Origin of the sequence: Stappia sp. BW2 (genome assembly GCF_008107695.1) — a bacterium.
Classification (GTDB): Bacteria; Pseudomonadota; Alphaproteobacteria; order Rhizobiales; family Stappiaceae; genus Roseibium.
On record NZ_VIRG01000056.1, the window covers coordinates 56425 to 114095 of the forward strand.

General features: G+C 60.7%; 45 protein-coding genes (2 of these 45 only partly in view). 17 read left to right on the forward strand and 28 right to left on the reverse strand.

From position 1 onward, the window contains the following. Window positions 1–355 carry the start of a 16S rRNA (cytidine(1402)-2'-O)-methyltransferase gene (rsmI, locus tag FMN63_RS06995; protein WP_148583239.1) on the reverse strand. 560 nt of this gene lie to the left of the window's left edge, so only the first 355 of its 915 coding nucleotides appear in the window; the start codon lies at window positions 353–355; its stop codon lies beyond the left edge, outside the window. Between the two features lie 240 nt (window positions 356–595). On the opposite strand from rsmI, the gene FMN63_RS07000 reads away from it, so the two are divergent. Beyond that, window positions 596–1768 (forward strand): penicillin-binding protein activator, encoded by a 1173-nt coding sequence (locus tag FMN63_RS07000; RefSeq protein WP_209000990.1) that lies wholly within the window; start codon window positions 596–598, stop codon window positions 1766–1768. A gap of 44 nt (window positions 1769–1812) precedes the next feature. Further along, entirely contained in the window at window positions 1813–3039 is a 1227-nt protein-coding gene (gene coaBC / locus FMN63_RS07005) for a bifunctional phosphopantothenoylcysteine decarboxylase/phosphopantothenate--cysteine ligase CoaBC (protein ID WP_148583241.1), read from the forward strand. Between the two features lie 61 nt (window positions 3040–3100). Here the strand turns inward: coaBC and FMN63_RS07010 are convergent, their stop codons facing one another. From FMN63_RS07010 to FMN63_RS07020, 3 genes are all read right to left on the reverse strand, one after another. Beyond that, window positions 3101–3889 (reverse strand): DODA-type extradiol aromatic ring-opening family dioxygenase, encoded by a 789-nt coding sequence (locus FMN63_RS07010; RefSeq protein WP_148583242.1) that lies wholly within the window; start codon window positions 3887–3889, stop codon window positions 3101–3103. 190 nt (window positions 3890–4079) lie between these two features. Next, entirely contained in the window at window positions 4080–4661 is a 582-nt protein-coding gene (locus FMN63_RS07015) for an OmpA family protein (protein ID WP_148583243.1), read from the reverse strand. A gap of 22 nt (window positions 4662–4683) precedes the next feature. Further along, entirely contained in the window at window positions 4684–5103 is a 420-nt protein-coding gene (locus tag FMN63_RS07020) for a hypothetical protein (RefSeq protein WP_209000991.1), read from the reverse strand. A 175-nt stretch (window positions 5104–5278) separates the two neighbouring features. On the opposite strand from FMN63_RS07020, the gene dut reads away from it, so the two are divergent. From dut to cysK, 3 genes are all read left to right on the forward strand, one after another. Beyond that, window positions 5279–5728: a dUTP diphosphatase gene (dut, locus tag FMN63_RS07025; protein WP_148583244.1), complete on the forward strand. Its 450-nt coding sequence runs from the start codon at window positions 5279–5281 to the stop codon at window positions 5726–5728. Then, window positions 5728–6384, forward strand: coding sequence for an HAD family hydrolase (locus tag FMN63_RS07030; RefSeq protein WP_209000992.1), 657 nt, complete (start codon window positions 5728–5730; stop codon window positions 6382–6384). Before dut ends, FMN63_RS07030 begins: the two co-directional genes overlap by 1 nt. A gap of 144 nt (window positions 6385–6528) precedes the next feature. Beyond that, window positions 6529–7488, forward strand: a complete 960-nt coding sequence (gene cysK, locus FMN63_RS07035) for a cysteine synthase A (RefSeq protein WP_148583246.1) — start codon at window positions 6529–6531, stop codon at window positions 7486–7488. Between the two features lie 64 nt (window positions 7489–7552). On the opposite strand, the gene speB is transcribed toward cysK, so the two are convergent. The 14 genes from speB to FMN63_RS07105 form a co-directional block, all read right to left on the reverse strand. Next, complete coding sequence (speB, locus tag FMN63_RS07040; RefSeq protein ID WP_148583247.1) at window positions 7553–8512, reverse strand: agmatinase; 960 nt, start codon at window positions 8510–8512, stop codon at window positions 7553–7555. 192 nt (window positions 8513–8704) lie between these two features. Further along, window positions 8705–9295: a GNAT family N-acetyltransferase gene (locus tag FMN63_RS07045; protein ID WP_148583248.1), complete on the reverse strand. Its 591-nt coding sequence runs from the start codon at window positions 9293–9295 to the stop codon at window positions 8705–8707. Window positions 9296–9302: 7 nt separating this feature from the next. Then, a complete protein-coding gene (locus FMN63_RS07050) occupies window positions 9303–9620 on the reverse strand; it encodes a heavy metal-binding domain-containing protein (protein ID WP_148583249.1) in 318 nt (105 codons plus the stop codon). A gap of 95 nt (window positions 9621–9715) precedes the next feature. Beyond that, window positions 9716–10777: a histidinol-phosphate transaminase gene (hisC, locus tag FMN63_RS07055; RefSeq protein WP_148583250.1), complete on the reverse strand. Its 1062-nt coding sequence runs from the start codon at window positions 10775–10777 to the stop codon at window positions 9716–9718. Between the two features lie 288 nt (window positions 10778–11065). Further along, window positions 11066–12865 carry an NAD(P)/FAD-dependent oxidoreductase gene (locus FMN63_RS07060; protein WP_148583251.1) on the reverse strand — a complete coding sequence of 600 codons (1800 nt, stop codon included), beginning with the start codon at window positions 12863–12865 and terminating at the stop codon, window positions 11066–11068. Window positions 12866–13000: 135 nt separating this feature from the next. Further along, entirely contained in the window at window positions 13001–14761 is a 1761-nt protein-coding gene (locus tag FMN63_RS07065) for a sigma-54-dependent Fis family transcriptional regulator (RefSeq protein ID WP_162855000.1), read from the reverse strand. Between the two features lie 115 nt (window positions 14762–14876). Beyond that, window positions 14877–16961, reverse strand: coding sequence for a peroxidase family protein (locus tag FMN63_RS07070; protein WP_148583253.1), 2085 nt, complete (start codon window positions 16959–16961; stop codon window positions 14877–14879). Beyond that, window positions 16958–19417 (reverse strand): c-type cytochrome, encoded by a 2460-nt coding sequence (locus tag FMN63_RS07075; RefSeq protein WP_148583254.1) that lies wholly within the window; start codon window positions 19415–19417, stop codon window positions 16958–16960. Before FMN63_RS07075 ends, FMN63_RS07070 begins: the two co-directional genes overlap by 4 nt. 288 nt (window positions 19418–19705) lie before the next feature. Then, window positions 19706–20629 carry an ABC transporter substrate-binding protein gene (locus FMN63_RS07080; protein ID WP_286192555.1) on the reverse strand — a complete coding sequence of 308 codons (924 nt, stop codon included), beginning with the start codon at window positions 20627–20629 and terminating at the stop codon, window positions 19706–19708. A gap of 97 nt (window positions 20630–20726) precedes the next feature. Continuing rightward, complete coding sequence (locus FMN63_RS07085; protein WP_148583255.1) at window positions 20727–21851, reverse strand: NAD(P)/FAD-dependent oxidoreductase; 1125 nt, start codon at window positions 21849–21851, stop codon at window positions 20727–20729. A 39-nt stretch (window positions 21852–21890) separates the two neighbouring features. Beyond that, on the reverse strand, window positions 21891–23417 hold the full coding sequence (locus FMN63_RS07090; protein WP_148583256.1) for a YifB family Mg chelatase-like AAA ATPase: 1527 nt from the start codon (window positions 23415–23417) through the stop codon (window positions 21891–21893). Window positions 23418–23505: 88 nt separating this feature from the next. Next, a complete protein-coding gene (locus FMN63_RS07095) occupies window positions 23506–23736 on the reverse strand; it encodes a hypothetical protein (protein ID WP_148583257.1) in 231 nt (76 codons plus the stop codon). A gap of 111 nt (window positions 23737–23847) precedes the next feature. After that, window positions 23848–24996 (reverse strand): YbfB/YjiJ family MFS transporter, encoded by a 1149-nt coding sequence (locus FMN63_RS07100; protein WP_162529998.1) that lies wholly within the window; start codon window positions 24994–24996, stop codon window positions 23848–23850. Between the two features lie 7 nt (window positions 24997–25003). Continuing rightward, window positions 25004–26044, reverse strand: coding sequence for a hypothetical protein (locus tag FMN63_RS07105; protein WP_148583259.1), 1041 nt, complete (start codon window positions 26042–26044; stop codon window positions 25004–25006). A gap of 161 nt (window positions 26045–26205) precedes the next feature. Here FMN63_RS07105 and FMN63_RS07110 point away from each other — a divergent pair, with 161 nt between their 5' ends. After that, complete coding sequence (locus FMN63_RS07110) at window positions 26206–27114, forward strand: LysR family transcriptional regulator (protein WP_148583260.1); 909 nt, start codon at window positions 26206–26208, stop codon at window positions 27112–27114. Between the two features lie 291 nt (window positions 27115–27405). Here the strand turns inward: FMN63_RS07110 and FMN63_RS07115 are convergent, their stop codons facing one another. Continuing rightward, window positions 27406–29607 carry a methyl-accepting chemotaxis protein gene (locus tag FMN63_RS07115; RefSeq protein WP_148583261.1) on the reverse strand — a complete coding sequence of 734 codons (2202 nt, stop codon included), beginning with the start codon at window positions 29605–29607 and terminating at the stop codon, window positions 27406–27408. 647 nt (window positions 29608–30254) lie between these two features. On the opposite strand from FMN63_RS07115, the gene FMN63_RS07120 reads away from it, so the two are divergent. Continuing rightward, complete coding sequence (locus FMN63_RS07120; RefSeq protein WP_148583262.1) at window positions 30255–31394, forward strand: PepSY-associated TM helix domain-containing protein; 1140 nt, start codon at window positions 30255–30257, stop codon at window positions 31392–31394. Window positions 31395–31528: 134 nt separating this feature from the next. Here FMN63_RS07120 and polA read toward each other — a convergent pair whose 3' ends face one another. From polA to FMN63_RS07135, 3 genes are all read right to left on the reverse strand, one after another. Beyond that, window positions 31529–34519 (reverse strand): DNA polymerase I, encoded by a 2991-nt coding sequence (gene polA / locus FMN63_RS07125; RefSeq protein WP_148583263.1) that lies wholly within the window; start codon window positions 34517–34519, stop codon window positions 31529–31531. 55 nt (window positions 34520–34574) lie between these two features. Then, the gene (locus FMN63_RS07130) at window positions 34575–35606 is read right to left on the reverse strand and encodes an acyltransferase family protein (RefSeq protein ID WP_148583264.1); all 1032 of its coding nucleotides are present in this window, start codon (window positions 35604–35606) and stop codon (window positions 34575–34577) included. A gap of 120 nt (window positions 35607–35726) precedes the next feature. After that, the gene (locus FMN63_RS07135) at window positions 35727–36239 is read right to left on the reverse strand and encodes an FxsA family protein (RefSeq protein ID WP_148583265.1); all 513 of its coding nucleotides are present in this window, start codon (window positions 36237–36239) and stop codon (window positions 35727–35729) included. A gap of 237 nt (window positions 36240–36476) precedes the next feature. Between FMN63_RS07135 and FMN63_RS07140 the strand changes: the two genes are divergently transcribed. The 10 genes from FMN63_RS07140 (at window position 36477) to FMN63_RS07185 (ending at window position 51800) form a co-directional block, all read left to right on the forward strand. Continuing rightward, window positions 36477–37205 (forward strand): Tim44/TimA family putative adaptor protein, encoded by a 729-nt coding sequence (locus FMN63_RS07140; protein WP_148583266.1) that lies wholly within the window; start codon window positions 36477–36479, stop codon window positions 37203–37205. 5 nt (window positions 37206–37210) lie between these two features. Continuing rightward, on the forward strand, window positions 37211–38437 hold the full coding sequence (gene mltA, locus FMN63_RS07145; protein WP_148583267.1) for a murein transglycosylase A: 1227 nt from the start codon (window positions 37211–37213) through the stop codon (window positions 38435–38437). Window positions 38438–38440: 3 nt separating this feature from the next. Next, on the forward strand, window positions 38441–39010 hold the full coding sequence (locus FMN63_RS07150; RefSeq protein ID WP_148583268.1) for a Smr/MutS family protein: 570 nt from the start codon (window positions 38441–38443) through the stop codon (window positions 39008–39010). Window positions 39011–39014: 4 nt separating this feature from the next. Then, a complete protein-coding gene (locus FMN63_RS07155; protein ID WP_148583269.1) occupies window positions 39015–39386 on the forward strand; it encodes a helix-turn-helix domain-containing protein in 372 nt (123 codons plus the stop codon). A 307-nt stretch (window positions 39387–39693) separates the two neighbouring features. Beyond that, window positions 39694–42528 (forward strand): [protein-PII] uridylyltransferase, encoded by a 2835-nt coding sequence (locus tag FMN63_RS07160; RefSeq protein WP_148583270.1) that lies wholly within the window; start codon window positions 39694–39696, stop codon window positions 42526–42528. Window positions 42529–42560: 32 nt separating this feature from the next. After that, window positions 42561–44123 (forward strand): murein biosynthesis integral membrane protein MurJ, encoded by a 1563-nt coding sequence (murJ, locus tag FMN63_RS07165; RefSeq protein ID WP_148583271.1) that lies wholly within the window; start codon window positions 42561–42563, stop codon window positions 44121–44123. 120 nt (window positions 44124–44243) lie between these two features. Beyond that, window positions 44244–45323 carry a tryptophan--tRNA ligase gene (trpS, locus tag FMN63_RS07170; protein ID WP_148583272.1) on the forward strand — a complete coding sequence of 360 codons (1080 nt, stop codon included), beginning with the start codon at window positions 44244–44246 and terminating at the stop codon, window positions 45321–45323. Window positions 45324–45633: 310 nt separating this feature from the next. After that, window positions 45634–48048, forward strand: a complete 2415-nt coding sequence (locus FMN63_RS07175) for an ATP-binding protein (RefSeq protein WP_148583273.1) — start codon at window positions 45634–45636, stop codon at window positions 48046–48048. 290 nt (window positions 48049–48338) lie between these two features. Next, entirely contained in the window at window positions 48339–49277 is a 939-nt protein-coding gene (gene olsB / locus FMN63_RS07180; RefSeq protein WP_148583454.1) for a l-ornithine N(alpha)-acyltransferase, read from the forward strand. Window positions 49278–49544: 267 nt separating this feature from the next. Beyond that, on the forward strand, window positions 49545–51800 hold the full coding sequence (locus FMN63_RS07185) for a transglycosylase domain-containing protein (RefSeq protein ID WP_148583274.1): 2256 nt from the start codon (window positions 49545–49547) through the stop codon (window positions 51798–51800). Window positions 51801–52063: 263 nt separating this feature from the next. Here the strand turns inward: FMN63_RS07185 and FMN63_RS07190 are convergent, their stop codons facing one another. The 6 genes from FMN63_RS07190 to hemW all read right to left on the reverse strand — a co-directional run. Next, window positions 52064–52501: a hypothetical protein gene (locus FMN63_RS07190; protein WP_148583275.1), complete on the reverse strand. Its 438-nt coding sequence runs from the start codon at window positions 52499–52501 to the stop codon at window positions 52064–52066. A 113-nt stretch (window positions 52502–52614) separates the two neighbouring features. Continuing rightward, a complete protein-coding gene (locus tag FMN63_RS07195; protein WP_148583276.1) occupies window positions 52615–53352 on the reverse strand; it encodes a M48 family metallopeptidase in 738 nt (245 codons plus the stop codon). 204 nt (window positions 53353–53556) lie between these two features. Next, window positions 53557–53979: a DUF2852 domain-containing protein gene (locus FMN63_RS07200; protein ID WP_162855001.1), complete on the reverse strand. Its 423-nt coding sequence runs from the start codon at window positions 53977–53979 to the stop codon at window positions 53557–53559. 164 nt (window positions 53980–54143) lie between these two features. Continuing rightward, the gene (locus FMN63_RS07205; RefSeq protein WP_148583277.1) at window positions 54144–54836 is read right to left on the reverse strand and encodes a glycosyltransferase; all 693 of its coding nucleotides are present in this window, start codon (window positions 54834–54836) and stop codon (window positions 54144–54146) included. A gap of 162 nt (window positions 54837–54998) precedes the next feature. After that, window positions 54999–56648 carry a polyhydroxyalkanoate depolymerase gene (gene phaZ / locus FMN63_RS07210; protein ID WP_148583278.1) on the reverse strand — a complete coding sequence of 550 codons (1650 nt, stop codon included), beginning with the start codon at window positions 56646–56648 and terminating at the stop codon, window positions 54999–55001. A 279-nt stretch (window positions 56649–56927) separates the two neighbouring features. Then, on the reverse strand, window positions 56928–57671 hold the 3' portion of the coding sequence (hemW, locus tag FMN63_RS07215) for a radical SAM family heme chaperone HemW (protein ID WP_148583279.1). Its footprint extends 420 nt past the window's final position; the window shows 744 of its 1164 coding nt (coding positions 421–1164); its start codon lies beyond the right edge, outside the window; it ends in the stop codon at window positions 56928–56930.

The following is a 57671-nucleotide window of genomic DNA, read 5'->3' on the forward strand; positions in this document are numbered from 1 at the left end:
CCGGGTCGGAGACCAGCGGCGTTCCCGCATCGGACACCAGCGCCACGGCCCGGCCATCGGCCAGAGCTTCCAGGATCTTCGGCCGCTGCTTGTCGGCATTGTGCTCGTGGTAGGGAAGGAGTGGGGTTTTCAAAGAGAACCGCTGGGTAAGCGTTGCCGTGACCCGCGTATCCTCGCAGGCGATCACGCTTGCCGCAGCAAGGGTTTCCAGCGCTCTGACAGTTATATCGCCGAGATTGCCGATCGGCGTGGAGACGATATAGAGCGCGGGTTCCAGATTGGCTGCGGTGAACACATGTTCGGAGAGGCTGTAGCGGTTCCTGTCCGCAGCCAGCTCGGCTGTTTCCTTGACCATGTCGCCTTCCCTCTTGTCTGCCGCGAATTGCCGTTTCGCTCTCGTTTGCGCCCTTGCGCTAGCCTTTCGATACAACCGATGCAAGGCAAATCCACCGTTGATCGCGCCGATATGCCATTGAAAGGCCACTAAATCTTTACAGGCCTGTAGCGAATACGTAAGTCTTTCCCAAAGGGTGAACCGACAAATATGGCAAGTGCAAGACGGGGCGACAACGTGCAACAGCACAGACGTGTTTTCTTGAAAACAGCGCTGGCTGGAGCCAGCACGATGCTGCTGGGCGGCTGCATGGGGTCGACGCTGGGCTCGCTTCCGGGCGACCAGATCCAGCCCACAGCGCAGCCGCAACCGACCGGCGAAATCATCGGCACGGGCGGGGTTCGCATCGGGTTGCTGCTGCCACTGGCAAGCTCCGGCGGCAACGCGTCCATCGGCACGGTTTTCAAGAACTCCGCCTCGCTGGCTTTGCAGAACTTCCCGAGCGCGGATGTGCAGTTGCTGGTGAAAGATACCGGCGGCACCGCCGAAGGCGGACGCGCTGCTGCGCAGGCGGCCATTTCGGAAGGTGCGGAACTGATCCTGGGTCCGGTGTTCTCGCCTGCGGTGTCCGGTGCCGCACAGGCCGCACGGGCCACGGGCGTTCCCGTCATCGCGTTTTCGACGGACACATCCGTCGCGGCCCGGGGCGTCTACCTGCTCAGCTTCCTGCCGGAAAGTGACGTGAAACGCGTTGTCAGCTACGCCAACAGCCAGAAGAAACACTCCTACGCCGCACTGATCCCCGAAGGCTCCTACGGCGCCGTCGTGGAGGCTGCGTTCCGCCAGGAAGTCGGCCGCGGGGGCGGTCGGATCGCATCGATCCAGCGCTATTCCATGAACGGTTCGGATACGTCCGATCTTGTCACCAAGACAGCCGCGCTGAAATCCGTGCTGAACAATTCCGACGCCCTGTTCGTTCCGGCCGGAGGCGCTGTGCCTGCGGCGGTCGTACAAACCCTGGTCAGCCAGGGCGCCAATCTGGGCAATGTGAAGCTGCTTGGAACCGGGCAGTGGGACTCACCCCAGGTCAAGAACAACCCTGTGCTTGCCGGCGCCTGGTATGCCGGGCCGGAAGACAAGGGTTTCCAGGCGTTTGCCCAACGGTATCAGAGCACATATGGCTCCGTGCCGCCGCGCAATGCCAGCCTGGTCTACGATGGCGTCACCCTGGCCGCGGGCCTGATCCGCTCCGCCGGGCAGCAGCGGTTCCAGCAGAGCATCATCACCAATCGTGACGGCTTCATCGGCATTGACGGATTGTTCCGCTTCCAATCCAATGGCCTCAACCAGCGGGGCCTTGCCGTCTATCAGATTACCGGGCAGGGCACACAGGTGATTTCTCCGGCGCCGCGGGATTTCCGCACCGGATTCTGATCTTTACCGCCGACATCGACAGACCTAGGGAGTGCTGAGTTAAGATGCTGAGCGGCAAACAGATCGTCCTGATCATCAGCGGCGGCATCGCCGCCTACAAATCCCTCGACCTGATCCGCAGGCTGAAGGAGCGCGGTGCCCGGGTGATCCCGGTGATGACAAAGGGCGCGCAGGAATTCATCACGCCGCTGGCCGCCGGCGCTCTGTCGGCGGAAACCGTCTACACCGACCTGTTTGACCGGCAGGCGGAACACGATGTCGGCCATATCCGCCTGGCCCGCGACCACGACCTGATCCTGATCGCCCCTGCCACCGCTGATCTGATGGCCAAGATGGCTCACGGTATTGCCGACGACCTGGCGACGGCGGTGCTGCTGGCAACCGACAAGCCTGTGCTGATTGCCCCTGCCATGAACCCGAAGATGTGGCAGCACGAGGCGACAAAGCGCAACCGGGCCGTTCTCAAGACGCGCGGCATTGCCTTTTGCGGCCCGGCCGCCGGCGAGATGGCGGAAAAGGGCGAATCCGGAACAGGCCGGATGAGCGAACCGCTGGAGATCGTTGCCGCCGCCGAGGCTTTGCTGCGGGAAGAGGCGATCAAGACGGGCAGCCTGCCGCTCGCCGGAAAGCATGTTCTGATCACCTCCGGCCCGACCCATGAGCCGATTGACCCTGTCCGCTATATCGCCAACCGGTCTTCCGGAAAGCAGGGCCATGCGCTGGCACAGGCTGCCTATGAGGCCGGGGCGCGCGTGACGCTGGTGTCTGGCCCGGTGACCCTGCCGGACCCGGCCAATGTCACCGTCGTCCATGTCGAGTCAGCCTCCGCCATGCTGAAGGCGGTGGAAAGCAACCTGCCGGCGGATATCGCCATCATGGCGGCGGCCGTCGCCGACTGGCGCGTTGCAAGCGAGGGCGCCCAGAAGATCAAGAAAGACGGCAGCGGCAAGCCGCCTGCGCTGGAACTGACGGAAAACCCGGACATTCTGGCAACCGTCGGCCATCACGCGGACCTCCGGCCAAAGCTGCTGATCGGCTTTGCCGCCGAAACGCAGAACCTGATCGACAATGCCCGTGGCAAACTGGAACGCAAGAAGGCTGACTGGATCATAGCGAACGACGTCAGCCCGCAAACCGGGATCATGGGCGGCGACGCCAACACCATCCGCGTTGTCAGCCGCGACGGCGTCGAGGACTGGCCGGAAATGGACAAGAGCGAGGTCGCCCGCCGAATTATCGCGCGTGCAGGCGAGGCGCTCACCCAAAGCTGATCGTGATTGAATCAGTCACGATTGCGGCCCCTGCCTGCGCAGGGGCAGTCGACGGGTTATGTCAGGCAGCGAAGCGGAAGTAGCTCATGCTGATGGAGCCGTATTCGTAGCTTCTATGGAGAAGCTGTGCTTTTGCGTCCATGCCACCGGCGCCAAAGGCGAAGAACAGCGGCAGAAGATGCTCCTCCGTCGGGTGGTTGCGGCGGAAGTTCGGAACGCTCTGGATATCGTCGAAATAGCCGATCGATCCGGACTCCAGCCCGGTCTCCAGCCAGCGGTCGAAATCCACGGCCCAGTCCGGCGTCCTTGAGCCCTGCGGCCCGAGTTCACGCAGGTTATGGGTGGTGCTGCCGGAGCCTGCCAGCAACACGCCCTTGTCCTTGAGCGGCGCGAGCGCCTGGCCCAGGGCATAAACGGACGCAGGTGAGCTGTCATGCGGCAGCGACAGGGCGACCACCGGAATGTCGGCATCCGGATAGGCTAGCGACAGTGGCACCCAGGCACCGTGATCCAGTCCCCAGTGGCTGTCGAGTTCCACATCGTATCCAGCAGCTTCCAGCAGAAGCGCGGCTTCATCGACATGGTCCTCATCGGCCTTTGCCGGATAGGAGATTTCATAGAGCGGTCGCGGGAAGCCACGGAAGTCGTGATAGGTCCGCAGCGGGCCCGGCGCCGAGAGCTTCAAGCCGTCGGTTTCCCAATGCGCGGAGAGGATCAGGATTGCCTTCGGGCGTGGCTGGCTTGCGGCAAACCCCTTCAAAAACCGGCTGGCAGCGGTGTCTTCCAACGCCAGGGTCGGCGCACCGTGGGCGAAGAAGACGGGCGAAATGCTGTTTGGCGTAGCCGTCATGGGACCACTCCTCGGGAGAATTGTTTCTTCCAGAGAAGATAAGCCATTTGGCTGGAAGGATTAGACCAGAAAGGGGAGAAGGCTCGTTCGACAGAGGTGAACAATTCCCGCTTTCAGCGCCAACTGTTCAGACATGCCGCTTCCCCGCTGGGATCCGGCATGTCTCTTTTCGAACCGGCTTTCGGGCCGGTTATCTGTAACCCAGGTTGATAAGCTGGACGCGGCGGTTGATGGCGGCATCCGGTTTGGACGGATCGCGCAACTGTTCCTCCCCCAGACCGACAGCGAAGAGATATTCGCCCGGAACACGGAAGGTGGTCACCAGCGCCTCACGCACGGCCTGCGCGCGCTTCAGCGAGAGCTCCAGATTGTATTCACGCGCGCCTTTGGCGTCCGTGTGACCGACGATGAAGAAGGTCTGCCCCTGCAGATAAGGCGTGTGCAGGGCATCCGCGATCAGGCCGATGGTCTCGTAGGATGCCGGGCGAATACGGGCACTGTCAAAATCGAACGTGATCTCCACGTTGAACTGACGCAGGGAGGCAAGCTTATCGGCAAGCGGCAACGTGTTGGGAGCGTTTGCGCCCGGATATTTCCGGATGTTTTCCAGCGCGGCCTGCTGCAGTTCATCGGCCGTCAGATCAACCTTCTGCTGCGCCCCTTGCAGGGAATTGATGATTTCATTGCGGCTCAACTTGGTCTGGGCGGCAAGGCCCGACGCGGATACGGCAAGAAAGGCGGCCGATAAACCGGCCAAAAGCAACTTGTTCATGAAAATATCTCCCAGTGCCGAGTTAGCGGTACCCAGCCAGGTCAATGGCCGTGTTGCATTTTTTGCTGACGGAGGGCTGAGCCTTGAGCAGGCAGCGCAGCACGTGACCCGCACCGGCCTTGACGCCCTTGCAATATTGCGCAGCGTCCCGCTGGCACAGTTGAGGCACTTCTGCCTGAGCCGCCAGCCGCGCCTGGATGAGCGCAGTCACGGTCAGACGGTCCGCGTTGCATTGTTCCGAGAGCTTGGACTGGTTCTTTTCAAGACACTTGCTAATGCCGTTGTTGGCAAGCGTCGCGGACTTGCAATAGGTATCGATGTCCTTGCCACAGCTTGCGGCCAGGATCTTGATCGCGTCGGCGTAGCCGACCGTCTGTGCGAAGGCTGCCGGTGCCGCGACCAGCATTACCCCGGTGGTAAATGCAAAAATCAATCGTCTCATGTTGCCATTCTCCCAATCGCTGGCAAGTTACGATGCGATAGAGTGTTTCAGGTGCGGATTGCGACTGCAAGTAGACATCTGATTTTTATGCGAAGTTTCGCGTCCGCCTGCGAGCCTTGACAGGCACCGGCGAATATCGTCACTCGCCAGCAACACTCACTGCCGGACACTTTCTATGCCTGTAACACTGGAACTGAAGCGACTGGAGCACGGTCGCGATCTGCCACTGCCCGCCTATCAGTCGGTTCTGGCCGCCGGACTTGACCTTCTGGCTGCCGTCGACGGCAAGGTGACCCTCGCCCCCGGTGCGCGCGCCCTGGTGCCGACCGGTCTCGCCATGGCCCTGCCTGCGGGCTATGAGGCCCAGGTCCGCCCCCGATCCGGCCTTGCCGCCAAATACGGTGTTACCGTTCTGAACACCCCCGGCACAATCGATGCGGACTACCGCGGCGAGGTTAAGGTGATCCTGATCAATCTCGGCGAGGACCCGTTCGAGATTTCACGCGGAGACCGAATCGCCCAGATGGTGATTGCACCCGTGCTGCAGGCGGACATCGTTGAAGTTGAGGTTCTCTCGGAAACCGAACGTGGCACCGGCGGCTTCGGCTCGACGGGCCGCTCCTGATGCCCAGCCTCGTCATATTCGATTGCGACGGCGTGCTTGTCGACACGGAACGCATGGCAAATGCCAATATGGCCGCCATCATCACCGAGCTTGGTATTCCGATGACCGGGCCGGACTGCCAGCGCCGGTTCATGGGCCGGACACTTGAGGATGTCCAGTCCATGATCGAGGAATTGACCGGCAAGGTGCTGCCCGCCAACTGGCCGGATCAGGTGCGGCTACGCGACCTGGAAAAGTTCAAGGCCGGCGTTCCGGCGATCGAAGGCGTTGCCGGTGTGCTGGACGACCTTGACCGGCGCGGCGTTGCCTATTGCGTCGGTTCGTCCGGCAAATACGAAAAGATGCGCACGACACTCGGCAGTTCCGGCCTGCTGCCCCGGCTGGAAGACCGGCTGTTTTCCGCGCAGGACTGCGAACGCGGCAAGCCTGCGCCAGATGTGTTTCTGCTGGCGGCGCGCACCATGGGCCACGCCCCGGAAACCTGCGTCGTGATCGAAGACAGCCTGCCCGGCGTTCTTGCTGCCCGGGCTGCCGGCATGCGCGTGTTCGCCTTTGTCGAAGATCCGGCCTGTGACCGCAAGGCGATGCAGGATGCCGGGGCTATCCTGTTCGATGCGATGGTGGATCTGCCGGACATGCTCTTTTCCAAGAGCTGAAGCTTTTCTGGAAAAAAGTTCTACCGCCAGGTTCGCAAAGGCGCTTTAGGACCCTTATAACTTGTTGGAACCCGTACTATCTTATCGCAAGAATAGTTGAACGATGCCGGCGGAAGAAGATCCGGCCAACCTGGGAGACCTGCCATGACGATCAAGACCAGCGGTCGCGGAAAAATCTATTCCTCCATCACCGAGACCATCGGCGATACACCGATCGTCCGGCTGGACCGGCTGGCGAAGGCGCACGGGGTCAAGGGCAATCTCCTGGCGAAGCTCGAATTCTTCAATCCGATTTCCAGCGTCAAGGACCGGATCGGCGTTGCCATGATCGAGGCGATGGAGCAGGCAGGCCAGATCGTGCCGGGCAAGACCACGCTCGTTGAGCCGACCTCCGGCAACACAGGCATTGCGCTGGCATTTGTCGCCGCCGCCAAGGGCTACCGGCTTATTCTGGTCATGCCGGAAACCATGTCCGTGGAACGCCGCAAGATGTTCAAGATCCTGGGTGCGGAGCTGGAACTGACCGAAGGGCCGAAGGGCATGAAGGGCGCTATCGCCCGCGCCGAGGAACTGATCGGCGAAATCGACGGCGCGGTGATGCCGCAGCAGTTTGAAAACGCAGCCAACCCGGAAGTCCACCGCAACACCACAGCGGCAGAAATCTGGAACGACACCGATGGCGCCGTGGACGTGTTCGTCTCCGGCATCGGCACCGGCGGCACCATCACAGGTGTTTCCCAGGTGCTTAAAGAGCGCAAGCCGAGCCTGCGTGTCGTTGCCGTGGAACCGGCCGACAGCCCGATCCTGTCTGGTGGAGAGCCCGGCCCGCACAAGATCCAGGGTATCGGCGCCGGCTTCGTGCCGAGCGTGCTCGACACCTCCGTTTACGATGAAATCCAGACGGTCGCCAATGAGGATGCCTTCGCCATGGCCCGTGAAGTGGCCAAGACGGAAGGTGTGCCGGTGGGCATTTCCTCCGGTGCCGCACTCACCGCCGCTATCCGCGTCGGTCAGCGCGAAGGGATGGAAGGCAAGAACATCGTGGTGATCATCCCGTCCTTCGCCGAGCGTTACCTCTCCACGGCGCTGTTCGAGGGCCTCTAAGCCCACCCGACCCTTTCCAGAACGTTACCCCGCCGGCCGGTACAAACCAGCTGGCGGGGTTTTTTCATGGCTTGCGGTGATGAAGAACCCTGCCGATAGTGTTCATCAGAACCTGTGCGGCGAGGGTGCTTGTCGAGCCTGTGGGGTCGTAATCCGGCGCGACCTCCACCAGATCGATGCCGACGATATTCCCCTGTCTTGCCAGGCCGTCGAGCAATTCCAGCACTTCGTAATAGAGAAATCCGCCGTGGCTTGGGGTCCCTGTGCCCGGGGCGATGGACGGGTCAAACGCATCGATATCAAGTGTCAGGTAATAGCGTTTCCCGGCCGGTATTCGCGCCAGAAGCGCCTCCGTGCCGAGCTTGCGGACGTGGCGAACCGACAGAATGTCCGAGCCCATTCGGCGGGCGTCTTCATAACCATCGCGCGAGGTTGAGGACACATTCCGGATGCCGATCTGGGTCAGGCCGGTAACATAGGGCTTTTCCGCCGCGCGGCGCATCGGGTTGCCGTGGCCATAGCGGACACCATGACGTTCATCGACGAAATCCAGATGCGCATCGATCTGCACGACGTGGATCGGCTCCTGATCGTCAAAGGCGTTGATGCAGGGAATGTTGACCGAATGATCGCCGCCCAGCACCACGGGCAAGGCACCTGCCGCCAGGATCTTGCGCACGCCGAATTCGATACGTCTGTGGCTTTCGATCGTGTCCGTGTGCACGATGTCGGCATCGCCCAGATCGACGATGCGGGTCGTTTCCGCCGGCAGGTAGGTGATGTCGTCCTCGAAATCGTAGGCGCCCGCGTGGCCGAAGGAAAACAGCGTCGAGGCCTCCCGGATTCCGCGCGGTCCCATGCGCGCGCCCGAGCGCCACTGGGTGCCGAAATCGAACGGCGCGCCCATAACCGCGACATCCGCATCGATGGCATCCCAATCCGGCTGATAGGGATACTTGCCGAAAGTGCAGATGCCGACAAAGGGCAGGTTCAACCGCCCACTTTCATAACCGTGTGAGGACATTCAATGGCTCCTGTTGGGATCGGACCGACTAGAGCATCATTGCGGGAGAGGGGAAAGAGCCAGGCGCCATGTGGTGGGCAGACATCAGCCTCTTTTTCAAGAAACCCTCCGGGCTTATCTCTGAGTCACCCCGGGTGAACGACGTGAGACCCGGGGCGACAGCGGGGGTAGCAACGCCCCCAAGAGAACTGCCTAAACCTGCTTCTCCATGCGGGTTGCGGAGGAAAAGCCGAACAGAAGTTCGAGAAACCCTGTCTTTTCCTCGCCAACCGCCTTGAACCCCGAGCGTTCGTAAAGAGCCTTTGCCCTTGGGTTGGTGTCGATCACGTCCAGTCGAACGCGCGAGAGCGACTGACGGCGTGCTTCTTCGCCAACAGCTTTCAGCAAGGTGCCGCCGATGCCGCGTCCGCGGGCGCTTTCAGCAACAAAGATACCGTCCATCAGCAGGCAGTCCGGCTCGATGTTGCGTTCAAGTACATCCAGCAGGAGACCGCGCCACAAACCGCCGAACACGCCGTAGACCGCCGTCATGTCCGCGAGACTGCCACCGGCAAGCGCTCCATAAGCGGTCTTGTATCCGGCAAGACCCAGCAGCTGCCCTTCCCGATCGACAGCGCTGATGGCAAAGGCCGGATCGAGAATGCGTTCGATCAGCTGGAGCGCCTTTTTCTCCGGCGCCAGCACCTTGCCGAGCTTGCCGGAAAAGGCTTGCCAGAACAGGTGGGCGGCAGCCGGCCTCTGGTCTTCCGGGAACCCCGGAGAAATGAGAATGTCGGCTGACATGACAGGATCAGCGGATGAAGACTGCGGTGCCGGTGGCACTCACCATCAGCATGGAGCCGTTCTGGCCGACGGTTTCATAGTCGAGATCGACACCGATCACCGCATTGGCACCCATTCCCTGAGCCTGTTGGCACATTTCGTCGATGGCAATCTTGCGTGCCTTGCCGAGTTCTTCCTCGTAAGCGCCGGAGCGGCCACCGACAATGTCGCGAATGCCGGCAAAGAAGTCCTTGAAGATGTTCGCGCCGAGGATCGCCTCGCCCGTCACCAGACCCTTGTAGTCCAGATCCTTGCCCTGAATGGTGTTGGTGGTGGTGACCAGCATGCGGTATCTCCCTTTTGAGCCGATGATCGAGACATGGGTTCGCCCGCCTGCATTTGCAACAAACGGCGGAGCTGGAAGAGCTTAGGGTATGGACCCTAGCCGGCAACGAGCCTTGCCATCGCCTTCAGCAACGCCTCGCCTTCTTCTTCCGTACCGACGGAAATGCGCAGCCAGTTGTCGATGCGATCCTTGTTGAAGTGGCGGACCAGAATGCCTTCTTCCCGGAGGCCGGTCAGAAGCTCCCGTGCCGCGCTTGTTTCGTGCGACACGAACAGGAAGTTGGCCGCCGACGGCAAAACCTTGAAGCCGAGAGAGTGCAGCCCCTCCGCCATCCGCTGCCGTTCGGCGATCACCAGGCGCCGGGTTTCCTCGAACCAGGCCGTGTCCTGCCAGGACGCTTCGGCACCGGCAAGCGCCAGGCGGTCGAGCGGGTAGGAATTGAAGCTGTCCTTGATCCGCTGCAGGCCTTCGATCAGGTGCGGTTGGCCAAGAGCGAAACCGACGCGCAAACCCGCGAGCCCCCGCGATTTGGAAAAGGTCTGAACCACAAGAAGATTGTCGAATTTCGCAACCAGACCAGCGGCACTCTCGGCGCCGAAATCGACGTAGGCTTCGTCGACCAGCACGACCACATCCGGGTTTTGTTCCAGAACGGCCCGCACCGTCGCAAGATCGAGGGCAATCCCGGTCGGCGCGTTCGGATTGGCAAGCACGATGCCGCCGCAGGGCCCGCAGAGGCTGGCCGGATCAATCCGGAAATCGCCGTCGAGCGCTACAGTGCGGTGAGAAATGCCGAAAAGCTCGCAATAGGTCTTGTAGAAACTGTAGGTAATATCGGGAAACAGCAGCTTGTCCTTGCCACTGAAAAAACCGTGAAAGGCGTGGGCGAGGATTTCGTCCGAGCCATTCCCGGCAAAGACGTGATCCGCACTCAGGCCGAAGCTGGCGGCGATGGTTGCCCGCAACGCTACGGCGGTCGGGTCCGGGTAAAGCCTCAGACTTTCTTCTGTCGCCGCGCGGATTGCCCCGAGCGCGATGGGCGACGGACCGAAAGGATGCTCGTTTGTGTTCAGCTTGATAAAACTTCGGTCCTTGGGCTGCTCGCCCGGAGTGTAGGGCTCCAGTTTACTGACGATGGGGCTCCAGAACCTGCTCATAGACCGTATCCTGACGGAAATTGCTGCGATTTTTCGCACAATAGGCGCCACATCGGTGCGGTGAAAGAGATTTTGACATTCTTCCCGCCCGGTGTTGCCGACGCTTTGGTGCATAGGGTGGCCGGTTCACCTTGAGGTCCGGAACGTTTCAGGCTTTCGGTGGGGCAGGGAGGGCGCTGTTCCAGGGCGCTCCGTGCTAAGGAAATGGTGGGCGCGTACTCAAGAATAAACAAGCCGGGGGAATTCCCCCGGCTCTTCCATTTGTTCAGGTCCTGTCGGCGATGCCGGTCACGACAGATGATGCACCTCTTGCAGGCCGTAGACGGGGGTTGGCAGGCCTTCCATCCGCGCTTTCAACTGCAGCGCCAGATACTGCGAATAGTGGCGGGACTGGTGCAGGTTGCCGCCGTGGAACCAGAGCGCCTCCTGCTGGGTCGGCTTCCACATGTTGCGCTGTTCGCCTTCCCAGGGGCCCGGGTCCTTGGTGGTGTCCGAGCCAAGCCCCCAGACCTTGCCGATTTTGTCGGCCATCTCCTGACCCATCAGATCGGCGACCCAGCCATTCATCGACCCGTAGCCGGTGGCGTAGACAATCAGATCCGCTTCCAGCTTCGTGCCGTCGTCCAGAATGACCCCGTCTTCGACTACCTTGGTCACCTGGCCGCGCTTGAGCTTGATCTCGCCATCGATGATCAACTGGCTGGCTCCGATGTCGATGTAATAGCCGGAGCCTCGGCGCAGGTATTTCATGAAGAGCCCGCTTTCATCATCGCCCCAGTCCAGCCAGAACCCGGCTTTCTCAAGCCCTTCATAGAAGTCCGCGTCGCGCTTTTTCATCTCCGCATAAGCGGGGATCTGGAACTCGTGCATGATCCGGTAGGGCAGCGAGGCGAAGATGAGATCCGCCTTTTCCGTCGTCACGCCGGAGCGGACCGCCTCTTCGGAATAAAGCGCGCCGAGGCCAACGTCCATCAGCGTGTTGGAGCGCACGATATGGGTGGAGGAGCGCTGCACCATGGTCACGTCGACGTCGTTTTCCCAAAGTGCCGCGCAGATGTCGTGCGCCGAATTGTTGGAACCGACCACGACCGCCTTCTTGCCGCGATACCTGTCCGGCCCCGGATGCTTTGACGAATGGTGCTGATCCCCCTTGAAGGTGTCCATGCCCGGGAACTTCGGCACGTTCGCCTTGCCCGACATGCCGGTTGCCATGACCAGCTGCTTCGGCTTCAGCACCACTTCCTCGCCGTCGCGGTCCACCACGACGGTCCATTCCTTCTTGGCTTCGTCATAGGTGGCGGATTTGGCGACGGTGCGGGTCCAGTAGTTCAGCTCCATGACCTTTGTGTACATCTCCAGCCAGTCGCCGATCTTGTCCTTGGGGCTGAAGATGGGCCAGTTTTCCGGAAACTTGATGTAGGGCAGGTGGTCGTACCAGACGGGGTCGTGCAGGCAGAGGGACTTGTACCGGTTGCGCCAACTGTCGCCCGGCCGCTCGTTCTTTTCAACGATGATGGTTGGCACACCAAGCTGACGCAGGCGCGCACCGAGCGCGATGCCGCCCTGGCCACCGCCGATGATCAGGCAATAGGGCTGTGTCTTGTAACCGAGCTCCGCAAGTTCACGCTCGCGCTCTTCCTTCCAACTGGTGCGATGTTTGTTGGCGCCGTGCTTGGCCCCCAGCGGCCGGTTGAACCCCTTCGGCTCCTCATGGCCTTTCAACTCCGACATGGTCGTCAGCAGGGTCCAGATCTTGCCACCCTTCAGCCGGATCAGGCCGAAGCAGCGGGCACGTTCCGTCTCGAACTGGATCCAGGCGGTGACGACATCGCCCTCCTTCGTCGGGATCTCTCCTTCGGCGATCCGCCAGTTGCTCGGTCCGGTGGACGCCAGCTGTTTTTCCAGCATGTCGCGGACCTGATCCTTGCCCTCGACGGTCTTGATGTTCCAGGTAAAGGCAATCAGATCGCGCCAGTAGCAGTCATCCAGAAACATGTCTGTTGCCGCATCGATCTTGCCGTCTTCCAGCGCCTTGCCGAAGGCGTTGAGAAAAGTCTCGGTCTCGTGAACCAATGGTTTGTCGAGCATTTCAGTTCCTCCCTGTTTATGGAGGAAACAATGCAGAGCGCGCCTGCGTTTTGCCATGGAACGCCCAGCAATTAAGCCGTCAACAGCGCAGAAACGCCGTTTCCTGTTGCGCATGCAACAGAACGCAACACGTTGTCATGCACGCGGCCTGGGGCGTGGTCCCAAACCGAGAGTGCGCATTCGCCGGAGCACCGTCGACCGATTGACGCCGAGCCTTCGGGCGGCCTGAGACATGTTCCAGCCGCAGGCATCCAGAAGCGCCTCCAGTTCCTGTTTCGGATCTGTTTCGCTCTGCCTGGACAGTGTCGCCGGCGGCAGGTCCGGCAGGTCGATCACGTCCGTTTCGGCAAGCGCTGTCGCGACATCCAGCAACGTGGCGAGTTCGCGGATGTTGCCCGGCCAGTGCCGGCCGCCGAGTTCGGCCCGTGCCGCAGGCGACAGGCGAAGATCCCGAGGTGAGCGCCGCAACAGGCGATCGACCAGCCAGTCGAAATCCTGGCGGTGCCGAAGCGGCGGAATCGCGAGCACCGAACCGGCAAGTCTGAAATAGAGTTCCGGACGCAACGCGCGCACGCTTGTGGACCCGGCTGGGTCCTGACGCGTTGTCGCGACCACGCGAAAGTCGTTGCGGTGTTCCAGCAGGGCGAGCAAGGCGGCTTGACCGGCCATGTCGAGGTCTTCGATGCCGCGCAGAAACAGCGTTCCGGCAGTGGCCTCAAACAGTGCGCCGACCTTTTCCGGCTTCAGGGCCGAGCAGCAAAGCGCATGGAACGGACGGTCGGCAGGGCCAAGGACGTGAATGGCTCTTGCCAGATATTCCTTGCCCGTTCCGGTTTCGCCGGACAGCAGGATCGGAACCTGTGTTGGTGCGAGCCGGGCAACTTTCGACACCACCTGCGAGAGCGCCGCATCCTGTCCGCAGATACCGCGCAGCGGAGTAGGCAGAGCACTGGAAGCGGGCGTACGAGCCATCTGGGCCGCTTGTGGCGCGATGGCATGGCCGTAGAGCCCGCCGCCGTCACGCCGGCGCAAAACCCGGTCTTCTGTCGGGCGGCCGCGCATCAGCGACGGCAGATCGTCGACATCGAGATCCAGGTACATGTCGATCCGGCTGCCGATCAGGTCGGCAGATCCCCCGGGAGCCAGACAGGCCAGCGCCCCATGCGTCATTCCCGTTATCCGTCCGCTGTCATCGAGGGCGATGGCAGCTTCCGGATCGACTTCCAGAAATTCCGGAGAGGTCGCGAACCGCAAGACCCATTCCTTGCGCGTGGTCGCCATGAGGTTGGCCATCTCGACCCGGCGGGTGGAGGCCTTCACAAGATTCATCGCAAGGTTCTGGCTCGATTTCGGGCTTGGCGAGCGCAGGAGGGAAATATCCAGAACCGCCGCCAGCTTGCCGCAGGTGTCGTAGATCGGCGCCGCCGTGCAGGAGAGCGGCGTGTGCGACAGCCCGAAGTGATCGCTCTGGTGGATCGTCACGGCTTCGCCTGCCACGATACAGGAGCCAACACCGCAGGTTCCGGCCAGATCCTCCGACCAGTCGGACCCGAGATAAAGCCCGGCCTGCCGAAGATCGTCCTCGAACCGGGGATCGCCAAAGAAGTCGACACACACACCTTTGGCGTCGGCCAGCAGAAGCACGTAATTCTGGCCGGCAACCTGCTTGAACAGGGTGCGCAGGCCGGAGCGGGCCGTCGCGATCAACCGTTCGGATTGTTCCTGGTGTTCGCGCAATTGTTGTTCGGTGACGATATGCGCAGGTTCCGGCCGCGTCGGGTCCATGCCGTACGTCTGGACACAGCGCCGCCAGCTTTCCGAAACCAGCCCATCCCTGCCGGTCTCGAATCCTTTCAATACGCGGTCTATTTCACTCACATGTTCAAGGTCGCGCATGCCATCCTCCCTTGACATAAGCAACTCACGATAACCTTTCAGGCAGGCTTTGCAAATTTTGACGGCGCAAACTCAGTCTCGAAGGCCGACTTGAAGGGGGATCGGGTTCCGGGCTTCAACCCGGCCAGTTGAGCAGCGTGTCCTCGTTGATGGTGAAATTCGCGTTCGGTCTTTTGGCGTTGGCGGCCACGTTGAGATCGACGATGTTCTGGAAAGTGGAGGTCGCCTCGATTTCCGCCATACCGTAGTCGGTGAAGACCTCCGGCCCGAAGATATTCTTGGCCAGAAGCGGGTTGGTGAGCGCCTGCGAGAAGGCGTCGGATCCGACCATGGCCAGAAGCAGCGGCGGCAGGGGCCGTGCGCGCATCTGGTCCTCGGCCAGAAGCCCGATGGGCAGGTCCACACGGTCAATGCCGCGCACGCCATTCCAGTCCGGATAGAGTGCTTCCAGCTCACCCGCCAGGCGGGCATCACCGCCTGTCAGCTCCAGGAAACTGTCATAGGGACGCAGTTTCCAGGAGGCCCGATAGGCGTTGAAAGGTGCAAGGCGGAACCTTCTGGCAAACTCCAGCGTGCGCTCTTCCGCGCCCTGAAGGAAGAACGGCGTGTTGTGCAAGGTCAACTTGCCGGCCCGCTGGCGCGCCGCCGCTTCAATGACCGTCTCGACGCCGTGTTTCTCGATAATCGTGTTGTTGAAGCGGAAATTCTCGTTTTCCAGCACCTCGCCCTGGAACAGGAACCGGTCCGGCACCATGGGATGCCAGCGATAGAGCAGGTCGAATTCCAGTGCGATCCGGTTGGTGCGGTACCACAGGCGCCTGTCCGCATCGCCCGGCTCCACGAAGATCTTGAATGGCGAATTCGCGAGGTGATTGATGTAGTCCTCGATGATGACCTTGAGCAGCTTGACGATGTTGATGTTGCGCGCGGTTTCAAACACCCGGTCCGGACCGTAGTGCGGGTTCCGTTTTCCGATTTCACGCGCCAGGCGATTGTGTTCCCGCAGGAAGATCGTGTTGAGCGCGCTGTAGACGATGGTGGAATTGGCCCGCTCCAGACCGGCGGCATAGTGGCATTTCCAGCGTTCCGGCACGACAGCCCAATAACCGATGCCGGCCAGGAGCTCCCGGAGTTTTTTCGCCGTTCCCCATTCGGGATCCGGTCCGAGAAAGGTCGTCGCCCACATGGGCATGTAGTGGATGCCGGCAAATTCGCTTTTGACTTCCAGATCCGGACCGGCAAGCAGCGGTGGCAGCTCGCCAACCGACGTCTGCCGCGATTTCAGAAAGGCGCCGTCGCGCAGGAAAAAGGTTGTCTCTTCGCCCAGGCCATAGATCTGGCAGAGATCGATTTCGTGGTTCGAGGTGTTCATCCGCTTGTTCAGCGGATGGGTGCGCAGGAAACTGTCGGTGAACCACTGGGCGAAGAAGCAGAACAACGCGCTGGTGTCGCTCTCGACAATCGCGGTGCGTTTGTAAAGCTCCGCCACCCTCGGCACATCCGGCAGGGCATCGACGAACGCCTGATCGACAGGCGGCAGATGTCGGCCGGTGTAGCGCCGGTCGACCAGACCCGGCCAGCTTGCGAACGTGCTGGTGGTCTTTTCCGGATCCCTTTGGCCCGGAACACTTTCAACATGCGTCTCACGGTCGTATGGCGTCCAGAGGGAAAGCGGCAACGGGCGGCCGGGAGGGGCGCTCGATATGCCGTTGATCACGAGCCGGTTGATGGCGCGGCTGAGCGGACCGCAGCGCTTTACCAGCCTGACGAGCGCAGGAGAGGCCTCAGCCAGTTTCAGCGCCTGCTCTCCGACGAAAGCCAGTATCCGCTTGTGGAGCGGCGGATCCCGCAGGACATCGCGTTCGGAGCGGGCTCCAAGCTGATCCAGGAACGGCACGAACACCAGTGCGTAGACGATATGCGGCCAGACGTGGTGATGCCAGACATCCTGCAACACGACGATAAAAATGAAGGCAACGACCACATTGCCGCCGATGAAGATCCAGTAACCAATGCGCAGCCGCTGGTACATCAGCCAGTTTGCATAGGCACCGGCCCCGAGCGCCAGCCCCAGCACCATGTGGACGGGATCGAAATCGTAGCGGAAAAATTCCTCGAAGCCGCGATAGGCCATGATCGTGCCGACGAGCAGGCAGATGATATCGAGAAACGTTCCCTTGAAGGATGCACTAAGCTTCATGACCGCCCCGGATATTGCTTGGATTTGAGATATTCGATCAGCGCGGATGTCTCGCCGTCCGGCAGACCGGTGCCGTAGAGATGCCCGCCGTTGCCATTGCCGATCAGCCGCGTGTCGAACAGGAAGCCGTCGTCGCAGGCAAAGCCGACGTTCACCGGATCGAAATCCGTGCAGCCGCGATAGAAGGTTTCCGGGCGGTCTTCGGGCGGTAACAGCAGCGCCCGAAGCGTCGGCACGGAGCCGTTGTGCAGATAGGGTCCGCGCGCCCAGATGCCGTCCAGCGGCGTGTTGGCATAGCCGTCCGTTGCCCGGTAATGCGAAAACTGCCAGGTGTAGCCTTTTCCGACTTCGCCGAACCGGCTGACGAAATCTTCGTCGAAGAGATCGGCCCGTGCCGGATCTGTCTGGAGGTCCGAAAGCGGCGTCACCTGCCCGAAGGTCTCGCCTTCGGGGTCATGGCACATGCCGCAGCCTTCCCGCCGGTAGATTTTGGCGCCTTCAGCCGCCATGTCCGCATCGACAGGCAAAGGATAGGCAGGGGGCGGCAGGTCGCGCAGCCATTCCGCCTGAGCGTCGATCAGGCCGCGTTGCAGCAGCCATTCCTTGGCGCCACCGGCAAGGGCCGCGGAATAGTTGCGTTCGATCAGCGAATTGTTGTTGCCGTCCCAATGGAACCAGCCCCCTTCACGGATGCCCTGGTTCCAGACCGAGGGGAAATCGACCGTCCCGACCGCGTCGTCCTTTTCCGGGCCGTAGCCCCAGCGTGCACGCCAGCTATTGCCCGCATCCGTCCGCCCTGGGCCGTGCTGCGGCTTGACCTTCATCCAGTTGAAAGCCGTTGCCAGACCGTCGGACTGGTCCTTGATGCCAGGCACCAGAATGGTGCGCAGAAGCAACCGGTCAATTGGCCCCAGCGGCCGCCCGGCCTGTGCAGCGCTTTCGATCACCGCGTCGGCGGTCAACTTGTCGCTGGCGGCAACATAGCCCAGGAAGAGGATGTAGGACTGGATATCGAGTTGTTCGGCAGGCGCGCCCAGCACCAGCAGGGTGTTGCCGCCCGCGGTGACTTCCGCGCTGTGGCAGGTCGCGCAATTAAAGCCGACCCTCGGCACGCCAACCCGTCGGATGCTGAAACCGACCGGCAGTTTCTGTCCCGGCTCTTCGATGAAACCGAAAGTACGCCAGCCCTGTGGCAGCTCGTCCTTGAAGATCGTCGGCAGTTCGCGCCAGACCATATAGGGAAAGCCGTCCCATTCGGCGCCGATGGAGCCGTATTTGAACTCGGCAACCGGATTGGCGAAGGTTTGCGGCGGGCCAGGCTTGATCGTCAGGCGTTTGCCTTCCAGCAGAAGACAGGTCGCCAGCAGCAGTCCGGCAACAATCGCCAGCCACAGCGGCATGCCGCCTTTTACCGGCGATGCCGAAGGCTGATGGATCTGGTAGCTTTCCGGAATACCGGCGGAGATGGGCGGAACGACGCCATTGATCTCGTGCCGCTTGCGCGCGGCACTCTCGTAGGTTCGACGTCTTGCGAGATTGATGGCGCCCACGGGCTCATGGGCCGGCAGGCTGTTCCAGGGGGAAAAGGCGATGTTTTCGGCCAGCGGTGCATGCTGCTCAACGTCCTGCTGCAGGATCTCCAGCGTTGCCAGGACTTCGTGGCGTGCACCCGGCGCCTTCGACCAGGCAACCGATGGATCATCCACCGGCTGCGCTGCCGGATCTGTCTGCACGTCGACGCCGAATTCAAACGTCACCGGGCAGCGGACCAGGGTTTCCCTGAGCGCTTCCGCCAACTGACCGGGACCGGGCCTGGGCTCAGGCGGATCCACCGGTGCAGGCCGGGGCTTTGCCGTATATTTCACCAGCCGGTCGCCCAGCCTGTAGGGCGTGGTGCTGAAGTATCGGCATGAAAGCGGAGACTTTGGCCGGCCGGAAACAAAGTCGCGCATCCTGCCGAAGAGACTGAAGCCGGTGAGCAGCAGCCGCGACAGAGACTTCCACCTTGCAAGACCTCGCCCCAGCACAAGGGTGTTGATGTCGTCATAGTCGCCAAGGTCACCGGTGAAAAAGGTTTCGTGGTCGACAAGAACGAAGTCCTGTACCCGGCCGTCGGGATCTTCAGCAGACAGCCATTCCCTGTCGATGCCCAGCACCTTGACGGCCATGCCGTGGGCGTCGCGCTTGCGGTCATCCAGCTTGCGGCCATTGGAGAACCGGACATAGGCGTCATAGGTGCCCGGCAACGCGAAGAGACCGTGACGCAGGTCCTCGGGCACTTCGCCAACGACGAACCGTGCACGAACACAGCCATGATGTTTGGGATGCTGCGCGCGGCGCGCCTGACCGGGAACAGTGGAAATGGACTCCACGTTTGCTCGCGCAATGCTTTCGATCAGCTCCGCGTCGCTACCGTAATCCGTTCTGCCCGGCCGTGCCGGTTCACTGTCGGCCATTCAGCGCGCCCTCTCGCGTTTGGGATCGCACGCGATGGCCCGGATGTTCAGCAAACGGGCGCATGCGATTACCTAACGGAAGGCTAGCTCTTATTGACAAGGAAAGATAGGTTGCCGGCTACTGCCGGTGACGATCGTGTGACGCCATGCTTTTGAAATACAACTTGTTTTAATAGCCTGGTTGTATTTTGACGTTTCAGCAATCATGTTTGCGGCGCGCTGGCGGACAGTGCCGGCGAGACGGCCCGGGTCGACGTCTTGTGCCGGGCCGTGATCGGTCAAGAAGGATCAATCAGAGCTGAAGTCAACATTCACCCCGTAGATCCTCGCGATGTCCTGAAGCATGGTGCGGGCTGCGAGAATGCCTTGCGACGTTGCCCACACACCATCGTCGACCTTATGAGCCTTGCCCGACCTGACAACATCCAGATTGGCCCACAGGGGATCTGTCAGCGTTTCGCTTTCCAGGGCTGTGCCGTCACCGTTGCCGGTGTCATAGGTCAGGTAGAACATGCGGTCCGCTTCCATGTTCGGGATGCTTTCCTTGCCGACAGCCAGAGACAAACCGTCCTGCGCCTGAACCTCAGGCCGCTTGAAGCCGATGTCGTCCAGAACGACGCCGGAAAAGCTGTCGTAGCGATAAACGTAAAGCTGACCGGGCACAAAACGGACAACGGAAACCGTATCACCGGCATTCTCGCCAAGGGCAGAGCGCAACCGGTCGACATCGGCCTCATAGGCAGAAACAAGCGCTTCGCCTTCCGCTTCCATGTCAACCGACCGGGCATAGAGCTTCATGTTATCCTTGAAATCCGTGGCGTTGACGACAAACACCGTCGGCGCGATGGCGGCGAGCTGCGGATAGATTTCCTCGTGCCGTTTCTTGCTGCCGAGGATCAGATCCGGTTCCAGCATGGCGACCCGTTCCAGATTGACCGCAAGTTCCGTGCCCACAACTTCAACGCCATCCATCCGGTCACCCAGATGCGGGTACCAGGGATCGCCATACCAGGATGAGGCGGCACCAACAGGCGTCTTGCCCAGCATGAGCAGCGCTTCGGTGCCTTCATTGGTGAGAACGACGATCCGCTGTGGATTGTCCGGAACCTCGGTGGTGCCCATCACATGAGTGATTTCGGCAGCGGACAGGGCGCTAGGCAGGACACCGGCAAACAGAGCGGCGCAGACAAAGAGAATGGATAGAAAACGCAAGGGGGATCTCCGGCATAACAGGTTATCTGGCTTGCCGAACCCCGACTGGCTTGAGAGGTTTTTCTTGGAAAACGCGCTCTGTGTCAAATGAAGAAGATCAGCTGAACATGAGCCGTGCCGGTGCCAGTTGCTCCACTGTAATACCGGATGCGGCGAGATTGCCGGGCAGATCCGCACCCTGAACCACGGCGGCCAGGGCCTGGCCCATGGCCGGGGACGTCAGAACCCCGCAGCCGCCCTGGCCTGCGCTGACGAAATATCCCGGATGGTCGGCAAAGCCCCCACAGACCGGGTTTCGGTCAGGAGCAAAGGTGCGCAGGCCCGCCCAGTTTGCGGACGGACGGTGAACCGTCAGGTTGGTATCGATCCCGATGTGGTGGATCGCCTCGGCAAGGCGAAGATCGTCTGCATAAACGTCTCCCGGGTCAGCCGCATCAGCTTCCGCCGGAGACGCGGTAAACCCGTGCGGCTGCGGATGGACGTACCAGGAGTAATCGGCGGTCGTGACATGTGGCCAGGCACCGGCTTCCGACCGGTGAAGCGGAAATGTGAAGGCCGACCGGCGAAAAGCCTTGAGACCAAGCCCCGGGACGCCGGCAAGATCCGCAACCCGGTCTGCCCACGCCCCCGCCGCATTGACCAGAACAGGGGCCGACACAGTCAGATCTCCGGCTGTCACCTGCCAAGTGCCCGCAATGCGCTGGATGGAAGTCACTTCCGATGTGCAGAGGAAGCGGGCACCGTTTGCAGACGCCGCCTTGCGGTAGGATTGCAGCAACAGATCGACATCGATGTCCATCGCATCTGCTTCGAAAACACCTGAATAAACCCGCTCCGGCCGCAGCGCCGGAAACAGGGCCAACGCGTCTTGCCGGTCGACAAACCGGCAGTCTGCCCCCGCCTCCTGAAGTCGGGCCATCAATCTGTCCAGAACCGGCCGATGCTCTTCCCGCCCGACGGTCAGGCAGCCGCGCGGCGCGACAAGTGCCGGCTCGCAAAAGCCGGGTGGGGGAGCCTGGAAGAAGGACCGGCTCGCTGCCGCCATCGCGCGCATGGTGTCGCCAGAAATGCCGGTCGTGAATTGGCCGGCCGTGCGGGCTGAGGACTGCGTTGCCAAGGCAGGCTCACGCTCCAGAAGCGTCACTTGCGCGAACTCGGACAAAAAGCAGGCCGCACTCAGCCCGGCCACGCCGCCGCCAATGATGATGACGTCTGGTGTCATAGTCTCAAGAAAGTCCTTGGGTGTTCGCGGTTAACGCCTTCACGCCGCCTTGCGGGACATGTCTTCGCCGCGATAGCTGAGCGCTTCGGCCAGATGAATGCGGCCGACCTGATCCGCACCGTCCAGATCGGCCAGTGTGCGGGCGAGCTTGAGGACGCGGTGGTATCCGCGCGCGCTCAGGGCAAGACGCTCGGCGACATCGCGCAGAAAGGCGAGGCCCTTGTCGTCCGGCCGTGTCATGGTCTCGACAATCGCGGCAGGGGCCTGGGCATTGGTGCGGCAGGCCAGGCCGAGTCCGAGGAAGCGTTCTGCCTGGATGTTGCGCGCTTGGGCAACGCGCGCCGCCACGACGGCAGATGGTTCGCTGGCGGCAGGGCCGATCAGATCGGCAGCGGTAACGGCCGGAACTTCGATCCTGACGTCGATCCGGTCAAGCAGCGGACCGGACACACGGGCCTGATAATCCGTGACGCACCGCTCGCCCCGGCGGCACTGGTGGCCCGGCTCGCCTGCGTGGCCGCAGCGGCAGGGGTTCATGGCCGCCACCAGCTGGATGCGGGCCGGATAGGTGACCCGGTGATTGGCGCGGGCGATCACCGCCTCGCCCGATTCCAGCGGCTGGCGCAGGCTGTCGAGAACCTGCGGATTGAACTCCGGCAATTCGTCGAGGAATAACACACCGTTATGGGCGAGCGAGACCTCGCCCGGCCGGGCCCGCATTCCGCCGCCAACCAGAGCCGCCATGGAGGCGGAATGATGGGGCGCGCGGAAGGGCCGGCGGTCCGTCAATTTGCCTTCGGCAAGTTCGCCCGCAAGCGAGGCGATCATCGAGACTTCCAGAAGCTCGCGTGGGGTGAGGGCCGGCAGGATCGACGGCAGGCGCTGCGCCAGCATGGACTTGCCGGAGCCGGGAGGCCCGGTCATCAAAAGGTTGTGTCCGCCGGCCGCCGCGATTTCCAGCGCTCGCCGGGCGCTTTCCTGACCCTTGACCTCGGCAAGGTCCGGCAGTGCGCCGGCGTTGCCGCGCAGCCGGGCCACCGGGCGCGAAAGAACCTGCGTTCCCTTGAAGTGATTGGCGAGCTGGATCAGCGAGCGGGGCGCAAGAATGTCCATGTCCGCATCGGCCCAGGCGGCTTCACCGCCGCTGGCTTCCGGGCAGATGAGCCCCTTGCCGATGCCGTTGGCACCCATGGCGGCCGGCAGAACACCGGCAACAGGCGCAAGCGTGCCGTCGAGGCCGAGCTCGCCCAGAACGACATATTTTTCTAGAAATTCAGCCGGAATGGCGCCAATTGCGGCCATCACGCCCAGCGCGATCGGCAAATCGTAATGAGAGCCTTCCTTGGGCAGGTCGGCAGGGGCGAGATTGACTGTGACGCGCTTGGCAGGAAGGGCCAGACCAGAGGCGGCAAGCGCCGCGCGAACGCGCTCCCGGCTTTCGGCAACGGCCTTGTCGGGCAGTCCGACAATGGTGAAGGCAACCATACCCGGTCCGACATGCACCTGCACGTCTACCGGAACTGCCTCGATGCCCCGAAACGCGACCGTCGTGATCCGGCTGACCATTTTCACCTCTACTTACAGATGCAGGTCAACGAAGCATATGTCGTGAAAAGACGCAAGAACAAATATGGAACAGATGAAGTCTGATCAGTCAGGAAACCAGCACGCGCAGCTTGCTGCCGCCGGCAAAAGGCGCGGTGCCACGGCACAGAACAGCCTCCAGATAAGCAGGCACTTCAAAGTCTTCGCTCGGTCGCAACGCGTTGGTTTCCAGCCAATCAGACACAAGCTGAAGCAGGCGGTCCGGATCTTTTTCGTAAAGGGCGCGGCAGAGCTCCATGTCGAGCTTGGCCCCGGCGGTGTTGGCGGCGGTAAGTATCATGGATCCAATCGCAATTTTTTATCAATCACAGCGTGCTGACAACATGCTTGCAATTTTCAGGAAATGCCAGCACATAGCGGTTATGCGGCTCATGCCCACCATAACCCGCTGTTATGGTCTGGCGACTTCGGTCTCTCTTCCGTCCGCGAAGCCTGCCAGGGCGCAGCACAAAAGCCCGGCTGCGAAGAAGAGCGCGGAGTGGCCGGCGACCGGAATGAGAAAGCCGCTCAGCACCGGCCCCACGCCCTGCCCAAGGGAAATGAGGAAAAACGTGAAGCCGAACCCGATGGACGGCGCCTGCCGGAAGAGCCGCATGCTCCACATGCCGAAAAGAGCCGTCATCACGATGAAACCAACACCGAAACAAGCAGCCGACAGGTAGATACCGAGCCTGGTTTCCACCAGCAGGGGCAGGGTGCCGATAGCGGTTCCGACCAGCAGCGCCAAACCGATGAAGGCGGTACTCAGACCCCAGCGGTTGACCACCCCACCTGCGAAACAGCCGGTGACACCGGAAATGCCAAGGACGATCCAGAACAGGATCGCATCCCGCGGATTGCCGGTCAGCATGGTCAGAAGTTCGACCGCATAGGTCCAGTAGACCGCGGTGACGATGCCGAAGAGAAATGAGGCCACAAACAGTCTGCGCGCCGTCCGGTCCAGGAGAATCCAGAGAGAAACCTTCGTGCGGGTGTGTTCCGGATGCACGCTGCGCCTTGGCAAGGTGACCGCGTTCCAGACCGTGACACCCAGGGCAATCGCCGCAAAGACCAGCCACGCCAGGCGCCAGTCGCCACCGGCGAACAGAGCCAGCGGCCCGGCAAAGGCGACGCCGAAGCCGGTGCCGGAGTTGATCCAGGCATAGACGCCGTTCTGCCGGCTGAGATCCGTGTGGCGAACGATGACATCGGAAAACGGCGGATAGGAAAGACCGGGGCTCGTGCCGGCCACGAATACACCCAGCGCCAGCACGAACGGTGTCTGTGCCAGGGCAATCGTGGCCATGCCCGTTGTAGCGGCAAGCCCCCCAAGCAGGATCGGCAGACGGGGCTCGAAGACGGTCGACAGCCAGGAGCCGAGGAAGGTCGCGGCGAGATATCCCAGATAGGACAGACCGGCGATCAGGCCGACGGTTTCCGGCGTCAAAGCAAATTCCTGGCGGATTTCCGGCAGGAACAGGCCGAAACAGTAACGGGCCAGCCCGTAGGTGACAGCAACGATGGCCAGACCCGCGGCCGTAAGACCGCGGGTCTGTGCCAAGGTCATCTCAAACCCGGCGGGAGAGCTGGAAGTGAAGTGTTTGGTCATCCGTGAAGCTCTCGCCGAAGATTTCGAAATGGCCACCCTCCTGCCGATACGAGCGATACTGATCACGCGTAAGTTTCAGGCAGAAGTTGGAAACATGCAAGTTTCTTCCATTGATTGCATGGGCGAATTCTTCGGCCAGAATGGCCACCTGCGCGCTTTGGCCATCTTCGAACACGACCGGCAGCAAAAAGAAGCGGTTCAATGTCGGCAGACTGCGGTCGACGGCCCGCTCGAACGCGATCCGAGAAAACCGTTGCATTGCCGGATGCGCGTAGAAACCGGAGATCTTGTCCGTCTGTTCGATCGTGTAAAGCTGGCTTTCCGACAGCAGCAGATCTCCCGGCCGAGTGATGTTCCGCAGCCAGCCGTTGACCACACCCGGATCGTCATTGCCTTCCTGAAATCCGAGCATGGTCACCAGCGCAGGCGGGGCATCGCTGCCGATCATGTCTTCCAGACGGCAGGCCTCGAAGGGGGCCGTGACAAATTCAAGCGGAGTTTGCGGCAGGATCGCCGCAAGGGCCGAGCGCATCGGCGCGGCGGACATCGGGTTGATGTCGACGGCGATATAACGATCTATGATAACGCCCAATTCCTGCAGGGTCTCGAGAATGAACCCGGTCTTGACCGGCTCCGGCCCCAGCTCGACATACACCAGCCGCTTTCCCGCAAAAGCACTGGCGATCCGCCTGCAACTTTCTTCCAGTGCAGCCCGGAACGACCTGCCGTTCTCGTGCATCCGGCCAAGCCTATCCGATGCGATGCCCGCTTCGTTGAGCTGACGCATGAGCTGAAACACTTCGTCCAGTGGTCCTGTTTCTGTCTCCGAACTGCCTTCGTTTGTATATTTCACCCGGTTGTCCTGGGTCAGGATCGTGTCGAGACTGAATTCGGTATGGCAGGCAATTGCCCTGTGAACCCTTTGCTGCAGCGAAAGGGGGCCAGTCATGTGGTGATCTGGCCCATGCTCCGGCTGGCCATAGGAAAGCGCTAAAGTCATGGCGGATACCTGTTTTGACAAAAGAGACTCTCGGATTACGGGATTTTTTACCGAGCCCTAAATTTATAATTGAAGCGCCCCATAATAGAACGTTATGCTTGCACGGCGCTGGATCGGCAGAACTCGTGTCGGTTGTCTTGCGTTAAAACGGAGGCAGAGACGTGACTATCGGCCGTTTTAATATCGAATTGCTGGAAGCCTTTGTTGCTGTCGCGGAAGCAGGCAACGTCACCCATGCGGGATCCCGGCTAAATCGCACGCAACCCTGCGTCAGCACACAGCTTCGGCGCCTGGAAGAACGGGTCGGCAAACCGCTGATCGAACGCAGTGCGCGCACCATGAATCTCACGCCAGCGGGCCGGATTCTCTATCAGCACGCCACCGAAATCCTGAGGTCGCACGAGGAAGCCAGGTTGCGCCTATCCGCGCCTGAACTGACCGGCACGGTGCATGTTGGCCTGCCGGAATGGTATGCGACCGGCCAGCTGCAATCGATCTTCTGCAATTTTGTGCGCATTCACCCAAACGTGAAGCTTGAGATGACGGTGGCCGATAGCGCCACGCTGCATGAAATGCTGTCCAACAACGAAATCAATCTGGCGATTGCCCTTGTCTCGCAGACGAAGCAGAAACCGGTCGAGATTTTCGAGGAACCGCTGCACTGGGCTGTCGGCGACAATTGCGCGCTGACCGATCCGCTGCCGCTGATCATGTTTCCGGAACCCTGCCCTTTCCGGGAAATCTCCTTCGGTTCGCTCGCCCGTGCCGGCCGGCAATGGTACGAGCGCATCACCACCACCAGCGTCGCGGCCGCCCAGGTGGCGGTACTGTCGGGAGCTGGCATTTGCTGCCTGCCGTCCGGCGCCATTCTGGAGGGCTTCAAGGTCCTCAGGGAACAGGACGGTTTTCCGAAGCTCCCGGCAACGCAGCTTTCGATTTACACCCAGTCCACGACGCAATCGCCCATCGTCGACTATCTGGAAGAACACCTCAACGACCTGTTGCAGAACGCCATCGCTCCGCGCTCGGCTCTGGCTGGCAAGATTCAGCCCGATTTACGGGTAATCTGACAGCCGGACGGATCTGGCGGGCCTGTCACAGGTTTCGCGATCGGAGAGATTTTCCCCGTTTTGGGAGCGGCCGGGCAGGCATGATCCCTTTGTCGACCGGAATGGCGATCCCGCAGCGTATGGGGCCATATCCTGGTGCATGATGCGAATCTGCCCGCATGGCAGGAGCTCATGCGGGCAGAAAATCAGTTCGATTTGGTCCAGGGCTTCAGAAAACTGTGTGCGCCACCGGCGCTTTTTCACAAAAGCCTCTGCCAAGGACCATTACAGGATCAACCTGCGACTATTGCCTCAGGCGGCCCGAACATCTGCCAGGAACTGCTCAACTTGAAGTCTGAGCTGTTCTGACTTGCTGCTAAGTTCGCCGGCGGTACTTGTGACCTGCGTTGCCGCTGTTCCCGTTTCGCTGGCTGACTGCGACACGATCAGAATGTTTTCCGTCACTTCCTGAGTGCCGCGAGCAGCCTGTTCGACGTTGCGGGCAATTTCTCCGGTGGCCGAAGATTGCTGTTCAACGGCAGAGGCAATGCTCGAAGCGATCGAATTCATCTCGCCGATCGTTTTTCCAATCTCCTGGATAGCCCTCACCGCCTCATCGGTCTCAAGCTGAACGCTGCCGATCTGCTGGCTGATTTCCTCTGTTGCCTTGGTGGTTTGGCTTGCGAGTTCCTTAACTTCCGTTGCGACAACCGCAAAACCCTTACCGGCATCGCCGGCCCTGGCCGCTTCGATCGTCGCGTTGAGTGCCAGAAGGTTCGTTTGCTCGGCAATGGCAGAAATCAGATTGACCACATCGCCGATCTTCTGGGAGGCGGTCGCCAGACCCTGGATCTGGCGATCGGTCTGTTCAGCCTGCGACACAGCGCCTCCGGCGATCTGCGAAGACTGGGTTACCTGCCTGCTGATTTCCGCAATTGAACTCGTTAGTTCTTCTGTCGCGCTGGCAACTGTTTGAACGTTTGCCGCTGCCTGTTCTGCGGCGCTAGCAACCGATGTTGCTCTCTGGTTGGTGTCGTCGGCAATTCCGGAGACCGCATTCGCCGTGGTTTCCATTTCTTTCGAAGCAGAGGAAGTAGCGGCCAGCAGCTCACTCGCATTCTCATCGAAACTTTGCGTCAACGCCGCAATGCGCTGTGCCCGTTCTTCCCGACGCCTTGTCTCTTCGGCAGCCCCTAGAGTCAGCTCATCGGTCTTGATCATATTGTCCTTGAAGACTTGTACGGCCACGGCCATATCGCCGACTTCGTCAGTTCTTTCCTGATACGGGATCTCGGCCGACGTATCATGCCCAGCGAGCTGCTTCATGGAGTTGGTTATGTTGACGATCGGCTTTGCAATACCGCGTGCGGCAAGAATCATGACGAACGTTGCCGCCACGCCGACGACGATGCCGAGAATGACCATCCACATGGTAGCAGACTGGGAGCGCTCAGTGAGCTTGGTCTCCAAATGATTGACATCTGCAAGCGCCACTGCCCTGGGCACCGAGATCACAACCGTCCATGGTGTGTTATCTTCACTAAGAACGATAGGCGCAAAGATGTCGATCGCCTCGAACTTGCCGTCGTCGATGACAGTCGACTCACCCGCGACCATTGAACCCATGCGCTCCGACCAGCTTGTTCCGGCTTCGGCGACCTTTTTGCCAATGAGGTCGGCATCTTCACTGTATGCAACGACCAGTCCGTTGTCGCTGATGATGCTCACGCTTCCCTTGCCGTCAAACAGGCCGGCATCGACGTTCGCAGCTAGATTTTGCACGAAGTTCAGATTGAAGTTGGCCCCGGTAATGCCCTGGAACTTGCCGTCGATCATTACGGGAACGGCAAAAGTAGCAAGTGAAACCAACTTTCCCTGATCGAGATAGGTCAGCGGGCCGATCACGCGTTCTTTGCCGGTTGACCGCGGATCAAGATACCACGCCCCCTTCTGCAAACCGTATGAAGCCATTGACGTTTCTTCGTACTCCACAAGGGCCTGCACCACTGCTTTGCCTGATGCGTCTTTCGTCCAGTAAGGAAGGAAACGACCCGTGTTATCGGAGCCGACATCGGCGCGGTCCTGATAAGCCGCGTCATTGCCATCCAGAGCGTTGGGCTCCCACGCCGAGTAGGTGCCATTGATCGTGCTGTTTTGCTCGACGGTTTGACGGAGGATACCATTGAATTTTTCGCGCCGGATCTCGGGAGGCAAGCCCTCGGTTTCCGACGCCAGTTCCGAAAATGTCGTCGCCATGTTGCGTGCGGTCTGGATCCCAACGCTCAGCCTTGACTTGATGACACCCGCCTGGAGGCCGGCTTCATTCAATAGGCGCTCTTTGATTTGTCCGTCGATAATGTCCGTGGCCGTTTCCGCGATGTATTCGTTCGTATCACGAGAGAAGAACAGTGATGTTACCACCAATGCAATAACAGTAAGGGCAACGCAAATGATCGAAAATATTGCTATCTTCGACTGAATGCCACCGAGACGAATGAAGCCACGCCTTTTCATTTACAAACCTTTCGAGCATTTACCGGACGCATTGGCATTTCTGTCAACGTCATTTCAAGAAAACTGCGAATAGTAGTACTTTATCGCATCAGCAAAAAACCCAATGAAACCTTCAGTTGTATTTTGCTGTACTGCGTACTATTGTTGCAGTCTTAGGTAAATGCTTTCATGGCCAGATTAAAAATGCGCTAACGACGCTCCTGATAACACCGGCATCTTACCCTCACCTATCGTCGGCTGGTCCAGCCGCTGTGTCGGCGCCGGACCGGCCGGAAATGGCGCGTGCGCCTCACCATCAGCGTCACGACTGCCCAGGTGGCGGTGCTTTTGCCACGCCTCGCCGCCGCCAATGCAACGGCAGTTTCCGTGCATCTGAAGATGCGACAAATTGTATGCGGTCTGAGATAAGGTCCACCGGACCATACGACCGGCTTTTACTTCAAGCCCTTACCTTTTCTTGATTTTCAAACGCCGATCTTATTTGCTCTTTGTCCGTTTCACTGCCGCGGTGACATCTGGTTACAATTTCGGCGCCTCACAGCCCTCAGTTGCCTTTGACGTCCCCGACACTTCGGCTTACGCCTTTTGAAGCCGGTAGAGGAGGGTCCGGCGATCTTTAAATCCGGTCTGAAACGGGCAGCAGTACCATGTCTTTCAAACGTATCGTTTTCTGGGCGCATCTCGTCGTCGGTGTCGCCTTCGGTCTGATTATCCTCCTGATGTCGGCAACCGGCGTGTTGCTGACTTACGAGCGCCAAATCATCTCCTTCATGGAATGCCGCGCCGTTGAACAGCCCGCCGACGGGAAGTTGATGACGGCCGACCAACTGGCAAGCGCGGCGCTGGCAAATGGCGCCCAACCCGGCAATGCGCTGGTCTGGCCCAGGCAGGAAGGCGCGCCAGTGACGCTTTCGGTCAGCCGCCGGGAAAATTACCTTCTCAATCCCTACACCGGTGAGCGAATCGACAAGGCCGCCGAAGGCACGAAGTCCTTTTTCGGTACGGTGACCGCACTCCACCGCTGGTTTGCCCTTTCCGGTGACAACCGGACTATCGGCCGCGCCGTGACAGGCGCCGCCAATCTCGGCTTCCTGTTCATTCTCGTTTCGGGATTTTATCTCTGGTGGCCGAGGAAATGGACCTGGCGGATTGTCAAACTGAACGTCCTTTTCCGCAGAAACCTGCCAACCTCAAAGGCACGTGATTACAACTGGCACCATGTTTTCGGCATCTGGGCGCTGATCCCGCTGTTTGCGGTCGTGGTCTCCGGCGTCGTCATTTCCTATCCCTGGGCCAGCGATATGGTGGGCGCGGTCTTCGGGCCGGTATCGTCTGTGCGAACAGGACAGGCCGCCAGCGAAAGCCCACAGGGGCAGAACCGGGCACAGGGCCAGGCTGTCAGCCTGCAGGCCATTGCAGACGAGCTGAAACAGGCCGAACCGGACTGGCAGACCCTTTCGATCAAATTGCCGAACGGACAGGCTGCGCGTGTGATGGTGACGCTGGATACCGGCAACGGCACCCAGCTTTCTCGTCAGACGACCTACACGGTCTCAAGGGTTTCGGGAGACGTGCTGAGCGTCAGCGGAGCAGATGACCAGCCCGCAGGCCGGCGTGCTCGGGTATTTCTGAGGTTCCTGCACACCGGCGAGGTCTACGGCCTTTTCGGCCAGACACTCGCAGGGCTTGCCTCGCTGGCGTCGGTGTTTCTTTTCTACACGGGCTTCGCACTCGCCTACCGTCGGCTGATCCAGCCGCTGTTCCGGCGCCGTGCCCAGCAGGCCTGAGGCCCGCTCACGGTAGAGGTCGAGGCGCGGAAGCGCAGGAAATCGCGTTTATCGGCACCGCTTTTTGCTACCTGAAATTACAGATTTCAACGCAAAAAGCGATGCAGGATTTACCCGGTTAAACGCGACACGCTCTAGTGTGCCTCGTCCCAATTGTCGGCGGCGCGGGCGTCGACCTGAAGCGGCACGGAGAGTTTCAGCGCCGGATCGCAGGCGTTTTCCATCACGTCCCTGATCACCGGAATGGTGTTGTCCACCTGGGCATCCGGTACTTCGAAGATCAGTTCGTCATGCACCTGCAGCAGCATCTGTGCATCCAGCTTCGAATCGTCCAGCCGGTTTTCCATGCGCACCATCGCCCGGCGCAGGATATCTGCGGCTGAGCCCTGGATCGGCGCGTTGATGGCAGCGCGTTCATAGAAGGCGCGCATGTTCGGGTTCTTGGTGTTCACTTCCGGGTAATGGGCCTTGCGGCCGAAGATCGTGGTCACGTATCCGTCCGCATGAACCTGCTTCTTGATCGCTTCCATATAGTCCTTGATACCCGGGAAACGCTCGAAATAGGTCTTGATGTAGTCACTCGCCTCACCCCGGGAAATGCCGAGCTGATTGGCAAGGCCAAACGCGGAAATGCCGTAGATGATGCCGAAGTTGATCGCCTTGGCCCGGCGGCGGACCATCGGATCCATGCCTTCGATCGGAGTGCCGAACATTTCGCTCGCCGTCATGGCGTGAATGTCCAGCCCGTCGTCGAACGCCTTCTTCAATTGCGGAATGTCGGCCATATGCGCCAGGACGCGGAGCTCGATCTGGCTGTAGTCGGCCGAGATCAGCTTGTGACCCTTTTCGGCAACGAAGGCCTTGCGGATCTTGCGACCTTCCTCGGTCCGGACCGGGATGTTCTGCAGGTTCGGCTCTGACGAGGACAGCCGCCCCGTGGTGGTGGCCGCCAGCGCGTAGGACGTATGCACGCGGCCCGTTTCCGGATTGATGTAACCGGGCAGAGCGTCGGTGTAGGTTGACTTCAGCTTGGAGAGCTGACGCCAGGAGACGATCCGCGACGGCAGTTCGTGTCCTTCCGCGGCCAGATCTTCCAGAACCTGCGCCGAGGTCGACCAGGCGCCGGTCTTTGTCTTCTTGCCGCCAGGAAGGCCCATCTTGCCGAACAGGATATCGCCGAGCTGCTTGGGCGAGCCGATATTGAAGTTTTCACCGGCAAGTTCGTAAATCTCGGATTCCTTGCCTGCCATGCCCTGCGCGAATTCACCCGACAGGCGCGACAGCATCTGCCGGTCGACGGAGATACCGCGCTTTTCCATACGCGCCAGCACCGGCACCATCGGCCGTTCCAGCGTCTCGTAGGCGGTTGCCATGTGTTCGGACGCGAGGCGCGGCTTCAGGATGAGCCAGAGGCGCAGTGTGACATCGGCATCTTCCGCCGCATAGGCGGTCGCCTTGTCGATGGCCACCTTGTCGAAGGTGATCATCGACTTGCCGGACCCGCAAACTTCCTTGAACGGGATCGGCTTGTGGTCGAGCCAGCGCTCTGACAATTCGTCCATGCCGTTGCCGCCCTTGCCGGCATCGACCGTGTAGGACAGCAGCATCGTGTCATCGAAAGGTGTGATGTCAACGCCGTAGCGGGTCATCACCAGCCAGTCGTACTTGAGGTTCTGCGCGATCTTCAGGACCGAGCGGTCCTCCAGCATCGGCTTCAGAACGTCCAATGCGTCCTTCAGAGGAATCTGACCTTCAACAAGGCCGCCGCCGCCCAGCAGGTCGCCCTCGCCGTCCACATGGCCAAGCGGCACATAACACGCCTTGCCGGGCTCGGTGGACAGCGACACGCCGACAAGTTCCGCCTGCATGGCATCCAGTGAGGTGGTTTCCGTATCGAAGGCGACATAGCCCTTTTCAAAGGCCGCGTCGCACCACTCCTTCAGCCGGTCGACGCTAGTGACGGTTTCATAGGCGCTGCTGTCGACCGGGATCGCCCGGATCGACTGGGCGCGCGCATCGGCGACCGTCTGCGGCACCAGCAGGCCGGCATTGTCAGGATCCGCGTCGCCCGGGCTTTTTGCAGCTTCCGAACCGGCGCTGTCGCTGCCACCCGGCCGCTCCATCATGCGGCCCTTGTGGTCCGGAACATCCCAGCCCGGAACCTTCAGGTCCGCCGCCTCGACCGTCTCCTGATCGGCGCCGGTCACGTCGGCAACGCGCCGGGTGAGGGTGGTGAACCCCATGGCCTTCAGGAAGCCGAGGGCTTTGGATCCGTCGATTTCGGTAACGGACAATTCGCCAACGGGCACTTCAACCGGAACATCCTGCTTGAGGGTCACAAGCTGCTTGGAGACACGGGCCTGATCGGCAAATTCGATCAGGTTTTCCCGGCGCTTGTTCTGCTTGATCGTGTCGGCCTTGGCGAGCAGCGATTCCAGATCGCCGAATTCGTTGATCAGCAGAGCCGCGGTCTTCAGGCCGATGCCCGGAACGCCCGGCACGTTGTCGACGCTGTCGCCTGCCAGCGACTGCACCTCGATCACCTTGTCGGGTCCGACGCCGAATTTCTCGAACACCTCGGCTTCGCCGAAGGTCTTGTTCTTCATGGTATCGATCATGCCGACCTTCGGACCGATCAGCTGCATCAGGTCCTTGTCGCCCGAAACGATGGTGACGCGCGCGCCCTGTTCGGCGGCTTCCCGCGCATAGGTCGCGATCAGGTCGTCGGCCTCGAAGCCTTCCTGCTCGATGCAGTGCACCGAAAAGGCGCGTGTCGCTTCGCGGATCAAGCCGAATTGCGGCACCAGATCTTCCGGCGGCTCGGGCCGTTGGGCCTTGTACTCCGGGTAGATCTCGTTCCGGAACGTCTTTGCGGAATGGTCGAAGATCACCGCGAAATGGGTGGGCTCATCGCCTTCTTCCGGTGTCAGCCCTTCCTGCAACAGCTTCCACAGCATGTTGCAGAAGCCAGAAACCGCCCCGACCGGCAGCCCGTCCGGCTTGCGCGTCAGCGGTGGTAGCGCGTGATAGGCGCGAAAAATGAACGTGGACCCGTCGACCAGGATGAGATGGTCATCGGCGGTGAGGGCGGAGGGGGTGCTTTGCGTCGACATGGCGCGGATCATGCCCGCAGGCCGTTCTGGAGAAAAGTCCTAAAGTTAAAATTTCCAAGCTCACCGATCACTCAGCTGCCTGTGCCTGACGTTTCCGGCTGAAAGTTCCACTGAGATAGGCCCAGGCAGGCCTGCGGAACAGGAACCAGCCGGTGTTCGTGCGGCGGATCAGCCAGAACAGGATCATCGGGCTGACCGAGGCCACCATCGTCACGAGCAAAGATGTGGTGCCGATGTCGAAAATGCCCAGCTTCAGCAGAATCACCCGCATCATGGCCATCGGGAAGAAGAAGGCGAGATAGATAACGATCGAGTTTTCGCCGAAATGCTGCAGAAACCCGAGTTGGCCCCATTTCACGATCAATGCGCTGGTGAGAATAATGGCGCCCGCGCCTGCGACACCCAGGACGAGGGCAATGCCGGGCAGATGCGACCAGCCGAAATAGACCAGACTGCCGTTCACAAGGCCCCAGACCAGCAGGTACCCAAGACTGACGCCGATCTTCTCCCTTGCCCAGCCTGCCAGGCTGAAGATCTGCGGCGCGAAGACAAAGCCTGCGTAAAAGAAGACGAAGCGGGACGCGAATTCATCCACCAGCAGCCAGCCGGTGTGGATGGGCGCGATCTGCAGAAGCGCGCCGACAGCCAGAACCAGTTGCCAGGGCACGCCCTTGTCATGAGCGGCTTTCGACACGACGAAGAAGATCGGCAGCATATAGATGAACCACAGGGTGCCGAAAGGTTCGATGAAGCTCAGGAGATAAAGTTCAACCGTGGCGCGGACGCTGGTTTCCTCGATGAAGACGGGCGCCTTGACCAGCAGCTGGATGGTCATCCACAACACATAGAAATAGGCAAAGTGAACGACCTTGCGGTCGAGATAGAGCTTCCAGTCCCGCGTGATGACATTCGATAGGAACAGACCGGAAATCAGAAAGAAATCCGGCATGCGGAAGGGGGCGGCAAAGGCGACGATCACGTGCATCCAGCCTGTCTGACCGGCGGCGGCTTCCACGCCGAGCACCGAATGCATCATCACGACGAAGATGATGCAGATGCCCTTGGCGGTATCCACCCAATCTACGCGCCTGTCGCTCATTCTGCCGCTGTCTACTCCGCTTCGGTCGGGTTTCGGGATCGAGTGGAGCCAGACTTAACCGCAACTTGTAAATATTACGCACACACCAGCGGTCACGTTTTAGTGAGCGCTTTTTGGAAATCAGGGCTTCGCGCTGTCCGAACCGTCTTGCCAGGGGCTGAGCTTCGGCTGTCCGGAGCTACCTTGGGAGCCGCTGTTTTTTTCGCTCCAGTCGGCTTCGTCGAGATCGACGACGCCGTCATCAGGACGGCGCATGCCAGTGCCGCCATCGACGATGACCACGTTCGAGCGGGCGATAATGAACCGCGCCAGTGCTTCGCGCACCGGCGGAATGAACAGCAGCAGACCGATGGCGTCCGTCACAAAGCCCGGTATCAGCAGAAGAATGCTGGCCAGAACAATCATCGCACCCTGCATCACCTCGTTTCCGGGTGTGCGGCCTGCGTCCAGCTCCGTCTGCATGCGCATCAGCAGCGACAGACCCTGCTGGCGCAGCATCAGTGTGCCGGCCAGGGCGGTGACCACCGTCAGCAGGATTGTCGGAAATACGCCGATCATTCCCCCCACCCAGATGAACATCGCAATTTCGATCAGGGGCAAAAGAAGGATTGCGGCAATAATATAAAGTCCCACGGGAGCTCCATCGTCTGATAAGCTATTCTGACCTAAGGTAGACATTCACTCGCGAAAATGCGAGCAGGCAGTCACGAAATGCTTATGAATGCAAAGATTCAGTCTTGCTCTTGGGTCTGGATGCTGGTTCAAGAACCCCTAAATAGGAAGCAGACAGACCTTGCGTACGAGGCTGCATTCATCTGGCAGTTAGAGCGGGCGGCTCTAGGGCCTCAAAAAGGGTAACCGGAAGTTACGATGAACGAGATTTTTGACCCGTTGAACCTCCTCCTCATGGGACTTGCGGTTTTCATTCTGTTCAGACTGCGATCCGTGCTGGGCAAACGTACCGGCAACGAACGCCCGCCCTTTGACCCCTATTCCAAAACCGACAAGCCGCGTGAACAGAAAAACGGCAACGATCAGGACAATGTCATCCCGCTGCCGAACCAGCCTCCGCAGGAGGCCGAGACTGTGGAAGACACCGGCCGTGGCGGCGATATCGTGATCGACAAGGTTGCTCCGGCTGGCTCCGCCTTGAACGGTGCCCTGAAGCAAATCCTGTCCGTCGACCGCAGCTTCGAACCGGAACCTTTCCTGGAAGGTGCGCGCGCCGCCTACGAAATGATCGTCATGGCCTTTGCGGATGGCGACAAGAAGGCCCTGAAAAACCTTCTGTCCAGTGACGTCTATGAAGGCTTTGTTGCCGCCATTGACGAACGCGAGAAACGCGGTGAAACCATCGAATCGACGTTTGTCGGTATCGACAAGGCCGAAATCGTTGAAGCCGCGCTGAAGAACTCGACCGCCCAGGTGACCGTGAAAATCCACAGCCAGCTTATTTCCGCCACGCGGGACAAGAACGGCGAAGTGGTTGACGGCGACCCGGCCAAGGTGAGCGAAGTGATCGACATCTGGACCTTTGCCCGGGACACCATGTCCCGCGATCCGAACTGGAAGCTGGTCGCGACCGAATCCGCAGAGTAATCACGATGCAGGGCAAGCGGAACACGCGGCCCTGGCCGGGCATCCGGCTTGTCTCACTGCTAAAGGGCGCGGTTCTGGCCGCGCCGCTTTTCTTTTCAGGAGCAGCCTCCGCCATGGTACCAGGCCAACAGATCCCGGACCGGTTCGAGGAAATCTCCTTCTCCAGTCTGCCGGGCTGGCAGAGCGACGATCATGCCGCGGCCCTAACCGGCTTTCTGCGGCTGTGCCGCAAACCGGAAATCCTGAACCAGGACAAGATGTTTCCGCCCATTTCCGCGTCGGACCTGAAAGACCTGTGTCGCGACGCCGAAAAGGCAGCCGAAGCTGGCGGAGATGCGCCGCGGACCTTTTTTGAAAGCCGGTTCACCCCATTGCGAATCGTCCAGAGCGGTTTCGTCACCGGTTATTTCGAACCGGAGCTGGCCGCGTCCCGCGTCAGGACTGACACATTCCGGTACCCCTTGTTGAAGAAGCCGGAAGGTCTGGAGGCCGTTACCCCGGAAAATCGGCCGCAAGACTGGCCGGCCACACTCAGCCACGGGCGGCGGGTCAACGGACGGCTGACCGAAATGCCGGATCGGGGCGCCATCATGGACGGCAAGCTTGACCCGGAGAACCTCGAACTCGTCTGGCTGGCCGATCCGATCGACGCCTATTTCGTGCATGTTCAGGGCTCGGCCCGGCTGCGCCTTGCGGATGGAGGCGCGTTGCGGGTGGGATATGCGGGCAAGACCGGCCACCCGTACACCGGCATTGCCCGGCTGCTGGTGAAACGCGGCGAAGGCACACCGGAAGATTTCACGGCCGCAGGACTGCGTGCCTGGCTGGAAGCCCGTCCGGACGAGCGGGATCAGCTGTTCCGGCAAAACCGGTCTTTCATCTTCTTCCGGGAGGTTGACGAAATCAGGCTGACCGACGGGCCGGTGGGGGCGGCGGGTCTTCCGCTCGTCGCAGGCCGCAGCCTTGCGGTCGATCCGCATTTCATTCCCTACGGCACGATGGTGTTCATAGCTTCCACGCTGGAGGATCATGACAGCGGCAACACCCCTTTCCGAAGGCTGATGGTGGCCGACGATACAGGCTCGGCGATCAAGGGTCCTGCGCGAGGGGACATTTTCGTCGGCTCCGGACAAAGGGCTGGCACCATCGCCGGCGATATTCGCCACAAGGCAGATTTCACGATCCTGGTGCCGACCATTCGTCTTGACCCTGCCGGCGTGACGGCGGACTGACCCATGGCGAGACGAGGCAAAAAAGGGACGCTGTCGCCGGAAGACAGGGAATTGTGGGGCAAGGTTGCCAAAACCCTGACCCCGCTGCATCCCGACAGGGCAATGGAACTCAAGGCCGACCTTGAAAAAATCGTCGCAGCCGAACCGGCCGAGCCCGCGAAACGTCCGAAAACGGCCACCGCGATCAAGTCCCCAGCCAACGCCAAGGCACCGCCCGCACCGCTGCCCCTGCATCAGCTGGAACATCGGTACCGCCGCAAACTGGTGCGCGGCGTCAGGGCCATCGATGCGCGGATCGATCTGCATGGTCTGACCCAGCACCAGGCCCATGACCGGCTGCGGGGCTTTCTTCATCAGGCGCAGGCGAGAAGCCACAAGATTGTGCTGGTGATCACGGGCAAGGGCAGTGGAGATGCACGCGCCTATATGGACGAGCGCGGCGTTTTGCGCAGAATGGTGCCCCAGTGGCTGTCGATGCCCGACATGCGCTCCGTGGTACTCGGCTACGAGGAAGCCCACGCGAACCATGGCGGCGCCGGCGCCCTTTACGTTCGCATTCGAAAAAGAAGGTAGGGCCGTGACCCCACTTGGCGCAAAAATCCGGGAGTTGAGGACAAAACGGGATGTGTCGCTGAAGGAAATGGCGGCGGCCCTGTCGGTTTCCAGTGCCTATCTGTCCGCGCTGGAACACGGCAAACGCGGCAAGCCGACATGGTTTCTCGTCCAGAGAATCATCGCCTATTTCAACGTGATCTGGGACGAGGCGGAAGAAATCCAGCGCCTGGCTGAACTGTCCGATCCGCGCGTGACCATCGATACGGCTGGTATGAACCCGAAGGCCACCGAGCTTTCCAACCAGCTTGCCCTGAAGATCGGAGGCCTGTCCGAAGAATCTCTCACCACCCTTTTGCACCAGCTCCGCGTCGCTGCCGTCAAGGACGGGGTGTAGCGGCGCCCGCTCCTGCCTCCTGCTTCTTGCCATCCTGCCCGAAGCGCAGAGGAGATCCGGGAACCAGGGCTCCCGGGTGGACGTTGCTATCAATGAGGCTCTCTGGTTTGCGCCTGCGCAAAGAAACCACGCGGAGGATGACGGGCAAACCGGTGAGCCAGGCCATGGCATGACGGGGAAATGCTGGTTCTGTTCCGCACGGAAGAAGGCGTGAGACAGGTGCGATCAGGATTTACGTGTCCTTCAACCCCATCCTCTATATAACCTGCAGCAAACCCGCGCCTGCTGAACTGAACACTGGACCAGTATGAAACTTTCCCAGGAAGACCTTGCCGGACTGATTGATGCCAATGACCTGAGAAATCGCCTGACCGAGCTGACTGCCGGTAACGATGGCGACGGCTCGGATATGAAGACCCGCTCGGCCGTGCTTTCAATGCTGAAGCAGGTGGTGAAAGAGGCTCGCGGCAAGGCTCAGGAGATGCTGGACGAGGACGGCGGTGGGCTGCTGTGCGCCGGGCGGCTGTCCTATATCCAGGACGAATTGATCCGCGTGATCTACGATTTCGCCCTGTATCACATCTACCGGATCAAGAACCCGTCCGCCGCTGAGCGCATGTCCGTTGCCGCCGTTGGCGGCTATGGCCGCGGCACGCTGGCGCCGGGTTCGGATATCGATCTTCTGTTCGTGCTGCCCTACAAGCAGACCCCCTGGGGCGAGCAAGTGGTGGAATACATCCTCTACATGCTGTGGGATCTCGGCTTCAAGGTGGGTCACGCCACCCGCAATATCGATGAGTGCATCCGCCTGTCCAAGTCGGATATGACCATCCGCACCGCCATTCTGGAAGCCCGTTTCATCTGGGGTGACGTCGCCCTGTTCGAGGAACTCGTCCAGCGTTTCGACAAGGAAGTGGTCGAGGGCACCAGCTCGGAATTCATCGCCGCCAAGCTTCAGGAACGTGACGACCGCCACAAGCGACAGGGTGCTTCGCGCTATCTGGTTGAACCGAACATCAAGGAAGGCAAGGGCGGTCTGCGCGATCTGAACACCCTGTTCTGGATCGCCAAGTACCATTACCGCGTCAAAAGACAGTCGGAACTGGTCAAGAAAGGCGTTCTGACCCGTTCCGAGTATGCCCGGTTCAAGAAGTCGGACGATTTCCTGTGGGCGGTCCGCTGCCATCTGCATTTCCTCACGGGCCGGCCGGAAGAGCGCCTGTCCTTCGATGTCCAGCGCGAGATCGCAATCCGGCTCGGCTACACGCAGCATCCGGGCATGAAGGATGTCGAGCGTTTCATGAAACACTATTTCCTGGTGGCCAAGGATGTGGGCGATCTGACCCGCATCATCTGCGCCGCGCTGGAGGAAGAACACGTCAAGGAACCGCGCGGCAAGGGCCTGACCGGCATGATGCGCCGCCTGCGCGCGGGCCGCGGTTCCAGCACGGCCAAACCCGTGGAAGGCGCAAGCGGCTTCGTGGTGGAGAACAACCGCCTGAATGCGGTTTCCCCAACGGTTTTCGAAACCGATCCGACCAATCTCTTGCGGGTGTTCCAGGTCGCGGACAAAAATGACTACAACATGCATCCGCATCTCACCCGCCTGATCCGGCATTCGCTGAAGCTGGTCGATGCGAGCCTGCGTGCCGATCCGGAAGCGAACCGGCTGTTTGTGTCGATCCTCACCTCCCGGCACGCGCCGGAAAAGACCTTGCGCAAGATGAACGAAACCGGCGTGCTCGGCCGCTTCGTCCCCGAATTCGGCAAGGTCGTGGCGATGATGCAGTTCAACATGTATCACCACTATACGGTCGATGAGCACCTGCTCCGGTCTATTGGCGTGCTGGCCGATATCGAACGCGGCGATAGCGGCGACGACCATCCACTGGCAACGGACCTGATCCTGACTTTGCAGAACCGCAAGGTGCTGTTTGTCGCGATGTTCCTCCACGACATCGCCAAAGGCAGACCGGAAGACCATTCTGTCGCCGGCGCCCGGGTTGCCCGCAAGCTGTGCCCCCGTTTCGGGCTGAACGACGCGGAAACCGAAACCGTCGCCTGGCTGATCGAACGTCATCTGGACATGAGCACCATTGCCCAGTCGCGTGACCTGTCCGACCGCAAGACGATCACGGATTTTGCCAACACCGTGCAGTCGCTCGAACGATTGAAATTGCTGCTGATCCTGACGGTTGCCGATATCCGCGCCGTTGGCCCGGGTGTCTTCAACGGCTGGAAGGGCCAGCTGCTGCGCACGCTCTACTATGCCACCGAACCGTATCTGTCCGGCGGTCACACGAAAATGTCGCATCGCCAGACCATCGAGAAGGCAAAGGAAGAGCTCTCCGGTCATTTGAGTCACTGGTCCGCCAAGGACCGGAACGCCTATCTGAACCGGCATTATCCCGCCTATTGGCTGCGCACGGAACCGGAGCGACTGGTGTCCCATGCCGAACTTCTGCACAAGGCGGACAAGGAAAAGACCCAGCTCGCCTTTCAGGTCATTCCACGGGCATTCGAAGGCGTGACCGAACTGACAATCATGGCGCAGGACCATCCGCGCCTCCTGTCGATCATTGCCGGTGCCTGTTACGCGACCGGTGCCAATATCGTCGACGCGCAGATCGACACCACCACGGACGGCTACGCGCTGGACACGATTTTCATCGGCCGTGAACTGCCCGACGACGAAGACGAAATACGCCGCGGCGAGCGGATTACGGCGCTGATCGAGACAACGCTGCGCGGCGAAGAGCGACTTCCCGAGCCGGTGTCCAAGAAGGCCGGCGTCAAGGGCCGCATGAAAGCCTTCAAGGTGGCCAGCGAGGTTCTGGTCAACAACTCGCTCTCTGACGATTACACGGTGCTGGAGATCTCCGGTCTTGACCGTCCGGGGCTGCTCTATGACCTGACGCGCTCCATTGCGACGCTCAACCTGAACATTGGCTCGGCCCATATTTCGACCTTCGGCGAGAAGGTTGTCGACGTTTTCTACGTGACAGATCTCACCGGACAGAAAATAGCCAACATCGGCCGCCAGGAGATCATTCGTGAGCGGCTTGCCAACGCGGTCGATGGCAATGTGGAACTCGACCCGGCAGCTCCCGTTGCGCGCAAGGTCCAGCGGCAGGCTTCATAAGTGCATTCCTCTGTCTTCGGAGCCCTTCCGGCATGAGTCTCGTCCGCAATTTCGCAACCGTCGGCAGCGCGACCCTGCTGAGCCGTCTGCTCGGCTTCGTCCGCGATGTGCTTCTGGCTGCCGTCGTCGGGGCCGGGCCGGTTGCCGATGCCTTCGTGGTGGCCTTCCGCCTGCCCAACCTGTTCCGGCGGCTGTTTGCGGAAGGGGCCTTCAACTCCGCCTTCATCCCGCTGTTCGGACGGGCGGTCGAGGAGGAGGGCGATGAGGGCGCCAAACGTTTTGCAGGTGAAATCGGCGCGGCGCTGCTGTTCTGCCTGCTGGTGCTGACTGCCTTCGCGCAGATCTTCATGCCGGTGGTGGTCTGGGCGCTGGCACCGGGCTTTGTGGAAGACCCGACCAAATACGATCTGACGGTGCTGATGTCGCGCATCGCCTTTCCCTATCTGATCTTCATGTCGATGCTCGCCTTCATCGGCGGCATCCTCAACACCTACCAGCGTTTTGCCGCCGCCGCCTTCGCGCCGGTGATGCTGAACGTGGTGATGAGCGCCGTTCTGGGCACCGTGCTCTATCTGGGCATCAAGGACGAGACCAATCTCGGGGTCATTCTGGCCATTGGCGTTACCGTCGGCGGTATCGTGCAGCTTGTTGTCGTTCTCATCGACCTGAAGCGCCTCGGCTTCAAGATCCCTGTCTTCCGGCCGCGCTACACCAAGTCGGCCAAACGCCTGCTGATGCTCGGCATTCCGGGCGTGGTTGCAGGGGGCGTCACCCAGATCAACATTGCCGTCGGCCAGATCATCGCCTCCATGCAGGAAGGCGCCAACGCGCTGCTGTATTTCGCCGACCGTCTCTACCAGTTGCCGCTCGGGGTGATCGGCATCGCCATCGGCGTGGTGCTGCTGCCGAGCCTTACCCGCCAGCTGCGCGCCGGGCAAATGGGCGCTTACCAGCACAGTCTCAACCGGGCGCTGGAGTTTTCTCTCGTCCTGACCCTGCCGGCTGCGGTCGCGCTGGCAGTCGTGCCGCAGGAAATCGTCTCGGTGCTGTTTCAGCGGGTGCGCTTCGATGCTGCTGCCGTGGAAGGCACCGCCGCGGCTCTTACGGCATTTTCCTTCGGTTTGCCCGCCTTCGTGCTCAACAAGGTGTTTTCGCCCGGCTATTTCGCCCGGGAAGACACCAAGACGCCGATGATCTTCGCCGTTATCGGCATGGTCGTGAACGTCGGCCTGTCAATCGCGCTCTTTCCGGTGCTCCAGCACGTCGGCATCGCGCTGGCCACCACGCTGGCAGGCTGGGTAAACACCGGGTTGCTGATCATCGTTCTGTGGCGGCGCGGCCATTTTCAGCCGGATTTCAAGCTGCTCCGGCGTCTGTCGCTGGTGGTGCTTGCCAGCCTGCTGATGGGGGTCGTTGTGCATTTTGCCGCCGTCTACATGGCGTCCTGGCTGTCGGCGCCGTGGCTGGCCGTGCGTGCGGGCAGTCTCTTACTGCTCGTGCTCGTCGGCATGGTCACCTTTGCCGTGTTCACCCAGCTCAGCGGCGGGGCGGACCTTATCGGCATGCTGAAAGCGTTGAGACGACGCAACACCTGAGCGCGAAACGCCGGAGCGCACCGTTTCCGGCTTGCATGGATCACGGACCGGGCTTAAACCCGGCCCGCCCAAACATTCATAGCGCCCTTCCAACCGGCCGCACCATAAAAGGGATCTGAAATGGCGGAGTTCCAGCCCCGTGTCTTTTCCGGCGTCCAGCCGACAGGCAATCTGCATCTTGGCAACTATCTGGGCGCTGTTTCGCGCTGGGTTCCGTTGCAGGATCAAATGCCGACGATCTTCTGCGTCGTCGACAGCCACGCCATCACCGCAGGGTTTCCGGATCCGCACGAGCTTGCCCAGGCAACCCGTGAAGTGACCGCTGCCTATATGGCTGCCGGCATCGATCCGAAAAAATCGATCATCTTCAACCAGAGCCAGGTTCGCGAACACACCGAACTTGCCTGGATCTTCAACTGCGTGGCGCGCATGGGCTGGCTCAACCGCATGACCCAGTTCAAGGAAAAGGCAGGCAAGAACAAGGAAAACGCCTCCGTTGGCCTGTTCGCCTATCCGAACCTGATGGCTGCCGACATCCTGGCCTACCGCGCGACCCACGTTCCGGTCGGCGACGACCAGAAACAGCATCTGGAACTGACCCGCGACATCGCCGCCAAGTTCAACAATGACTTTGCGGAGCGCATCAAGGAACTGGATATAGGCATCGCGAACCCGACGCCTTCGCCGGAACTGCCGGAATATCTCTACTTCCCGCTGACCGAACCGATGATCGCCGGTCCGGCCACCCGGATCATGTCGCTGCGCGACGGCACCAAAAAGATGTCGAAGTCCGACCCGTCGGACCTGTCTCGCATCAATCTGACGGACGACGCGGACTCGATCTCCAAGAAGATCAAGAAAGCCAAGACCGATCCGGACGCTCTGCCGAGCGAAACGGACGGCCTGGAAGGCCGGCCGGAAGCGGACAACCTTGTCGGCATCTTTGCCGCCCTGAGCGGCGCGACCAAGGCCGATGTGCTGAAGGAATATGGCGGCCAGCAGTTCTCCGCGTTCAAGCCGGCCCTGTCCGACCTTGCGGTTGAGAAACTCTCACCGATGACCGACCAAATGCGCCATCTGATGGACGACAGGGCCGAGATCGACGCTATCCTGAAGGACGGCGCCGAAAAGGCCTCCGCCATCGCCGAACCGGTGCTGAAGGACGTACGCAAGATCATCGGTTTCATCGACGTCCGCTAAGACGCCGAAGCGACGACCCGATCCTGAAAGCCCGGCAGAGTCTTCTGCCGGGCTTTTTGTTTGAGCGGTTGCCAGCCAAATACGGTCCTTAGATCATCGTTGCCGATTGCCGGAAATCTACAGCAGCGTTCCGCAACCGCATTGCTGCCCCTGTCGGAATTACCAATACTGGCGCCGGTCCGGTGCTTGAAGACTGCATATGAACGTGGCGGGAAACCACCGATTTACCTTTTTGATCGACCGATGAAACGGTTTCTCAAAGATTCCATCGCACTCTCAAGGCAACAGGATCTTGTAGAGAGTAGTTATCTTGGTCAGTCAAAACAGCGAACGCGCAGCCAAAGACGCGCCAGCAGCCGATGACGCGCAGGAGAAATTCTTCGTCGAAGAGCAAAGGCATTCTTCTGCAGGCACCTTAACTACGGACGATTATTCACACAGAGCGGAAACCCACCGCGACGATGACAGCGGACCAGACGTCGGACCGGGCCGCCGGGCGACCGACATTCCCGTGTCGGCACCCGCCAAATCTCTGCAGCACCTTGCTCTGGCCGGCATGATCGTTGGCCTTGCCGCGGGCTTTGTGATGGTTTCCGGCGAGGGCCTGAACCGGTTTCTGGGCCTTGGCCTGACCTTCTTTGCGGGCGGATTGGCCGTCTGGCGTCTGTTTGCAGACGACATGCAGCGGTCCGTGCAGGCGCTTCAGGTGAAAGACGACAAGATCCGCCGTTTGATGGCGCGATGCGAGGAACTTGAAGACCGTGCCTGGGAACTGGGCGAATCCGACGAACGCCATGCCAGTATTCTGGCGACGCTCGGCGACGTTGTGGTGCGGCGGGACCAGGATGGAACCATCACCTATGTCAATTCGGCTGCCGACGATGTTTTCGGGTTCGGGCATGCCTTGCAACCGGGCGCAACGCTGAACCTGCCGCTGCTTGAGGAAGTGGGCCTTGAAAACGCCGTCACCCAGGCGCTGGACAAGACGACGCCCGGCATGGGGTTTCAGGATCTGCACATCGACACCGCGCAGGGGCCGCGCTGGTTCTCGCGCATCGACATCCCGGTGCGCGATACGGCAACGGACCGTCAGCTCGTGCAGACCGTTCTGCGCGATGTCACGGAACGCCGCCTGATCGAGGAAGAACTGCTGGCCGCCCGTCATTCGGCGGAAAGTTCCAACGAGGCGAAGTCACGTTTTCTTGCGACCGTCAGCCACGAAATCCGCACCCCGCTCAACGGTGTTCTGGGCATGGCCGCGCTCCTGCGCGACACAAGGCTGACCAAGGAACAGAGCGCCTACATCGAGGCGCTTGAAACCTCCGGCGAAACGCTGCTTCTCCTGATCGACGAAGTGCTCGACTTTTCCAAGGTGGAAGCCGGCAAGCTCGACATACAGGCAGCGCCCGTCCCGGTCGGCGCGCTGGTGGAAAGCGTCGTTGAGCTGCTCGCCCCGAAGGCACACGCAAAATCGCTTGAAATCGGCTCGATGCTCGACCCGAAACTGCCGGAAGAGGTGACGCTGGACGCCACCCGTGTCCGTCAGATCCTCTACAATCTCATCGGCAATGGTATCAAGTTTACCGATGAGGGCGGCGTTGCCGTGGAGTTGACCGGACGTCCCAATCCGGACGGCGGTGGTTTTCTGGATATCGACGTGCGCGACAGCGGCATCGGCTTCGATGAAGAGGAAGCCGAGCGGCTGTTTCAGGAATTCGAACAGGTTGACCATGGTCCGGCGCGCAAGTTCGGTGGAACCGGTCTTGGTCTTGCCATCGCGCAGCGGCTTGCCGGCCTGATGGGCGGCGAAATCACCGCGCAGCCTGCGGGAGACGGCGGCGCCCTGTTCCGCGTGTCCCTGCCGATCCCCGAATCGCTTGTCGCCGACACGGATCCGCGCCTGGCCAAGCTGGAAGGCCGCAGGATCGTGTTCGTCAGCGCCAGCCAGATCGAATGCCCACTGCTGGCCAGACGGCTGCAATACCATGCGGCCGATGTGAGCGTGCATGCGCCAGGCAGCGCGGATCTCGACGCCGCGCTGGCCGAAGCAGACCTTCTGGTGGTCGACAATGGCGACCTGTCAGACAGCGGCGGTTGGCTCGCCTCTGCCCGCCTGACCGGCTGCAAGGCCCCTGCCGTCGTGATGATTGCCCCTCCGGAACGCGAGCGCCTGGACCATCTGCGCGAAGCCGGATATGCCGCCTATCTCATCCGCCCGGTGCGAATCGAGACCCTTGTCCAGATCTTTTCTGGTCTTCTGGAGGACGAGGGCATGGAACATGCCTGGGACGCCAGCGCCGAGCCTGTCAGCAACGGCTTCCTGCCGAACCGCTACCAGGTGCCTGCCCGGCCGCTGCGCCTGCTCGTAGCCGAAGACAATGACATCAACCGACTGCTGAGCGAAGCCATGCTGCGCAAGCTCGGCCATGTACCGGTGATGGTGATCGACGGCGAAAAGGCCGTCGAGGAAGCCGCCAGCGGCGCTTATGATGCAATCCTGATGGATTTGCATATGCCCGGTCTCGACGGATTTCAGGCGGTCCGCCAGATCCGCGCAGACGAAAAGGCTGCGGGGCGGCCCAATGTGCCGGTGCTGATCGTGACCGCCGACGTGATGAAGGATGCCCGAGACAAGGCCACTGAAGTTGGAGCCGCCGGCTATCTGACGAAGCCGCTCTCCGTGGAGGCAATTTCCGACGCTCTGGCCGAAGTCACCCGCGCCTGAACGCTTCCTGTCCGCCATGCAACAGCCCGCAAGCCGGAACGCTGCGACCGGTTTTCGTGAAGATTCACAAAGCTGCAAGAGTGGTCTAAGCTTGCGCGTGGAAAACACGGCGCAAAAAACGGAGTGTCATCCATCTGTCGGAATAGTATGTTCTACGGCAAGGTGTGAAGCACACTGACCGGGTTCGGACGTCCTGTTCCGGCGAAGGTAATTTGTCAGGTGAAACAGACAACAACCTGTGAAACCTGTAAGGTGCGCCATAAGGAATACACGAGGGTGGAATGTCCATAATGCGGCAAGGGCTGTTTTCGCCCAGGAAACTGGTCAGGAAATTTACACCGGCGATGCGTCCGGATTCCAACCTTCCCAACACACGGCGCATCGGGCCTGCCCTGCAGACACCGGTCAAAACCGGTGAAACGCTTGGCCGGATCGGCTCACTGGAAGTGCGGATGGCCCGCAACTTCAAGGAAGTGAAAAAAGCGCAGCGCCTGCGGTACGATGTTTTCTACGAGGAAATGTCGGCCATTGCCGACGCCCATACCCTGGCGACGCGCCGTGATGCGGATCCTTTCGATGCCTATTGCGATCACCTGCTTGTGGTCGATCATGATTTGCTGAAACGCAACAAGTTGGGCCGGCTGAAACCTGAAATCGTGGGAACCTACCGGATCCTGCGCCAGGAAATCGCAGATCAGCATTCCGGGTTTTACACCGCCGCCGAATATGACATCCAGTCGCTGATCGACGCCAACCCTGGCAAGCGGTTCATGGAACTTGGCCGCTCCTGCGTGCTCAAACCCTACCGCAACAAGAAAACCGTCGAGCTGCTGTGGCACGGCATCTGGGCCTATGTGCTGCGCCACAATATCGATGTCATGCTCGGCTGTGCATCGATCGAAAGCACCAATCCGGACGCCATCGCCGGCCAGCTTTCCTTCCTGCATCACCATGCCCGCGCCCCGGAAGAATGGCGTGTGCGCGCGGTGGGAGACAGATACGTCGAAATGAACCGCATGACGGCCGAGGAACTCAATTCCAAGGAAGCGCTGCGTGCGCTGCCGCCGCTGGTGAAGGGTTACCTGCGCCTCGGCGCGTTCATCGGCGACGGAGCCGTGATCGATCATCAATTCGGCACGACGGATGTGCTGATCATCATGCCGGTGTCCGAACTCAACACCCGTTACGTCAATTATTACGGCGCCGACGCGAGCCGCTATTCCAGCTAAGCCGCTTGGCGCGTTGGCCTGTCCTGCACGACTGCGGCCTGAGCCACGGGCCCGGACCGCGATCCTTTTTGCGTCCGGGTGGAAGCCGTTTAGGCTCATTGGCCGCGCGGGTGGGCTGTATTCTCACTTCCCCCTGCAAACCGCGCAATTCCCGATAGCCTTAACGCCCCCTTAAATCGCCGCAATTTAAGCTCATCTCCGGGGAAACCGGCGCTTTGCCGGATAACGCCAACCCTGGTTGGTACGGAGTTAGGGGACGAAGGATCAATGGCGCCTCGGGCGAAACGCCAGCCGCGTGTTGAACCAACATTCGGAAATTCAGGCAGCAGCCTGCTCGACCTGCGTTTAAGCCCGCAGGATCGCCCGGCTGCGCCGTCTTCCAAGAAGTCCGGCAAGGGCAAGACGCGCAAGGCGCCGGCCAAGAAAAAACCCGCCTCCTCCACCCGCAAGACAGCCAAGAAGGGCAATGGCGGCGGTGGTACCGGAAGGGGCGGCGGCCGGTCCGGTGCCAAGCGGCGCAAGACAAAGCGCAAGAACAGGTTTCAGGCGCCGACTGCATTCGGCCGTTTTCTCAAGCGCGGCCTCTACTGGAGCATGGTGCTCGGCATCTGGGGCACCATCGCCGTCGTCTGCCTCATTGGTTATTACGCCGCCTTCCTGCCGCCGACCTCCGAATGGCAGGTTCCGGCGCGGCCGCCCAACGTCAAGATCGTCGCCGCCAATGGCGAATTGCTGGCAAACCGGGGCGACACGGGCGGCGAAGCCGTGCGACTGGAGCAATTGCCGCCCTATCTGCCCAATGCCGTCATCGCCATCGAGGACCGGCGCTTCCGCTCGCATTTCGGTGTCGACCCGATCGGCCTTGCCCGTGCGGTCTATACCAACTTCACCTCCGGCCGCCTGCAGCAGGGCGGTTCTACACTGACGCAGCAGCTTGCCAAGAACCTGTTTCTGGAACAGGACCGGACGATCAAACGCAAGATCCAGGAACTGATACTCGCCTTCTGGCTGGAGGCCGAATATTCCAAGGACGAGATCCTGGAAATGTATCTGAACCGGGTCTATCTCGGCTCCGGCGCCTATGGCGTGGATGCCGCCGCCCGCCGGTACTACGGTAAATCCGCACGGCTTTTGACCATTCCGGAAGCGGCCACCATTGCGGGCCTGCTGAAAGCCCCGTCGCGCTATTCGCCCGCCCGTAACCCGGACCTTGCCGAAGAGCGGGCCCAGCTCGTGCTCGCCGCCATGCACGAGGAAGGCTACATCACCGATGATGAGGCCAAGAACGCTCTGGCCGCGCCCGCCAAGGTGGTGCGCCGCTACACCAGCGCCAGCGAGAACTATGCCGCCGACTGGGTGATGGACGTGCTGCCGCATTTCATCGGCTCAATCGAGAGCGACATCGTTGTCGACACCACCATCGACCCGAAAATGCAGCGTGCCGCCGAGAAGGCGTTGCGTGGCGCCTTGAAGGAAAACCGCAAGAAATACGGCGTTTCCCAGGGTGCGGTCGTGACGCTGGATACCGCAGGCGCCGTGAAGGCGCTGGTCGGCGGGGCCGATTATGCCAAGAGCCAGTACAACCGCGCCGTCTATGCAAAGCGGCAGCCGGGCTCGTCCTTCAAGCCGTTCGTCTACCTGTCCGCGCTTGAAAATGGCCTGTCGCCCCAGACCATCCGCCAGGACCAGCCGGTTCGGTACGGCAACTGGTCGCCCAAGAACTATACCAAGGACTACTACGGCCCGGTAACGCTGACGCGGGCGCTCAGCATGTCGCTGAACACGGTCGCCGCGCAGCTTACGTATGAGGTTGGTGCGGGAACCGTTGCCGACACCGCCAAACGGCTTGGCATCACCTCGGAAATGAAGAACAACCTGTCGATCGCGCTCGGAACCTCCGAGGTGACGCCGCTGGAAATCGCCGGGGCCTATGTGCCGTTTTCCAACGGCGGCTACGGTGTGCTGCCGCATGTGATCCGGCGGATCCGAACCGTGGATGGCAAAACGCTGTACTCCCGCTCCGGCGATGGCCGTGGCCGGGTGATCGACCGCCAGCAGGTCGGTGAAATGAACATGATGATGTCGGAAACCCTGTTGACCGGCACCGGGCGCAAGGCGCGGCTGGAAGGCGGACGCCCTGCCGGGGGCAAGACCGGCACCAGCCAGGATTTCCGTGACGCCTGGTTCATCGGCTACACGGGCAATCTGACAACCGCAGTCTGGCTGGGCAATGACGACAACTCGCCCACGCGCAAGGCAACCGGCGGCGGGCTGCCTGCGACCGTGTGGAAAGAGGTGATGGATGCGGCCCATGAAGGCCTGCCCGTGGCGGACCTGCCCGGCGTGCCGGATGTCCCGGCCACCGTCTCCGCACCGCGCAAGCCCGGCCCCGCAGACACCGTCGGTTCCGGCAGCGACCCGATCCCGCCCGCACCTATCGGTGGCGGCGGTGGCGGCGAAAACAACGGCGAACGCCGCGGCCCGCTGAACCTGCTGCGCAATCTGTTTGGTGGTGGTGGCTAATACCGAAAACTGTCGTTCACGGCTCATGCGGCCGTGTTTGAGGCTTCAGCAGGTAGCGTCGTGCCATTCCGACCGTGTGTGCAGCCCATCCTTCGAGACAGGCTTTCAGCCTTCCTCAGGATGAGGGAGATGTGTGCTGAAAGCCTCGGAAGATCAAAACAGTGAACCTCATCCTGAGGAGGGTCGGAACGGCCCGTCTCGAAGGATGGGCCACTTGCTCCATTTCTCAGAAATACCTGCGACACATATCCGTTAATTCCGCCTCAGCACTGATGGCTGTAGGTGAACACAAGCGTGTCGGTGGTGTAGCGTCCGGTCGGGCGGCAGCGGTTGAAGACTTCGCGGGTGCCGGTAACCGTGACCTGAAGCTGGTCGCCGCGCACCGGCCCTTCGACGAAATATTCAAGCGGCGATCCCGGGCAATATTTGGAAAACACCCGGGCGGTGCCGGAATACCAGTTGCCGTTCTTGGACCCGTTGAAAAGCAGCGTGCCCCGCTGAACGCCGGCGTTCCGCAGAACGGGTTTCGGCACTTCGTAAGACAGCCAGCGCTGATTGCCCTGTGCCTGCAGGCGCATGAGCGAACCGTTGTGGTTCCAGCAGCTGTCGGCCATGGCCTGACCGGTGAGGGCCAGACCCGGCAAGACCAGACCCAGCAAGATGAGCGTGACCGCCCTGATCGAATTTTTCCGGATTTTCATGTTGCCTCTCCCAGCGTCCCCAGGGAGATCGAAGCATATTCTGGCGTGTTTGTAACTGGTTTTGCCAGACCATCAGAGAGTCCGGTCGCTTGCGGCGTACGGATTGGCCTCAGTCAGCCGTAACCGTGCAGGCGGACGCCGTTCTTTTTCAGCCAGACACGCGCTCTGGGCGTTTGCGGGGCAAGCTGTTCGCACAGGCGCCAGAAACGCGCCGAATGGTTCATTTCCTTCAGATGCGCCACTTCGTGGGCCGCGACATAGTCCAGGATCTCCGGCGGCGCCAGAATGAGCCGCCAGGAAAAGGACAGCCGCCCGTTGGAGGCGCAGGAGCCCCAGCGGCTGGTGGTGTCGCGAATACTGAGGGCTGCGATCTTCTTGTCGATGGCCGCCGCGTGAATGGCGGTGCGGGCCGAAAGGTCCGCCCTTGCCTGTTCCTTCAGCCAGGTGGTGACCTTGCGCGGAATGTGATCGTCCGCGCCCGGCACGAACAGCGCAGGGAGTTCCGTATCGTCGTGGCCCAGAGTGATCAACCCGCGCAGCTTGCCCGTCGGCACGATAACGTGATCCTCGCCGCGCAGAGGCACGGTCTCGCCGGGCAGAAAGGTGATGTGGTCCGGCCTGTCCTGAAGCCGCTCGATCAGCCAGTCGATATGCTGACGCGCGAACCGCTCCGCACGGGCCAGGTCCCCGCCCTTGGGAACCGTCAGCACAGGACCGGAGCGGTCTGCCGGCAAACGCAGAAGGTACCGCTGCGCGCGCGGATTGGCCTTGAGACGGATGCGCACGGCGCTGGCACCAGTCTGGATCTCGATATGGTCGGGCAGCGTTTTCTTGCCGGCGCGCAGAAACATCAAGGGCGAAGGTCCAACGAATCAGTTGTCATGATTTTAGCGAACTTGCGCGCGATTTTGCGGCAAATCTGACAGCGGGCATTTATTGAAATTCGGATTCCCAAGAAACCAGCAGCAATTTCGGCTGCCGGAAAAGACAAGAGCGGCGCCTTTGCAGGCGCCGCTCTTGGTCTGGCCGTCGGGGAACGTCCGGGAGGAGGAGACTTACAACGGTGCGGCTTCGCTGCCGTTGTTGCGGCCCCGGTTGGCCATGAAGCGGTCGAATTCTTCCTGATCGCGCGCACGGCGCAATTCGCGGAGGAAGTCGTCGAACTCGGCGCGCATGGTGTCGAGCTTGGCACGCTCTTCTTCCAGGCGCTTCAGTTCACGCTCACGATAGTCGTCAAAGGCGACGTTGCCCGTGCGGGCATGGGAAGTCGTGTTCATCTGCTCGAAGGCTCCCTTCAGCGGGCTGCCCCGCCACTGATCTTTGGCATCGCGGAGCATGCCTTCAAAGCGGTCGCCCCACAGAATGTAGGCAAGCATGGCAAGGCCAAGCGGCCAGAAGGCCACGAACCCCAGCACCATCAGGCCGATAGTTGCCGGCGTCCAGGCAGGTTTGATCATGCAACTTTTAGCTGTTGTCATCGTCCTATCCATTTCAGACATCCACGTCACCCAAGGTGGGGATGAACGCAGGCGCCTTCAAGGATTTGTGACTGGAATCACAGCAAACCGGCAACGAAAAACCCGGGCAGCGAAGCCGCTGTCCGGGTTTAATTCATTGATTCATAAGTAGAAGATGGAACGGATCAGTCGAAAGGTCCGTCAATCACATGTTGTGCCGAATAATTCGCCAGAAGCTTCTCACGGTGCCATTCGGCCGCCATCGGCGCATTGGCGTATTCGTGAAAACAGGGCGTTCCAAGCGTGAAATGCAGAAGCTTCGCGTCCGGGTTGGGGCCGAATTCATCCGGCAGCCAGTTCCATTCCTTCGGCAGTTCGCCGATGAGTTCGTCGTCCAGCCAGGTGAAGCGGTGCAACTGTGCGCCGGTCGAATTCATCACGAAATCGGGCGTCACCACCTTGTTGGCCGGATGGCCGCAGTTCCACAGCACGACGCTGGACCAGTTCTTGCGCGGGTAGTTCTCGTTCTTCGAGCCGAGATATTTGGTGGTCTGCCGCGTCTCATAGTCGTGATGGACACACATGACCGCCTTGCTCTCGTCGCGCATGGCGAACAGCTTGGCAATGTCGTCCCGCACGATCATGTCGCCGTCCATGAACAGCGCCCAGCCGTTGTAATTCATCAGGCTCGGGATCAGAAAACGGGTGTAGATGAAGTGATTGGACCCATCAGTGTGGGTCTCGTTGTAGGTCTTCAGATTGTGCAACGACAGCGGCGTGATCGCCAGCACGTCGCTTGAAAGCCGGGTCAGGCTGTTGGCGCAAACATGATAGGCAATCGCTTCACGCGGATCGAAACCAATAAAAATATTGAGCACTACAGAAACCTCCGGCCTCGCTGTCTGACCGGCACTTGTATTGGGCCGAAAGGCCAGAATCAATAGCGGCGGGCGGGCTGCCGCCAGAAACCGGACTATTTGGGACAAGTTATCGCAAGATAGTGAAAGGCACCCGGACGGGTGCCTTTACCGATGCCGGGTTCAGCTCACCGTTTCGGAAAGCTGGCGAGCCTGCTCGATCCAGTTGTCCCGGGCGATTCTGCCCCGGAAATCGAGTTTGGTGTCCAGGGCTTCAATCTGCTCTTCCGTCAGACCTGCAATCTGCCAGAAGTGGAAGATCCCAGCTTCATTGAGCGCGGATTCCAGCTTGGGGCCGACGCCGCTGATCGACTTCAGATCGTCCGCGGCACCATCCGGCTGGGTCAGGAGAATGCTCTCCAGAGAACTTCCGGTGGTTTTTTTCGCCGGTTTGGCCTTGGCAGGTGCAGGAGCTGTCTTGACCGCCTGCGCGGCTGCCGGAGCTTTTGCGGGAGGCTTTGCCGTTACAGCAGCAGGAGCAGCGGTCTTGGCTGCAGGTGCGGCGGCCGTGGCAGCCGGCGCCTTTGCGGCGGGCTGTGGAAGGTCCGTGCGGTGGGAGCGGATGAAGTCCATGACCCGCGGCGCGATTTCCGACCGCCAGCGCGATCCGTTGAAAACGCCGTAATGGCCGACGTTCGGCTGCTCGTAATGCGCCTGCTTGTCGTCGTCCAGATTGGTGCAGAGCGCATGCGCCGCCTTGGTCTGGCCACGACCGGTGATGTCGTCCTTCTCGCCTTCGACGGTCAGGAGGGCCGTGCGGGTGATCTTGCCGCAGTCAACCAGGGTTCCATTGTGTGTCATGGTGCCGTTCGGCAGCGCGTGGTCGATGAAGACCGTTTCGACGGTCTGCAGATAGAACTCGGCTGTCAGGTCCATGACGGCGAGATATTCGTCATAGAAGTCGCGGTGCTTTTCGGCATTGTCGCCGTCGCCTTCCACCAGATGCTGGAAGAAGTCACGGTGCGCAGTCACATGCCGGTCGAGGTTCATGCTCATGAACCCGGAAAGCTGCAGAAAGCCGGGATAAACGTCCCTCATGCAGCCCGGGTGCGGGAAGGGGACCTTCATGATGACGTTGTTCTTGAACCAGTCGATGCCCTTGGAAACCGCCAGATCGTTGACAGCCGTCGGCGCGACCCGCGTGTCGATGGGGCCGCCCATCAAGGTCATCGTGGAAGGCACATAGGGGTCTTCGCGGTCTTCCATGACCGCCACGGCCGCCAGCACCGGAACGGAAGGCTGACACACGCCGAGAATATGCGTGTCCGGACCCAGGAAGTGCAGCATCGAAATGATGTAGTCGATGTAATCGTCCAGATCGAACTTGCCTTCCTGTATCGGCACCATGCGGGCGTCGATCCAGTCGGTGATATAGACATCCGCATTGGGCATCAGCGCTTCCACAGTGCCGCGCAACAGCGTGGCATAGTGGCCGGACATCGGCGCGACGATCAGGATCTTGGGATCGTTGCGGCGCGTCGTAACTCCGCGTTCGAAGTGGATCAGGTCGCAGAACGGGCGGCTCCAGACGCTGACTTCGCGCACAGGAACGCGCACACCGCTGACGGTGGTATCCTTGAGCCCGAATTCCGGCTTGCCATAGCGGCGCGTGGTGCGTTCAAGCACTTCGCAGCCAGCGGCAATGGATCGCCCGTAGCTGGTATGCGTCAGCGGATTGAGAGGATTCTGGAAGTATAGCCGGGTCATGTCGGCCAAAGCTCTGAAAGGCGCCATCGCGGCGTGGTTCAGTTCGTAAAGGTGGTAAAACGGCAAAGACGTCTCTCCTTTGCTGAACCAACTGGTGCCGGCCCCATTAGCATTGTTCGTGAACATTTTTTCGGCTCGCGTGTTCATACGCATTCTATTGCATTGCAGCAGGATAGCTATGCCTGTTGCAGCCCGCAATACTTCTAATTGGTATTTGAATACGCGCTAAGTGCTCAGGATCACGGCAAAAGACACTTTCGCACCAAATGACTGTGCAATGCAAAAGGCCCAATAGAACATTTAAATCAATTTGGTAGCTTTATACAAACCACGTGCGGAAGCGGCTCAGGCAGCCAGATCCGCGACCACTGCATCGAGCACGAAAAAACCTTCACGTGTCGCTCGAATCCGGTTTTCCCCGATAACTTCAACCATGCCGTGCTCGATCAGCGCGGCCAGACGGGCTGGATCGATGGAGCGGCTTGCGTAACGCTCGTAGCGTTTCAGGTCGATGCCCTCGGTCAGGCGCAGTCCCATGAGCAGAAACTCGTCGCCCTGCTCTTCCTCGGACAGTCCTGCGTTTTCGATCAATGCCTGACCATGGCTCTCGACATTGTCCAGCCAGGTTTCCGGATGGCGCTCGGTCGAGGTCGCCAGCCGGCTGACGCCAACCGTGATGCGGCCGTGGGCTCCGGGACCAACGCCGACGTAGTCGCCATAGCGCCAATAGACCAGATTGTGCCGGCACTCGGCGCCCGGACGAGCATGGTTTGACACTTCATAGGCGGGCAGGCCGGCGGCGGCAGTCACGTTCTGCGTGAGTTCATAGAATTCCGCACCGAGATCGGGATCCGGCATCTGCAGCTTGCCCGCATGAAACAGCGTGTGGAAGGGCGTGCCTTCCTCGATCGTGAGCTGATAGAGTGAGAGATGATCGGCAGCGAGCGCGATGGCCTCGTTCAGCTCCTGCTCCCAACCTGAGAGCGCCTGGCCCGGACGGGCATAGATGAGGTCGAAGGACAGGCGCGGGAACGTGGCACGCGCGGTTTCGATGGCGGTACGGGCCGTGCGCGCATCATGCAGGCGGCC

Coding starts and splice junctions, on each gene's coding strand:
- speB (WP_148583247.1), bottom strand. CDS start 8,512: ATGTCCTCACACGGTTATGAAAGTGGGCGGTTGAACCTGCCCTTTGTC.
- FMN63_RS07140 (WP_148583266.1), top strand. CDS start 36,477: ATGAACGAGATTTTTGACCCGTTGAACCTCCTCCTCATGGGACTTGCG.
- FMN63_RS07015 (WP_148583243.1), bottom strand. CDS start 4,661: ATGAACAAGTTGCTTTTGGCCGGTTTATCGGCCGCCTTTCTTGCCGTA.
- coaBC (WP_148583241.1), top strand. CDS start 1,813: ATGCTGAGCGGCAAACAGATCGTCCTGATCATCAGCGGCGGCATCGCC.
- FMN63_RS07045 (WP_148583248.1), bottom strand. CDS start 9,295: ATGTCAGCCGACATTCTCATTTCTCCGGGGTTCCCGGAAGACCAGAGG.
- FMN63_RS07130 (WP_148583264.1), bottom strand. CDS start 35,606: ATGAGCGACAGGCGCGTAGATTGGGTGGATACCGCCAAGGGCATCTGC.
- FMN63_RS07030 (WP_209000992.1), top strand. CDS start 5,728: ATGCCCAGCCTCGTCATATTCGATTGCGACGGCGTGCTTGTCGACACG.
- FMN63_RS07090 (WP_148583256.1), bottom strand. CDS start 23,417: ATGGTCAGCCGGATCACGACGGTCGCGTTTCGGGGCATCGAGGCAGTT.
- FMN63_RS07075 (WP_148583254.1), bottom strand. CDS start 19,417: ATGGCCGACAGTGAACCGGCACGGCCGGGCAGAACGGATTACGGTAGC.
- FMN63_RS07185 (WP_148583274.1), top strand. CDS start 49,545: ATGGCGCCTCGGGCGAAACGCCAGCCGCGTGTTGAACCAACATTCGGA.
- FMN63_RS07095 (WP_148583257.1), bottom strand. CDS start 23,736: ATGATACTTACCGCCGCCAACACCGCCGGGGCCAAGCTCGACATGGAG.
- FMN63_RS07070 (WP_148583253.1), bottom strand. CDS start 16,961: ATGAAGCTTAGTGCATCCTTCAAGGGAACGTTTCTCGATATCATCTGC.
- FMN63_RS07085 (WP_148583255.1), bottom strand. CDS start 21,851: ATGACACCAGACGTCATCATCATTGGCGGCGGCGTGGCCGGGCTGAGT.
- FMN63_RS07060 (WP_148583251.1), bottom strand. CDS start 12,865: ATGCTCGACAAACCATTGGTTCACGAGACCGAGACTTTTCTCAACGCC.
- FMN63_RS07010 (WP_148583242.1), bottom strand. CDS start 3,889: ATGACGGCTACGCCAAACAGCATTTCGCCCGTCTTCTTCGCCCACGGT.
- dut (WP_148583244.1), top strand. CDS start 5,279: ATGCCTGTAACACTGGAACTGAAGCGACTGGAGCACGGTCGCGATCTG.
- FMN63_RS07120 (WP_148583262.1), top strand. CDS start 30,255: ATGTCTTTCAAACGTATCGTTTTCTGGGCGCATCTCGTCGTCGGTGTC.
- FMN63_RS07050 (WP_148583249.1), bottom strand. CDS start 9,620: ATGCTGGTCACCACCACCAACACCATTCAGGGCAAGGATCTGGACTAC.
- FMN63_RS07150 (WP_148583268.1), top strand. CDS start 38,441: ATGGCGAGACGAGGCAAAAAAGGGACGCTGTCGCCGGAAGACAGGGAA.
- FMN63_RS07160 (WP_148583270.1), top strand. CDS start 39,694: ATGAAACTTTCCCAGGAAGACCTTGCCGGACTGATTGATGCCAATGAC.
- FMN63_RS07115 (WP_148583261.1), bottom strand. CDS start 29,607: ATGAAAAGGCGTGGCTTCATTCGTCTCGGTGGCATTCAGTCGAAGATA.
- olsB (WP_148583454.1), top strand. CDS start 48,339: ATGCGGCAAGGGCTGTTTTCGCCCAGGAAACTGGTCAGGAAATTTACA.
- FMN63_RS07020 (WP_209000991.1), bottom strand. CDS start 5,103: ATGAGACGATTGATTTTTGCATTTACCACCGGGGTAATGCTGGTCGCG.
- hisC (WP_148583250.1), bottom strand. CDS start 10,777: ATGAGCAGGTTCTGGAGCCCCATCGTCAGTAAACTGGAGCCCTACACT.
- FMN63_RS07105 (WP_148583259.1), bottom strand. CDS start 26,044: ATGACTTTAGCGCTTTCCTATGGCCAGCCGGAGCATGGGCCAGATCAC.
- FMN63_RS07195 (WP_148583276.1), bottom strand. CDS start 53,352: ATGTTTCTGCGCGCCGGCAAGAAAACGCTGCCCGACCATATCGAGATC.
- cysK (WP_148583246.1), top strand. CDS start 6,529: ATGACGATCAAGACCAGCGGTCGCGGAAAAATCTATTCCTCCATCACC.
- murJ (WP_148583271.1), top strand. CDS start 42,561: ATGAGTCTCGTCCGCAATTTCGCAACCGTCGGCAGCGCGACCCTGCTG.
- FMN63_RS07065 (WP_162855000.1), bottom strand. CDS start 14,761: ATGCGCGACCTTGAACATGTGAGTGAAATAGACCGCGTATTGAAAGGA.
- FMN63_RS07190 (WP_148583275.1), bottom strand. CDS start 52,501: ATGAAAATCCGGAAAAATTCGATCAGGGCGGTCACGCTCATCTTGCTG.
- mltA (WP_148583267.1), top strand. CDS start 37,211: ATGCAGGGCAAGCGGAACACGCGGCCCTGGCCGGGCATCCGGCTTGTC.
- FMN63_RS07200 (WP_162855001.1), bottom strand. CDS start 53,979: ATGACAACAGCTAAAAGTTGCATGATCAAACCTGCCTGGACGCCGGCA.
- trpS (WP_148583272.1), top strand. CDS start 44,244: ATGGCGGAGTTCCAGCCCCGTGTCTTTTCCGGCGTCCAGCCGACAGGC.
- polA (WP_148583263.1), bottom strand. CDS start 34,519: ATGATCCGCGCCATGTCGACGCAAAGCACCCCCTCCGCCCTCACCGCC.